Genomic DNA, 52666 nt, shown 5'->3' with positions numbered 1-52666 from the left:
TTTGACTTTGATCTTTAAGATCAAAAGATCGCAGCCTGCGGCAGCTCCTACAGGGGGACGGCGTCAACCGCGGGGGTGGTGTTTGGCATGCAGATCCTGCAAACGCGCCCGCGCAACGTGAGTGTAGATCTGGGTAGTCGACAGATCGCTGTGGCCGAGCAGCATTTGCACCACCCGCAAATCGGCGCCGTGGTTGAGCAAATGCGTAGCGAAGGCATGGCGCAATGTATGCGGTGACAGCGACTTGCCGATCCCGGCGACCTTGGCCTGGTGCTTGATCCGATGCCAGAACGTCTGGCGGGTCATCTGCTCGCCGCGCTGACTGGGGAACAACACATCGCTGGGCCGCCCGCCCAGCAGCTCGCCACGACCATCGCGCAAATAACGCTCGACCCAGACGATCGCCTCCTCGCCCATCGGCACCAGCCGCTCCTTGCTGCCCTTGCCCATCACCCGCAGCACGCCCTGGCGCAGGTTGACCTGCTCCAGCGTCAGGCTGATCAGCTCCGTCACCCGCAGGCCGCAGGCGTAAAGCACTTCGAGCATGGCGCGGTCGCGCTGGCCGATGGCTTCGCTCAGATCCGGTGCTTTCAGCAGCGCTTCCACATCAGCTTCCGACAAGGACTTGGGCAACGGCCTGCCCAGTTGCGGCATATCGATGCGCAACGTCGGATCGACAGCGATCAGCTTTTCCCGCAGCAGATAGCGATAGAAGCCGCGCACGCCAGAGAGAAATCTGGCCGTTGAACGGGGCTTGTAGTTTTGCTCCAGGCGCCAGGCCAGGTGATCGAGAATCAATTCGCGCCCGGCGTTGAGCAGCTCCAGGCCTTTTTCCTGCAGCCAGCCATTGAACAGGGCCAGATCGCTTCGATAGGCATCGCGGGTGTTATCGGAAAGACCTTTCTCAAGCCACAGCGCGTCGAGAAACTGGTCAATCAAGGGATGATCGATGGCAGGCATAAAGACTCAGGCAAGGCCGACAGTACGGCCAGGGAAGATAAATCGCAGGCAACAAAAAAGCAGCCCGTAGGCTGCTTTTTTCTGCATCGGAAGCTGGACTTAAGCCAGTTTTTCCTTGATGCGAGCTGCTTTACCCGACAGGTCGCGCAGGTAGTACAGCTTGGCTTTACGTACGTCACCGCGACGCTTGACAGCCATGCTGTCGATTTGCGGGGAGTAGGTCTGGAAAGTACGCTCTACGCCAACACCGTTGGAGATCTTGCGCACGGTGAATGCACTGTTTACGCCGCGGTTACGCTTGGCGATTACAACGCCTTCGAACGCTTGCAGACGCGAACGGTCGCCTTCCTTCACTTTCACCTGAACGACAATGGTGTCGCCCGGGGCAAAGGTAGGGATCTCTTTGGTCATCTGCTCTGCTTCGAGTGCAAGGATGATTTTGTTAGTCATGCTGTGCTCCTAAGGTAAATCGTCGGATCTACCATCGATACGTTGTTAACTATCGTCCCGCTCGCGGATGTATTCCTCGAGCAGCTTCTTCTCTTCTCCAGAAAGCGAGCGGCTTTCCAGAAGATCGGCGCGTCGTTCATAGGTCCGACCAAGGGACTGCTGTAAACGCCAACGCCGGATGTGCGCGTGATTGCCACTTAGCAATACGTCGGGAACACGCTGATCCGCATACACCTCCGGTCGGGTGTAGTGCGGGCAATCCAGCAAACCATCCGTAAAGGAATCTTCCTCGGCGGAGTCCGCATGCCCTAAAGCTCCAGGCAGCAGTCGTGTAACCGCATCGATCAGGACCATCGCCGGCAGCTCGCCGCCAGACAGTACATAGTCGCCAATCGACCACTCTTCATCGACATGAGCATCAATAAAACGCTCGTCAATGCCTTCATAGCGGCCGGCAATCAGGATCAATGCATCCAGATTCGCCAACTCGCGTACCGCCGACTGAGTCAGTTGACGGCCTTGGGGCGACAGGTAAATCACCTTCGCACCCTCCCCGGCGACTGCCTTGGCCTGAACCAGAGCATCTTCCAGGGGCTTGATCTTCATCACCATGCCCGGACCACCGCCAAAAGGGCGATCATCCACAGTGTGATGTCGATCCGTCGTGTAGTCTCGCGGATTCCAACAGGTGAGCTGCAACAGCCCCTGTTTCACCGCCCGACTGGTGATGCCGTACTCGCTGATGGCGGAGAACATCTCGGGAAACAAACTGATCACTTCTACGCGCAAGTTAGCCACGCTTAGAAGTCCGCATCCCAATCCACCTTCATCTCGCCTGCGGCCAGGTCGACGGCCAACACGCATTGCTCGGTATAGGGCAACAGGCGTTCGCGATCATCCAGGCTGCCAGCGCAAGGCTTGACCACCATTACATCGTTCGAGCCGGTCTCCAGCAGGTGATCGATCTTCCCGAACAGTTGCCCGAGGGTGTCGATGACCTTGAGACCTTCCAGCTGGTACCAGTAGTACTCGCCGTCGGTCAGTTCAGGGAACAGGTTGCGCGGCACGCAGATCTCATAACCGGCCAGAAGACGAGCTTCTTCACGATCATCGAGACCCTTGAGCTTTGCGACCAGGAACTTGTCGTTCCCGCGTCCGCTGACCAGCTCTACCTGCTTTACATTGCCGTCACGCTTGAGCGTCCAGGTTTTGTATTCCAGCAGGTTCTTGATCGGATCAGTAAAGGAATACACCTTCACTTCGCCGCGAACGCCGTGAACCGAATAAATCTTGCCGATAACGATCAAATCATCAGCAACAGCTGGCGTCGCGTTCATATTGCTCAGGCCGCAGCCTTGGCAGATTCCTTCAACAACTGAGCAACGCGCTCAGAAGGTTGTGCACCAACGCTCAGCCAGTAGGCTACGCGCTCTTGGTTCACGGACAGACGAACTTCCTGGCCACGAGCAACAGGGTTGAAGAAACCAACCTGTTCCTTGTGCGAACCGTCGCGCGGGTTGCGGCTGTCGGTTACGGTCAGGTGGTAAAACGGGCGCTTTTTGGAGCCGCCAAGGGCAAGACGGATTGTTAGCATGTGAACATCGTTCCTGTAGTCGGTGCTGCAAATCTAAAGGCACAGCGGGCATAGGTGCCCGAAAGGCCGCATATTCTAAGGAATATCCGGACTTTTGCAAATGACTTTTTCCGGCGGCCTATCGGACGCCATCCAGATTTGCTATAGAGCCGTCGTTTAAAACGGCCAGTCAGCTCCCGCCAAGTGCGGGTTTGCTGTAGATCCCGCGTCCTTGCGGGTCTGCGCCGGTGCGATGACCGGCGCGGATTCTTTACATCTTGGGCATGCCGCCGCCGGGCAACATACCGCCCATGCCGCGCATCATCTTGGCCATTCCGCCTTTCGCGGAGAATTTCTTCATCATCTTCTGCATCTGCTTGTGCTGCTTGATCAAGCGGCCGATGTCCTGCACCTGGGTGCCGGAGCCCATGGCGATACGACGTTTGCGCGAACCGCTGATCATCTCAGGGTCACGGCGCTCGGCCGGCGTCATGGAATTGATGATGGCTTCCATCTGTTTGAATTGCTTCTCTGCCGCGCCCTGGGCGTTGCCCATCTGCGCCAGGTTCACGCCACCCATGTTCGGCAGCTTGTCCATGAGGCCGCCGAGGCCGCCCATGTTCTTCATCTGTTGCAGCTGGTCACGGAAGTCTTCGAGGTCGAAACCCTTGCCCTTCTTCAGCTTCTTGGCCAGCTTGTCGGCCTTGTCCTTGTCGAGGGTCGCTTCCGCCTGCTCGATCAGGCTGAGCACGTCGCCCATGCCGAGGATGCGCGAGGCGATACGCTCAGGGTGGAACGGGTCGAGCGCTTCGCTCTTCTCGCCCATACCGATGAACTTGATCGGCTTGCCGGTAATGGCGCGCACCGACAGGGCGGCACCGCCACGGGCATCGCCGTCGACCTTGGTCAGGATCACACCGGTCAGTGGCAGCGCATCGCCAAAGGCCTTGGCCGTGTTGGCGGCGTCCTGGCCGGTCATGGCGTCGACCACGAACAGGGTCTCGACCGGGTTGATCGCGGCATGCAGCGCCTTGATCTCGCCCATCATCTCTTCATCGATGTGCAGGCGACCGGCGGTATCGACAATGACCACGTCGATGAATTTGAGTTTAGCTTCTTTAATAGCTGCCTGGGCGATCTCGACCGGCTTCTGGCTCAGGTCGGACGGGAAGAAGGTCACACCCACTTCACCGGCGAGCATTTCCAGCTGCTTGATCGCCGCCGGACGATAAACGTCCGCGGACACGACCATGACCGACTTCTTCTTGCGCTCTTTAAGGAAGCGCGCCAGCTTGCCGGCGGTGGTGGTCTTACCCGCGCCCTGCAGACCGGCCATGAGGATGACCGCTGGCGGCACGGCGCTCAGGTTCAAATCTTCGTTGGCCGCGCCCATCAGGCTTTCGAGTTCGGCCTGGACGATCTTCACGAAGGCCTGGCCCGGCGTCAGGCTGCGCGACACCTCGGTGCCGACAGCGCGTTCCTTGACCGAATTGACGAAGTCTTTCACCACCGGCAAGGCGACGTCGGCTTCGAGCAACGCCATGCGCACTTCGCGCAGGGTGTCTTTGATGTTGTCCTCGGTCAGCTTGGCCTTGCCGGTGACATGGCGCAGCGTCTGCGAGAGACGGTCGGTTAAGTTTTCAAACATTGCGCGATCCTTTCAGGCCCTGTGTAGACCGGGATAATGGCGGCCCAGACCGGACTAAACGTGTGCTCGGCGAGCCTGCGGCGTGGGCAGGTCGCGGATTATAGCGAAGACTGCGTCTGGCGGACACCTCGCACTTTCGTGTCGCGTGGGTTCTATGCCAAACTCAGCGCCTTTCGGGCTTGCCTAACAGGACTTATGCTCCCCTTGTCACCCAGTTTGCTTACTACCCTCGCCGCCGCCAGCTTGTATGCCGCTGCGACTTTCTATCAAGGCACTCGCCTGGCCACCGGCGCCAAGGCCAACAAGCGCCTGCTGGTTACGCTCGGCGTGCTGGCGGTGCTGGCCCACAGCGCCAGCCTGGTGACCCACCTGCTGACCCCGATTGGCCTGGGCCTGGACTTTTTCAGTGCCGCCAGCCTGATTGCCGCCGCGGTCATCGCCCTGACGCTGCTGGCCTGCTCACGAATACCGGTGGAGAACCTGCTGGTCCTGCTGTTCCCCCTGGGCGCCTTGACCGCGCTACTGGCGCAGTTCGCCCCCGCCGGCACCGTGCAGATCATCGACGAAGCGCCAGGCATTCTCGCCCACATCCTGTTGTCGATCCTTGCCTACGGCATGTTCACCATCGCGGTGTTCCAGTCGTTGCTGCTGCTGGTCCAGGATCACCAGCTCAAGCACAAGCACCCGTCCGGGCTGATCAAGAACTTCCCGCCGCTGCAGACCATGGAAAGCCTGCTGTTCGGCTTCCTCTGGGCCGGCTGGACGCTGCTGTCGCTGTCGCTGATCTCCGGCTGGCTGTTTGTCGATAACCTGTTCGCCCAGCACCTGGTGCACAAGACCTTGCTGGCCTGCCTGGCCTGGATCGTCTTCAGCGTGCTGCTGTGGGGCCGTAACCGCCTTGGCTGGCGCGGCCACAAGGCCATCCGCTGGACCCTGGCCGGTTTCTGCCTGCTGATGCTGGCGTATTTCGGCAGCAAGCTGGTTCGCGAATACATCCTGCACATCTGACGGGCGGCAATAATGGACGACTTGCCCATAGGGCCGATGCTTGCAGTAGTGGCCTTGCTGATTTTATGGTCAGGGCTGTTCACTGCCATAGAAGCGGCGCAGCAGCATTTGCTGGCCCAGCGCAACGCCTCGCGCGCCAGCGACAAACCGCTGGCCCGGTTGAGCTTTCCCCTCGTCAGCCTGATTTTCTGCAATACCCTGTGCCGCGCCCTGGTGATGGTCATCTGTACCTTGCTGGCGATTTTCACCTGGGCCGAGAACGGCCCGTGGCTGGCCTGTCTCGGCGCGGGCGCGCTGCTGTTGATCCTCGCCGACTACCTGCCCCGCGCCCTCGCTGTCCGTCATCCGGACGCGATCCTGGCCCTGGGCAACAACCTGCTGGCCATACCACTGAAGCTCATCTACCCGGCGGCCTGGCTGCTCAATGCCATCAGCCAGTTGCTGATGCGCCCGTTCGCCCGCAAGGCCAATGTCGTGCAACAGAGCGAAGACGAGCCGGCGCTGGAGCGCCACGACCATCACGAGCAAGCCGCCAGCCGCCCGCACCCGCTGCCGGGCATCCATGCGCTGGACAACATCACGGTCAACGACATTCTGGTACCGCGCAGCGAGGTCGAAGGGATCAACCTCGACGACCCGATCGAAGACATCATCGAGCAACTGCGCCACAACCAGCGCACGCGTCTGCCGGTGTTCCACAGCGACATCAACCAGGTCGAGGCGGTGCTCAATACCCGGCAAATCGGCCATTTGCTCCCCGACGGCAGCCTGACCCTGGACGCGCTGCTGGCGGCCTGTCGCGAACCGTATTTCGTTCCTGAAAGCACCCCGCTGCAACTGCAACTGCTGAACTTCCACAAGCAGCAGCGGCGCCTGGGCATGGTGGTCGACGAATACGGCGAGGTTCTGGGCATCGTCACCCTGGAAGACATTCTCGAAGAAATCGTCGGCGAATTCGAAAGCCAGCAAAGCCTGGACAACCCGCATATCCATCCCCAGGCCGATGGCCGCCTGGTGATCGACGGCGCCGCCTCGATCCGCGAGCTGAACAAGAGCCTCGGCTGGCACCTGCCCAGCGACGGCCCGAAAACCCTGAACGGGCTGGTGACAGAAGCATTGGAAACTATCCCGGACTGCCCTGTGTGCTTGAAAATCGGTCGTTATCGGCTGGAAATTCTTGAGACTGAGGACAATCGAGTGACTCGGGTGTTGATCTGGCATATCAACCCGGCTCCCGCTGCTCTACCCACCCTCTAGATTGTTAAAAGATCGCAGCCTTCGGCAGCTCCTACATTGGAACGCGCTCTCCTGGAGGAGCTGCCGAAGGCTGCGATCTTTTTGCACTTGTTGAATCGTTAGCCACCTTCCTATAATCGAGTCGCTTACCCAAGCCTCGCCGCCCCGTGCTTACCCCGCACACCGCAAGTTCCGGCCTGACCACCAGAAACGTCCGCTACACACCGACGCCCGTTCCTACCTGGAACAGCGACCGCGCCTCCACCCACATCCCTGGGTAATCGACCATAATAATTCGCTCCACTGGGGCCCATGACTGTCAGGGATAACCGCATGACGACCAGCACAACCTATAACGACTCCACCCCCGCGCAACCGGTGAACTCCGCCAGCCGCGTGGCCACGGCGAGTTTCATCGGCACGGCCATCGAGTTCTACGACTTCTACGTCTATGCCACCGCCGCCGCGCTGGTGATTGGCCCTGTGTTCTTCCCACAGACTTCCGGCACGGCCCAGATGCTCTCGGCCTTCCTCACGTTCGGCATCGCATTCCTTGCACGCCCTCTGGGGTCGGCCTTGTTCGGGCATTTTGGCGACCGTATCGGGCGCAAATCGACCCTGGTCGCCTCCTTGTTGCTGATGGGCGTGTGCACCACGCTGATCGGCGTACTTCCGGGTTACGACAGCATCGGGGCCTGGGCGCCGATCCTGCTGTGTGTATTGCGCTTCGGCCAGGGCCTGGGGCTGGGCGGCGAATGGGGCGGAGCCGCCTTGCTCGCCACCGAGAATGCGCCCAAGGGCAAGCGCGCCTGGTTCGGCATGTTCCCGCAACTGGGCCCCTCCATCGGCTTTCTTGCGGCCAACGGCCTGTTCCTGACCCTGGCCATGGGCCTGGACGATGAACAGTTCCGCGCCTGGGGCTGGCGGATTCCCTTCCTGCTCAGCGCCGCGCTGGTGATGGTTGGTCTGTATGTGCGCCTAAAACTCCACGAAACACCGGTGTTCGCCAACGCCATGGCGCGCCAGGAACGGGTGAAGATCCCGCTGGTGGAGCTGTTCAGCCAATACTGGATGCCAGTGCTGCTGGGCGCCGGCTCGATGGTGGTGTGCTAAGCGCTGTTCTACATCTCGACCGTGTTCTCGCTGAGTTACGGCGTGGCGACGCTCGGCTACAGCCGTGAAACCTTCCTCGGCCTGCTGTGTTTCGCGGTGTTGTTCATGGCCGCGGCCACACCACTGTCAGCCCTGGCCAGCGACCGTTACGGGCGTAAACCGGTGCTGATCATCGGGGGTGTGCTGGCGGTCCTGTCCGGTTTCCTGATGGAACCGCTGCTGACCCAGGGTTCGACCTGGGGCGTGGCGCTGTTCCTGTGCATCGAGCTGTTCCTGATGGGCGTGACCTTTGCGCCCATGGGTGCGCTGCTGCCAGAACTGTTTCCGACCCACGTGCGTTATACCGGCGCATCGGCGGCCTACAACCTGGGCGGGATCGTCGGGGCCTCGGCAGCACCGTTCTTCGCGCAGAAACTGGTGGCGATGGGCGGATTGAGTTATGTCGGCGGGTATGTGTCGGGGGCGGCGGTGCTCAGCCTGATTGCCGTGCTGTGCCTGAAGGAGACGCGTAATAACGACTTGAATCGGGTTGCCTGATAGTCAGTCATCGCCAGCAGGCTGGCTCCCACATGGAAATGCATTCCTTCTGACAGAATGCGATCAGTGTGGGAGCTAGCCCGCTGGCTCCTACATGGAAATGCATGCCTTCTGGCAGAATGCGATCAGTGTGGGAGCCAGCCTGCTGGCGATTGCCGCGCCGCGGTTTACAGCTCTACTACAACAGCCTGGGATGCACGGGTCGCCTTGGCACGAGCCGCTTCGATCGACTCGTCACGAGCCAATGCAACCCCCATCCGGCGCTGGCCATTCACTTCAGGCTTGCCGAACAGGCGCAACGCCGTATCCGGCTCGCTCAATGCCGCGCCCAGATTGGCGAAAGCAGTCTGGGTCGACTGCCCTTCCACCAGGATCACCGCCGAGGCCGATGGCCCGAACTGGCGGATCAACGGAATCGGCAGGCCCAGAATCGCCCGTGCATGCAGGGCGAACTGCGACAGGTCCTGGGAGATCAACGTGACCAGGCCAGTGTCGTGCGGACGCGGCGACACTTCGCTGAACCACACCTGATCACCCTTGATGAACAGCTCGACGCCAAACAGGCCACGGCCACCCAGGGCCTCGGTCACGGCCTTGGCCACGCGCTCGGATTCAGCCAGGGCCACCGGGCTCATGGCCTGAGGCTGCCAGCTTTCCTGGTAGTCGCCCTTCTCCTGGCGATGGCCGACCGGCGCGCAGAAGGTGGTGCCGCCGACGTGGCGCACCGTCAGCAGGGTGATTTCATAATCGAAATCGATAAAACCTTCGACGATCACCCGGCCTTTGCCAGCACGCCCGCCTTCCTGGGCGTAGTCCCAGGCCGTCTTCACGTCATCGACGCTGCGCAGCAGGCTCTGGCCCTTGCCCGAAGAACTCATGACCGGCTTGACCACGCACGGGAAACCGAGATCCTCGACGGCCTTGCTGTAGTCCTCGAAGGTGTCGGCGAAGTGGTAAGGCGAGGTCGGCAGGTCCAGCTCTTCGGCGGCCAGGCGACGGATGCCTTCGCGGTTCATGGTCAGCTGTGCGGCACGCGCGGTCGGGATGACGGTGAAGCCTTCGGCCTCCAGTTCCACCAGGGTGGCGGTGGCAATGGCTTCGATTTCCGGCACGATGAAGTGCGGCTTTTCGGCTTCGATCACCGCGCGCAGGGCCGCGCCATCGAGCATGTTGATCACGTGGCTGCGATGCGCCACCTGCATGGCCGGGGCATTGGCGTAGCGATCCACGGCAATCACTTCAACGCCCAGGCGTTGCAGCTCGATCACCACTTCCTTGCCCAGTTCGCCACAGCCACACATCAATACGCGGGTCGCGGTGGGCGACAATGGAGTTCCGATACGGGTCATCTCAAGTCCTCAAGAAGCGGATCATCGAGGGATGCGGCGCCTGGCGCGCTTCCCATGGGGAGAAAGCGCGGCATTTTACATGAACCGCAGGGTTTGGCTCAGCTGACGAGCGCCTGTTTGCGCAAGCGCCAGGCCATGATCAGCCAGACGGCCGTGACGCCGGCGAACTTCGAACCCAGGGCGGTGAGAATCACACCGGGGGTCAGCGCGTCGATCATGCCGAAGAAGATAAAGGTATCGAGCGGGATGCTCAGGGCCGAACTTATCCACAGGCGGTCGTGCAACGGACGACGGGTGATACTGAACACCAGCCAGTCGATGCACTCCGATACCGCGAACGCCGTGGCGCTGGCCAGGGCGATGGAGGGATCGGAGGTGATGTAGGACAGCACCAGCGCCGCCAGCATTGCCGCAATCGCGCCGTGCCCGAAGCGGGTTTGCACCATGTCGCGCAACACGAACACCAGGCCACCCCACGCCGACCAGATGATGTCCAGGTGCGGGGCGGTGGAGAAGGCGTAGTTGGTCAGCACGACGCTGCCGATGTAGGCGATCAGGAAGAACATGGGGGGCACCTGTCAATTTGGCGCACAGGGTACTGTAGGAGCGAGCTTGCTCGCGATAGTCGTTAACGATAATGCGGGGAATCTGATTCCCCGCGGTGGTCTTGAGTCCATCGCGAGCAAGCTCGCTCCTACAATGGCCACACCTCAGTTGCCAGGTGTCTTGCCAATCATCCACACCAACCCGCTGGACTTGGCCCGTTCATGGCACAACCCCAACACCTTGCGCCGTTCTTCGTTGTCCATCCGGCTCCAACGGGTGATCTCTTCCACCGTGCGCTGGCACCCCGTGCAGATGTCATCGTCGTCCAGCGCGCAAATGTTCACGCAGGGCGATGGCACTGGTCGTTCGGTCGTCGTCATTCTTCCTGCTCAGCCAGGTCGCGGGCATAACGTTGCGAGTTATGCACGTAGTGAGCGGCGCTGGCTTCCAGCATCTTCTTCTGCGCCTCGGTCAGTTCGCGCACCACCTTGCCGGGTGAGCCCATGACCAGCGAACCGTCGGGAATCTCCTTGCCTTCACCGATCAACGAATTGGCGCCGATGATGCAGTTCTTGCCGATTTTCGCGCCATTGAGGATCACCGCATTAATGCCGATCAGGCTGTAGTCACCCACGGTGCAGCCGTGCAGCATGGCGTTGTGGCCGATGGTCACGCCGGTACCGATGGTCAGCGGGTAGCCCATGTCGGTATGCATCACAGTGCCGTCCTGGACGTTGCTGTTCTTGCCGATCAGGATCAGTTCGTTGTCGCCCCGCAGCACGGCGTTGAACCAGACGTTGGCGCCCTCTTCCAGCTTGACCTTGCCCACCAGCACGGCATTGGGAGCGACCCAGCTCTCTGGGTGGGTCTCGACACGGGCGTCGCCCAGGCGGTATTTCATCGTGTTGTCCTCAAGGCTCAGGCAGCGGCGTGTTCAGGCCATTCGAATGATGGCTTCAGGTATTGATAAAGCTTTTAGGCGGCGAGTGCAGGCTGATTTTCGCGTCATAGAGCAGATTGATCAACTCGACGATCATGATTGCCGTCAAACCCCAGATCTTGAATTCGCCGTAGCGGTAACTCGGTACGTACCAACTGTGACCCTGGTAGTCGATGCGATGGGTGTGCTCGCGCGGGTCCTCGCGGAAGAACTCCAGGGGCACACTGAACACGGCGGCGATCTCGGCATCGTTGGCGCGGTATTGGACGAAGTCCGGAATTACCCCGACATAAGGCGTGACCTTGATGCCATGCAGGGAAATCAACGGGCTCAGCGGGCCGATCACTTCGACCAGTCCCGGTGGCAAGCCGATCTCTTCCTCGGCTTCGCGCAGGGCGGTAAAAACAAGGTCGGGGTCTTCGGGGTCGCGTCGACCACCGGGGAAAGCGACTTCGCCACCATGGGTCGACAGCCCGCTGGCGCGCAGGGTCAACACCAGCTCCGGCTCGTCACTGCGGGTAATCGGCACCAGGACGGCGGCCTCGGGGAAACGTCGGTCAGTCTCCAGCGTGCGCGGTGTGTGGTGACTTACCCGATGCAGTAGCTCGTCCAGCATGAGTGTTCTCGATCAGTGCCTTACCCTGCATCATGCACTAATCGCTTAGGTCGCCCAACCCCCCGGACAGTGGCATGTCGCGAAACGACAACTTGCCGACAGCCACCGCCGCACGCCAAGATAGGCGCAGCATTCAGGAACCCAAGCATGAAATTTTGCAGTCAGTGCGGCAACCCGGTGACCCAGCGCATTCCCGAAGGCGATTCACGCCTGCGTTTTGTCTGCGACAGCTGTCACACCATCCATTACCAGAACCCCAACATCGTCGCCGGTTGCGTGGCGACCTGGGGCACCCAGGTGCTGTTGTGCCGCCGCGCCATCGAGCCGCGCCGGGGCTACTGGACCCTGCCTGCCGGCTTCATGGAAAACGGTGAGACCATCGAGCAGGCGGCCATTCGCGAGACCGCCGAGGAAGCCTGCGCGCGGGTGCGCAACCTGAGCATCTATACGCTGATCGACGTGCCGCATATCAGCCAGGTGCATGTGTTCTTCCGCGCCGAGCTTGCGGACCTGGATTTTGCTGCCGGTCCCGAGAGCCTGGAAGTGCAACTATTCGACGAAGCCGACATTCCTTGGGACGAGCTGGCTTTCCGCACGGTGGGCCGTACCTTAGAATGCTTCTTCGCTGACCGGCGGACCGAGGTCTACCCCGTGCGGTCCGAATCGATCCCGCCGCTGGCCCAGCCTGTCATCAGTTGATGTCATCTTGGTATCATCGTTAGGCGCGCAAAGATCGTCCGAACTCGGCCGAACCCTCGGCAGCGCCTGCAAAAACACCTATAAATAGATATATAGTCGCGACACCTCCTGGGGAATCGTTTCAATGCGCTGGTTGCTTGCCCTGTTCTTCTTGTCGTTCGTCACGGTGTCCCAGGCTACTGCCATGGAGCCCATGAACGGCAAGGTCATCGAGAAAATCCTGGTTCTCAAGTCTGCCCATCAATTGCAATTGATCAACGACGGCAAGCCATTCAAGACCTATCGCATTTCCCTGGGCAAACGTCCTCAGGGACCGAAACTGATGGAAGGCGACAAACGCACGCCCGAAGGTTTCTACTGGATCGACTGGCGCAAGGTCAGCGACCGCTTCAACCTGGCCATGCACATCTCCTATCCGAACATCAGCGATTCCGCCCGCTCACGACGCGAAGGCGTCGATCCCGGCGGCATGATCATGATTCACGGCACCCCGGACACCGAAGAAAACCCCGAGCACCTGTTCCACACCCTGGACTGGACCGACGGTTGCATCGCCATGCGCAACATGGACATGCGCGAGATCTGGAACCTGGTGCCGGACGGCACGATGATCGAAATTCGCCCCTGACATCCCGCAGAAGCGTTCCCATGCCGTGGGAACGCTGTCCGTTCTGATCGACGCGCCATGCCTGCAACGGGCAAATGGCCAGGACCTGTCCAGATCCTGAACGCTCCCCGAATATCCCCTCCCCCATTGAAACCACCCAAGGCCTGCCCCATCTAAGACCCATACCCCATTGCGCAGGTGCCCCATGAGCGACCAGCAAGCCTTCCCCGAAGACCCCAGCGAATACGCCGACCCGGAAAACACCGAACACCACACCACCGGCAAGGGCCTGGCCCTGCCCGGCCAGAACCTGCCGGACAAGGTCTACATCATTCCGATTCACAATCGCCCCTTCTTCCCGGCGCAGGTCCTGCCGGTCATCGTCAATGAAGAACCCTGGGCTGAAACCTTCGACCTGGTCGCCAAATCCGATCATCACTCCCTGGCCCTGTTCTACATGGACACCCCCCAGGAAGATCCGCGCCATTTCGATACCTCGGCCCTGCCGCTGTACGGCACCCTGGTCAAGGTGCACCACGCCAGTCGCGAAAACGGCAAACTGCAATTTGTTGCCCAGGGCCTGACCCGTGTGCGCCTCAAGACCTGGCTCAAGCACCATCGCCCGCCTTACCTGGTGGAAGTCGAATACCCGCACCAGCCCACCGAGCCGACCGACGAGGTCAAGGCCTACGGCATGGCGCTGATCAATGCGATCAAGGAACTGCTGCCGCTCAACCCGCTGTACAGCGAAGAGCTGAAGAACTACCTCAACCGCTTCAGCCCCAACGATCCATCCCCACTGACCGACTTCGCCGCCGCCCTGACTTCGGCAACCGGCAGCGAACTGCAGGAAGTGCTCGACTGCGTGCCCATGCTCAAGCGCATGGAAAAAGTCCTGCCGATGCTGCGCAAGGAAGTCGAGGTCGCGCGCCTGCAGAAAGAGATTTCCGCCGAAGTGAACCGCAAGATCGGCGAGCATCAGCGCGAGTTCTTCCTCAAGGAACAACTCAAGGTCATCCAGCAGGAGCTGGGGCTAACCAAGGACGACCGCAGCGCTGACCTCGAACAGTTCGAACAGCGACTGGTGGGCAAGGTCCTGCCAGCGCAGGTGCAGAAACGCCTCGAAGAAGAAATGAACAAGCTGTCGATCCTCGAAACCGGCTCGCCGGAATATGCGGTCACCCGCAATTACATCGACTGGGCGACCTCGGTGCCGTGGGGCGTATACGGCGAGGACAAGCTCGACCTCAAGCACGCGCGCAAGGTGCTGGACAACCACCACGCCGGCCTCGACGACATCAAGGACCGCATCCTCGAATTCCTCGCGGTCGGTGCCTACAAGGGCGAAATCAGCGGTTCCATCGTGCTGCTGGTGGGGCCGCCGGGCGTGGGCAAGACCAGCGTCGGCAAATCCATCGCCGAATCCCTCGGCCGACCGTTCTACCGCTTCAGCGTGGGCGGCATGCGCGACGAGGCCGAGATCAAGGGCCATCGCCGCACGTACATCGGCGCACAACCGGGCAAACTGGTGCAGGCGCTCAAAGACGTCGAAGTGATGAACCCGGTGATCATGCTCGACGAAATCGACAAGATGGGCCAAAGCTATCAGGGTGACCCGGCCTCGGCGCTGCTGGAAACCCTGGATCCGGAACAGAACGTCGAATTCCTCGACCACTACCTCGATCTGCGCATGGACCTGTCGAAAGTGCTGTTCGTCTGCACCGCCAACACCCTGGATTCGATTCCCGGCCCCTTGCTGGACCGGATGGAAGTGATCCGCCTGTCGGGTTACATCACCGAGGAAAAAGTCGCCATCGCCAAGCGTCACCTGTGGCCGAAACAGCTTGAGAAGGCCGGCGTATCGAAAGGCAGCCTGAGCATCAGCGACAACGCCCTCAAGGCACTGATCGACGGTTATGCCCGTGAAGCCGGGGTCCGTCAGCTGGAAAAAAACCTCGGCAAACTGGTGCGCAAAGCCGTGGTGAAGCTGCTCGAAGATCCGCAAGCAACAATCAAGATTGGCCCGAAAGACCTCGAATCGTCCCTGGGCAAACCGGTGTTCCGTAACGAGCAAGTGCTGTCCGGTACCGGCGTGATCACTGGCCTGGCCTGGACCAGCATGGGTGGCGCCACCTTGCCGATCGAAGCGACGCGCATCCACACGCTCAACCGCGGCTTCAAACTCACCGGGCAACTGGGTGAAGTGATGAAGGAATCGGCGGAAATTGCCTACAGCTACGTCAGCTCCAACCTGAAGTCGTTTGGCGGTGACCCGAAATTCTTCGACGAAGCGTTCGTCCACCTGCACGTCCCGGAAGGCGCCACGCCGAAAGACGGCCCGAGCGCCGGTGTGACCATGGCCAGCGCCCTGCTGTCCCTGGCCCGCAACCAGCCACCGAAAAAAGGCGTGGCCATGACCGGCGAACTGACCCTGACCGGGCATGTACTGCCGATTGGCGGGGTGCGTGAGAAGGTGATTGCAGCGCGGCGGCAGAAGATTTTCGAGCTGATATTGCCGGAGGCGAACCGGGGTAATTTCGAGGAGTTGCCGGAGTATCTGAAGGAGGGCATTACCGTGCATTTCGCCAAGCGGTTTGCGGATGTGGCGAAGGTGCTTTTCTGATGTTGCTGTAGCGACTGCGCTACCGCTATCGCTGGCAAGCCAGCTCCTACAGTGGCCGGCGGTGCTCACTAAAGGTGTGTCCACCGCAAAACCCTGTAGGAGCTGGCTCGCCAGCGATGGCGTCAGCCCTGCCACCGCTACCTTCGGCGACTGTCACAATTTGTCTCATCTCGGTTATGCTCGCCGTTCGTCGTGAACGCCGGAGCCACCGACCCTATGTCCCCCACTCGCCTGTTAATCCCCCTCGCACTCGCCTTGCTGGCCGCTTGCGCCACGCAACCTGCGCACAACGTGACTGTGGAAAAACAAAGCGAATGCCCGGTAAAACTCACCAGCGGGCAAAACCTGATCCTGACCCTGCCGAGCAATCCGACCACGGGTTATCGCTGGTCCATCCAGGATTCTGCCGGTGGCGTGCTGCACGCGCTTAGCCCCGAGGTCTACAGCAATCCGGAAGATGCCGGCGTCGTTGGCGCTGCCGGTGTGTCGACCTGGCGGTTCCAGGCGTTCGCCACTGGCACGGGACGTTTACGCTTGACCTCGCAACAACCCTGGGCCCCGGAAGTGCTGCCGGCGGATGCCTTCGACTGCGCCATTTCGGTCAACTGACCGTGGGCTGGCTGATTCTGGCTCTGATGGGCGCGGTGACCTTTCTTTATGGCCTGAGCGTTCACGCCTCCCTGCTTTGCCTGCTGGTCAAGCCGCTGCCGGTCCTGGCCCTGCTCGGCTGGCTGCACGACGCACCGCCCAGCGAGTATCGGCGCTGGATCAGTCTTGGATTGATTTTCTCCCTGGTCGGCGACGTGTTGCTGGCTTGGCCGGGGGATTTGTTCGTGTTCGGCCTTGGGGCGTTTTTGGTCGCGCATCTGGCGTATCTGAAGGCTTACTTGAGTGACTGCAAGCGGCTGGCCCTGTTGCCACTGATGCTGGCCCTCGGCGTTGGCGTGGTGTTGCTGGGAATACTGATCTCTCACGGGCTGGGGCCTTTGCTGATTCCGGTGATCGTCTACGGCCTGGCGATCAGCGCCATGCTCTGGCGTGCGCTGGCCCGACTCGGTACCGATGTGCCCAAGCGTTCGGCACTGCTGGCTGCCGCAGGGGCCGTGGCGTTTGTGTTTTCGGATAGCGTGATTGGCATCAGTCGGTTTGTGGTGCCGTTCGAGGCTGCGGCGTATGTGATCATCCTCAGTTATTGGCTTGGCCAATGGGGTATCACGGCATCGGCGTTCGATCAGAAACCGCGTTGACCCCTTCGCGAGCAAGCCCGCTCCCACATTGAATCTGTGTCGCACACAAAACCACTGTGGGAGCGGGCTTGCTCGCGAAGGCGGTCGGACTGGACACGCCGATTTCAGAACTGCCCCCCTTCGGTTTATCAGACAACCCGCGCATCCCCGCGCCAACTTGGCTAAAATGCCGGCCTTTTCCACATCCACCGCCGGAACCGCCGTGAGCAAAGAATCCGATCGCCTATTCGCCCAGCCTTTGGCCCAGGTGCCTGACTTCGCCTTCAACGAGGACGTGGTGCGGGTGTTCCCGGACATGATCAAGCGCTCGGTGCCGGGTTACCCGACCATCGTCGAAAACCTCGGTGTGCTTGCCGCGCAGTTCGCCCAGCCCAACAGTGTGCTCTACGACCTCGGTTCGTCCCTGGGCGCGGTGACCCAGGCGCTGCGTCGCCATGTGCGCACCGAGGGTTGTCGCGTTATCGCTGTGGATAACTCCGCCGCGATGGTCGAGCGGTGCCGTGAATATCTGAACGGCCAGGACTCGATGTTCCAGGAGTTGCTGCCGGTGGAAGTGATCGAAGGCGACATCCTCGCCCTGGAATTCAAACCTGCCTCGGTGGTGGCTTTGAACTTCACCCTGCAATTCATCGCACCAGATCAGCGTACCGCGTTGCTGTCGCGCATCCGCCAATCGCTGTTGCCCGGTGGCGCATTGATTCTCTCGGAAAAACTGCGCTTTGAAGACGAGCAGGAGCACGCGTTGCTCACCGACCTGCACGTCGCCTTCAAGCGCGCCAACGGCTACAGCGAACTGGAAATCGCCCAGAAGCGCAGCGCCATCGAAAACGTCATGAAACCCGACAGCCTCGAAGAGCACCGCGAACGCCTGCTGGCCGCCGGGTTCTCGAAAGTCGTGCCGTGGTTCCAGTGTCTTAACTTTGCCTCGTTGATTGCCTTGCCATGATAGATCTGTCCCCCCTCGCCCGTCGTCTGGCCGGCACGCCGCTGGCTGATTGGGCCAACACCCTGCAGCAGCAACTCGACAAGAAAATGGAGAAGGGCCACGGCGACCTGGAACGCTGGCAGAGCGCGCTGGACGCCCTACCGAAGATCCAGCCGAGTGAAGTTGATTTGCTCAACGGCTTGAAGCTCGACACCGATTGCGACGATGAAACCCGCGCACAATTGCGCACCGCGCTGATGGGCTTGTCACCATGGCGCAAAGGGCCGTTCGACCTGTTTGGCGTGCACGTCGACACCGAATGGCGCTCGGACTGGAAATGGTCGCGGGTCGCCCCGCACCTGGACCTCAAGGGCAAGCGCATCCTCGATGTCGGCTGCGGCAACGGCTATTACATGTGGCGCATGCTCGGTGCTGGCGCCGACAGCGTGATCGGCGTCGATCCGAACTGGTTGTTCTTCTGCCAGTTCCAGGCGGTTCAACGTTACTTGTCAGAGCCGAATGCCTGGCACCTGCCCTTCCCGTTCGAGGACCTGCCGCCGAACCTCGAAGGGTTCGACACGGTGTTTTCCATGGGCGTGTTCTACCACCGCCGCTCGCCGATCGAGCATTTGCTGGCGCTGAAGGATTGCCTGGTCAAGGGTGGTGAACTGGTGCTGGAAACCCTGGTGGTCGAAGGCGACAAACACCAAGTGCTGGTGCCGGAAGACCGCTACGCGCAGATGCGCAACGTTTGGTTCCTGCCGTCGGTGCCGGCCCTGGAGTTGTGGCTGCGGCGTGCCGGGTTCAGCGATGTGAAATGCGTGGACGTGAGTGTGACCACTGTCGAGGAACAGCGCGGCACCGAGTGGATGAAGTATCAGTCGCTGAGTGATTTCCTTGATCCGCAAGATCACAGCAAGACGATTGAAGGGCTGCCGGCGCCGATGCGGGCGGTGATCGTCGCTCGCAAGTAAGCCATTCTCCAGATCAATGGAGATCAAAATGTGGGAGCGGGCTTGCTCGCGAAAGCGGTGTGTCAGACAACAACCATGTCGACTGACACACCCTCTTCGCGAGCAAGCCCGCTCCCACATTAGTTCAGTGTTCAGTCTGAAGGTTTGGCTCTACGGGCCTTGAAGAACTCACTTAAAACAGCCCCACACTCTCCTGCCAACACCCCCCCTTCATACAACACTCGATGGTTGAGAAAGCCCTGGGTGAAAAACTGCCCCTGGCTCTGAACAATCCCGGCTTTGGGTTCCAGCGCGCCATACACCACCCGTGCAATCCGTGAATGCACGATCAACCCGGCGCACATGCTGCACGGCTCCAGCGTCACATACAGCGTGCTGCCCGGCAGGCGATAGTTGCTCACGGCCTGGGCGGCAGCGCGGATCGCCACCATCTCGGCGTGGGCACTGGGATCGCTGCCGCTGATCGGGCAGTTGAAGCCACGGCCGATGATTTCGCCGTCCTGCACCAGCACGGCGCCCACCGGCACTTCGCCCAGGGCGGCGCCTTGGGCCGCCAGCGCCAGGGCTTCACGCATGAAGTCGCGGTCACGGCTGCGGTCGATGATGGCGGCGGGACGAATCTGACGCATCACGCCACCTCGATAGCGGCCATCAGGCCGGTTTCCATGTGGTCGATCACATGGCAATGGAACATCCACACGCCAGGATTATCCGCCACCAGCGCCACCTGCGCCCGCTCGTTCTTACCCAGCAGGTAAGTGTCGGTGAAATACGGGATGACCTTGTGCCGGTTCGAGGCAATCACCTTGAAGCTCATGCCGTGCAGGTGAATCGGGTGCTGATACTGAGTCATGTTCTTCAATTCGAAAATGTAGCTCTTGCCCTTCTCGAGCTTGGCGATCGGGCGGTCGGCGCAGGTCTTGTCGGTGATGTCCCAGGCCTTGCCGTTGATCTGCCACAGGCTCGGCGGCCTGCCGTTGTCGACGTTCACCGAGACCGAACCGACCCATTCGAAATTGAAGTTGAGTTTCTCGGCATTGGCCAGGTCCGGCTCGGCAATCGGGTTGGCGGGCAGCGCCGGTGGCCATTGGGTCGGCGCGTCGGTATTGGCCACTGAGCGGAACGTGCCCAGGCGTACAGGGCCATTGCGCAACGACAACTCTTCACCGGCCGGTGGCGCCTTGATCGCCAGGCAAATGCGCATGCCGGGGCCCAGCCAGTATTCCTTGCCCAGCGGCCGCGGCTCGATGGGATTGCCATCCAGCGCATAGATCTGCGCTTCGACGCCGGGGATGTTCAGGCGATAGGTCAGGGTGTTGTCGAGGTTGAGCAGGCGCACACGGGTGATCTGTCCTGCGGGCAAGTCGATCACCGCCTGCGGCACGCCATTGATGGTCGCCAGGCGCCCCGCCGTACCGCCACGGGCGGCTTCCCGGGGAATGCTGAACTCGACGAAATTGCCGACGTCGTCGACGTGCCAGCTCTTCAGGCTCAAGGTCTTTTCGTACTTGAAACCGGTGGGCTCGCGCTCTTCGATGATCAGCGGGCCGACCAGGCCGCGACCGAGCTCTTCGCTGCTGTTCACGTGCGGGTGATACCAGTAGCTGCCGGCATCCGGCACACGGAATTTGTAATCGAAGTACTCCCCCGGCAACACCGGCAACTGCGAGACGTAAGGCACACCGTCCATTTCCAGCGGCAGGCGGATGCCGTGCCAGTGAATCGTGGTGGCAACCGGCAGGTGGTTGATGAATCGCACCCGCAGCCATTCACCCTGGCGCACGCGCAGTTCGGTGCCTGGCGCCGACGGGCCGAACGCCCAGGCCGGGGTCTTGTGTCCGGCCACCAGTTCGACGTCCAGCGGTGCGGCAATCAGTTCATAGTCGTGACCGGCATCCGCGTCAGCCATCTTGCCCAGCCAGTAACGCGACGCACCGCCCGCCCCGACACCAACGACAACAAGACCAGCCAGGCCACCGAGGATTTGGCGACGGGTAAAGGACATGAACTCAACTACCTCACGTTTCAACGACAGGCCCGGGGGCCGCAAAAGGCGAATACGATACACCCGCAGTTGCGAAAGAAACAGCAAAGCGGACGTGACGACGGGCCGCAGGTACGGCTGGCTCCAATGCAAAAAGCCGCGTGAACTCTCGTTCACACGGCTTTTTATCCTGCGATCAACCCTTCAGGGCTGGTGCGGGATCACTCCCACTCAATGGTCGCCGGCGGCTTGCTCGACACGTCGTAGGTGACGCGGGAGATGCCTTCGATTTCATTGATGATACGGCCGGAAACGGTTTCCAGCAGTTCGTAAGGCAGGTGTGCCCAACGCGCGGTCATGAAGTCGATGGTTTCCACGGCACGCAGGGCCACGACCCAGGCGTAACGACGGCCATCGCCGACCACGCCAACCGATTTCACCGGCTGGAACACCACGAACGCCTGGCTGACCTTGTGATACCAGTCGGCCTTGCGCAGTTCTTCGATGAAGATGTGGTCGGCGCGACGCAGCAGGTCGGCGTATTCCTTCTTCACTTCACCGAGGATGCGCACGCCCAGGCCCGGGCCCGGGAACGGGTGACGGTAGACCATGTCGTACGGCAGGCCCAGTTCCAGGCCCAGACGACGGACTTCGTCCTTGAACAGTTCGCGCAGTGGCTCGACCAGCTTCAGGTTCATCTCTTCCGGCAGGCCGCCCACGTTGTGGTGCGACTTGATCACGTGGGCCTTGCCGCTTTTCGCGCCAGCCGACTCGATCACGTCCGGGTAGATGGTGCCCTGGGCCAGGTACTTGATGTTGTCCAGCTTGCAGGATTCGGCATCGAACACGTCGATGAAGGTACGGCCGATGATCTTGCGCTTCTTCTCCGGGTCGGCTTCGCCGGCCAGGTTACCGAGGAACTGCTCTTCGGCGTTGGCGCGGATCACCTTGACGCCCATGTTCTCGGCGAACATGGCCATCACTTGCTCGCCTTCGTGCAGGCGCAGCAGGCCGTTGTCGACGAATACGCAGGTCAGCTGGTCGCCGATGGCCTTGTGCAGCAGCGCAGCAACCACGGACGAGTCCACGCCGCCGGACAGGCCGAGCAGGACGTTGTCGGTGCCAACCTGGGCGCGAACCTGGGCGATGGCGTCTTCAGCGATCTTCGAAGGGGTCCACAGGGCTTCACACTCGCAGATGTCGAGGATGAAGCGCGACAGGATGCGACCGCCCTGCTTGGTGTGGGTCACTTCCGGGTGGAACTGCACGCCGTAGTAACGACGCTCGTCGCTGAACATGCCGGCGATCGGGCAGCTTGGGGTGCTGGCCAGGATGTGGAAGTCTTCCGGCATGCGGGTAACTTTGTCACCGTGGCTCATCCACACGTCGAGGCCGAACAGGCCGTCGGCGTCGATGTGGTCTTCGATGCCGTCGAGCAGGCGGCTCTTGCCGACCACGTCAACGCGGGCGTAACCGAACTCACGCAGCTCGGAGCCTTCAACCTTGCCGCCCAGTTGCTCGGCCATGGTCTGCATGCCGTAGCAGATACCGAAGACCGGCACGCCCAGGTCGAAAACGGCTTGCGGGCAGCGAGGGCTGTTGGCTTCGTGCACCGACTCTGGGCCACCGGCGAGGATGACGCCTTTAGGAGCGAATTCGCGGATCGCATCTTCGTCCATGTCGAACGGGTGCAGTTCGCAGTACACGCCGATTTCACGCACGCGGCGGGCGATCAGTTGGGTGTACTGGGAACCGAAGTCGAGGATCAGGATGCGGTGGGCGTGAATGTCGAGGGCCATGATTCAGTCTCGTCTAAAAAATTCGGACACAGTCGTGATTCAGAAACAACTCGGGGCTGAATAAAACAGCCCCGGTTGCTTGATGTGTTGCTTGAAGGCTCAACCTACGCGGTAGTTTGGCGCTTCCTTGGTGATCTGCACGTCGTGGACGTGGGACTCGGCCATGCCAGCGCCGGTGATCCGCACGAACTCAGGCTTGGTGCGCATCTCTTCGATGTCGGCACTGCCGGTGTAGCCCATCGAGGAGCGCAGGCCACCCATCAGTTGATGGATGATGGCGCTCAGGGTGCCTTTGTACGGCACACGGCCTTCGATGCCTTCCGGAACCAGTTTCTCGGCGCCTGCCGAGGAGTCCTGGAAGTAACGGTCGGAGGAGCCTTGGGCCTGGGACATGGCGCCCAGCGAACCCATGCCGCGGTAAGCCTTGTACGAACGACCCTGGAACAGTTCGATCTCGCCCGGCGCTTCTTCGGTACCGGCGAACATCGAGCCCATCATCACGCAGGAGGCTCCGGCTACGATGGCCTTGGACAGGTCACCGGAGAAACGGATGCCGCCGTCGGCGATCAACGGTACGCCAGTGCCTTCAAGGGCGGCGGCGACGTTGGCGATGGCACTGATTTGCGGCACGCCGACACCGGCGACGATACGGGTGGTGCAGATCGAGCCTGGACCGATACCGACCTTGACTGCGTCAGCGCCCGCTTCGGCCAGGGCCTTGGCGGCAGCGCCGGTGGCGATGTTGCCGCCAATCACCTGCACTTCAGGGAAGTTCTGCTTGACCCAACGAACGCGGTCGATCACGCCTTTGGAGTGACCGTGGGCGGTGTCGACCACCACCACGTCAACGCCGGCAGCGACCAGCGCGGTAACGCGGTCACCGGTGTCTTTACCGGTACCGACTGCAGCACCCACGCGCAGACGACCTTGATCGTCCTTGCTGGCCAGCGGGTAAGCCTTGGCTTTTTCGATGTCGTTGACGGTCATCATGCCTTTGAGGGCAAATTTGTCGTCGACGATCAGCACGCGCTCGATGCGGTGCTTGTGCAGCAGTTCACGCACATCGTTCTTGTCGGCGCCTTCCTTGACCGTGACCAGACGCTCTTTAGGCGTCATCACTTCACGGACAGTGGCTTCCAGACGGTTCTCGAAACGCACGTCACGGGAGGTCACGATGCCGACCAGGTCGCCATTGTGCAGCACCGGAACGCCGGAGATGTTGTGCATGCGGGTCAGTTCGAACAATTCGCGCACGGTGGCGTCGGCGTCGATGGTGATCGGGTCCTTGACCACACCGGCTTCGTAACGCTTGACCTTGCGCACTTCGGCAGCTTGCTGCTCGATGGTCATGTTCTTGTGGATGATACCGATACCACCTTCCTGAGCCATGGCAATTGCCAGACGGGCTTCAGTGACGGTGTCCATGGCGGCGGAAACCAGTGGAATATTCAGCTCGATGCCACGGGTAAGGCGGGTCTTGAGACTGACTTCGTTAGGAAGCACCTCGGAATAACCGGGCACTAGGAGAATGTCGTCGAATGTCAGAGCTTCTTGGCTGATACGCAGCATCGCGGGGGCTCCCGAGCGGGAAAATGGAAGCGCGCCATTATAGTCAGACACCCCCTCGGGTTCAATGTAAAACTCTGTCTATTATCGATACGGTGATCGACGGGACATTTGAAGAGCATCGCCAGCAAGCCGGCTCCTACAAATTCGACGCGATCCTGTAGGAGCTGGCTTGCCAGCGATGAACGATAACGCGGTCCATCAGACCTGTCACAACTCCACTTTCACCCAACTCACCGGCTGATCCAGCCAATCGGCAAACTCATCGAGAAAGCTCTGCTTGAACCCCGCCTCCGCCCAGTTATTGAAGATGAAGCCCAAGTTGGAAAAGCCGCACTCCTGCAGGTACAGAAAGCCGTTGATGTCGTCTTCGTGCCCGCATTCCGGGCAAGTGAAGTTGTCGGTACGCCCAGGCATCCAGTCTTCGAGGCTTTCGAACAGCGCTTCACCGATCTCCTTGCGACACTCGGCACAACCGGCCTCGCCGAGGAATCCCTTGGCCGGTGTATAGATGCAGCGCTTGGTGACGATCTCCAGGCCATTGACCGGCTCGCCGAACGGCAGGGCTTGTGGGTGCAGGACCACATCCCTGGCACCCTCGCCGATGGCGTGGGCCATGCGATTTCCGGTGCGGCCGCAGGTGGTCAGCTCTTCGTTGATGATGTTCTTGCGCACCAGCCAACGCACGATCGCCCGGGCCCGGGGCTCGTGCACCGGCAGCGTGGAGATTTTCGGGACAATGATGCTTTGGGAATTCATGGGGCGGCCTGCTGCAACGCTTTGAAAGAAGCCCGGCAGCTTAAGCCCGGGGATTCACAGGTCAAGTACTCAAGTAACGCCCGATCAAGGCGATGCCACTGGCCAGGACCAGCCAGGTCACCAGCCGCACGAACGCTTCGCGCGACAACTTCATGGTCAACCGTCGACCGATCCACAGGCCCAGGGCCATGGCCGGCAACAAACACAGCGCCAGCACCAACAAGGGTAGCTCGGCATAGACGCCCGCGACAATGAACAGGCTCAGACGCACCACCGTGCTGCAACTGATCAGCGCACTCTGGGTCGCCCGGGCCGCTTCCTTGGGCAAGCGGCTGTTCAAATAGATCGCGTAGAGAAAGCCGCCACTGCCAAACAACGCCCCGAACATCCCGCCCACGGTGCCCATCGGCACTGCCCAGGCGGCAGACAATTGCGCCGGACGCGCTTTGATCCACAGGCTGTAGATGGCATAGGCACTGATGAACAGCCCCATCAACAGCAGCAACAGATCGGACTTGAGGTTCAACAGAAAGATCACGCCCAGGGTGCAGCCCACAGCCATGCACGGCAGTAATCGCAGCAGCTCCGGTTTTGCCACATCGCGCCGTGAAGGCAACAGATTGCCGAAGGCCGCGACAAAATCCAGCAGCACCAGCAAGGGCACGATCTTCGACAGCGGCATGAACAGGAGCAAAATCGGCCCGGCCACGAGCGCGGTACCGAAGCCCGCGATGCCGAACACGATGTAGGCCAGGGCGATGCCTAGCCCGATAACCAGCCAGTCCACAGTCCCAAAATTCCATTGCCCAAGCAAATCAACCAACATGTCCACCTTTCCCTGTAGGAGCTGCCGCAGGCTGCGATCTTTTGCTCTTGAAAATCAAGATCAAAAGATCGCAGCCTTCGGCAGCTCCTACAAGGGGGTCGTGCATTGGGCAGGAGACCTTTATCATGCGCCCCATGATTAAAGATCCCTTTGCAAGACTCGGCCTGGACCGCGAAGTCCTCACCGTCAGCCAGCTCAACGGCCGCGCGCGGGTGTTGCTTGAAGACGTTTTCAGCAACATCTGGGTCGAAGGCGAAATCTCCAACCTCGCCCGTCCGGCGTCGGGCCATGTGTATTTCACCCTCAAGGACAGCGGCGCCCAGGTGCGTTGCGCACTGTTCCGGCAAAACGCCGCGCGGGTGCGTCAAGCCTTGAAGGATGGCCTGGCGGTGAAGGTACGGGGCAAAGTCTCGTTGTTCGAGGGCCGCGGCGATTACCAGCTGATCCTCGATACCGTGGAGCCAGCCGGTGATGGCGCGTTGCGCCTGGCGTTCGATGCCTTGAAGGAAAAACTCAGCGCCGAAGGCCTGTTCAGCGCCGAGCGCAAAGTGCCGCTGCCGGCGCATCCGCAGCGCATCGGCATCATCAGCTCGCCCACCGGCGCCGTCATCCGCGACATCATCAGCGTGTTCCGCCGCCGCGCGCCGCAGGTGCAACTGACCCTGATCCCCACCGCCGTGCAAGGCCGTGAAGCCACCGTGCAGATTGTCCGCGCCCTGAAACTGGCGGATGCCCGTGGCTTCGACGCGTTGATCCTGGCCCGCGGCGGCGGTTCGCTGGAAGACCTCTGGTGCTTCAACGAAGAAGCCGTGGCCCGCGCCGTGGATGCCTGCGTGACGCCGATCGTCAGCGCCGTCGGGCATGAAACCGACGTCTCCATCAGTGACTTCGTCGCTGACGTGCGCGCGCCCACGCCATCGGCCGCCGCCGAATTGCTCGCACCGGACTCCAGCGACCTGGTGCGCCGCGTCGAAAGCCTGCATCGGCGCCTGGTGATGCGCATGCGCGATCGCCTGATGCGCGACCGGCTGCGCCTGGAAGGTATCTCCCGGCGCCTGCGCCATCCCGGCGAACGCCTGCGCCAGCAAGCGCAACGCCTGGATGACCTCGACATGCGCATGCGCCGCGCCTTCGAACGCAGCCTCAACACCCGCCGCGAACGACTGATCCGCCTGGAAACCCGCCTTGCCGGGCAGCATCCGGGCCGGCAATTGGCGATGCTGCGCCAACGTCTCGACAGCCTCGCCGAACGCCTGCCCCGGGCCATCCGCGAGGGCCTGAAAAGCCGGCGCCTGCAACTGCAAAGCCAGATGCAGACGCTGCATGTGGTCAGCCCCCTGGCGACCCTCGGCCGTGGCTACAGCATTTTGCTCGACGAGCGTGGCCAGGCGATCCGCAGCGCCGCTCAGACCCACACGGGCCAGCGCCTGAAGGCCAAATTGGGTGAAGGCGAACTGCACGTGCGGGTCGAAGACAATCACCTGACGCCCGTCACCCTTTCATTACTGGATTGATCCATGCCGCGCTTTTTAGCTCCACTGCTGTTGCTGTGCCTGACCTTCAACGCCCACGCCGACAGCTACATCACCCGCCTGTTGAACAAACCGGTGCCGGGCGGCGTGGCGGTGGTCGACCTGGGCAGTTCCGCGCAAGCGCCTAAAGCCAGCTACCAGGGCAAACCGGTGCTGGTGGTCAAGGAACAGAACAACTGGCTGGCCATCGTCGGCGTGCCCCTGACCGTCAAGCCGGGTGCACAGTCGATCAGCAGCGGCGGGCGCAATCTGGGTTTCACCGTTGGCAACAAGAAGTACCCGGAACAGCGCATCACCCTCAAGAACACCCAACAGGTCAATCCTGACCAGGACAACCTCAAACGCATCGAGCGTGAGCTGGCCGAGCAGATCGCGGCCTACCGCACGTTCAGCCCGAATACACCGAGCAACCTGCTGCTGGACAAGCCGGTCAACGGCCCGCTGTCGAGCAAGTTCGGCGTGCGCCGGTTCTTCAACGGTGAAGAGCGCAATCCGCACTCGGGCCTGGATTTTGCCGTGCCAGCCGGCACGCCGATCAAGACCCCGGCCGCGGGCAAGGTGATCCTGATTGGTAACTACTTCTTCAACGGCAACACGGTGTTTGTCGACCATGGCCAAGGCTTCATCAGCATGTTCTGCCACATGTCGAAGATTGACGTGAAGGTCGGCCAGCAGCTGGCTCGCGGTGGCGTGGTGGGTAAAGTCGGTGCGACCGGCCGGGCGACGGGGCCGCACATGCATTGGAATGTCAGCTTGAATGATGCGCGGGTGGATCCGGCGATCTTTATCGGCGCGTTTCAGCCTTAACAGTACGGTGAGGCGACCGGCCTCTTCGCGAGCAAGCCCGCTCCCACATTGAAATGCGTTCTAATGTGGGAGCGGGCTTGCTCGCGAAGGCGGCGTCACAGGCAACCATTTATTCCGCATCCAGATCCTCAATCCCATGAGCCTCCCGGTCCGCCAGGCAGTGCCTCACCCACTCCTGTGTTTCCGGTGAAAACCCGCTCAGCTCCTCGGCCGTGATCAACTCCCGCGCGCATAACCCCAGCAAATGCGACCGCGCTTCATGCCGTGAAAACCTGAACACACCAAAGGCCCAATACAGCTCTTTTTGCCCAGCCTTGAGCAACTCCTCACTGGCATCGATCCGTTCATAGGGTGCGACGCTCTTGTCCAGCACGATCTTTTCGACGTCGGACATGATCCGGGTGCACATCCGCTCATGGGCCAGCGGTCGCAATACGCTGTATAGCTTCCAATCGTACTCGTTCATTGCCGACTCCTTGTTTGCCAGTCGAGGCTTTAAGAATAGCCCCGCCACCAACAGCCGGCGCTGAAACCTTCAATTGCGCATCGCTCAAACCTCGCGCAAGCAACCTGACGATCCCCAGGGTTCCCCGCAATAAAATCTCGTTACAGATGGCCTGAAGAGGATTCCTCTCAATTTTTTTCGACTGCTTGCCATCCTTCCCCCCCGCGGTTAGGGTTGAAGGCATGAAAACCTCTCACACCCTCATTCAGCTTCGTCAGCACCGCAGTTTGTGCCTGGTCAGCGCACGACTGCCGGGCTGAATCGCGGCGCCTCATCCCAGCGTTACTCCAAGAACATATTGATCCACCGGCAGGCCGCCTTTTTTCGGCCAACACTATAAGGATTTCCCGATGAGCATGCTCAAAGACCCGTCTTCGAAATACCGCGCGTTCCCGACCATCGATATCCCGGACCGCACTTGGCCGTCGAAGACCATCACCGCCGCGCCGATCTGGTGCAGCTCCGACCTGCGTGACGGTAACCAGTCGCTGATCGAGCCAATGGACGCGGTCAAGAAACTGCGCTTCTGGAAAACCCTGGTGCAGGTCGGCGTGAAGGAAATCGAAGCGTCGTTCCCGGCCGCTTCGCAAACCGACTTCGACTTCGTGCGCACCCTGATCGAAGGCGGCCACATCCCGGACGACACCACCATCCAGGTGCTGACCCAGGGCCGTGAAGACCTGATCGAGCGCACCTTCGAATCCCTGCGCGGGGCGAAGAAAGCCATTGTTCACCTGTACAACGCGACCTCCCCTTCCTTCCGCCGCATTGTCTTCAACCAGGACAAGGACGGGATCAAGGAAATCGCCGTCAGCGCGGCCAAGCTGTTCGTCAAGTACGCGGCCATGCAGCCGGACACCGAGTGGACCTTCGAGTACTCGCCGGAAACCTTCAGCGCCACCGAACTGGAGTTCGCCAAGGAAGTCTGCGACGCGGTGATCGAGGTCTGGAACCCGACGCCCGAGCACAAGATGATCCTCAACCTGCCGGCCACCGTCGAATGCGCGACCCCGAACATCTATGCCGACCAGATCGAATGGTTCGGCCGTCACATCAACCGTCGTGACAGCGTGATCATCAGCCTGCACACCCACAACGACCGTGGCACTGGCGTTGCCGCCACCGAACTGGGCCTGATGGCCGGTGCCGACCGTGTCGAAGGCTGCCTGTTCGGTAACGGCGAGCGTACCGGTAACGTCGACCTGGTGACCGTGGCCCTGAACATGTACACCCAGGGTCTCGACCCGCAGCTGGACTTCTCCGACATCGACGGCGTGCGCAAGGTCGTCGAAGAGTGCAACCAGATCCAGGTGCACCCACGTCACCCGTACGTCGGCGACCTGGTGCACACCGCGTTCTCCGGCTCGCACCAGGATGCGATCCGCAAGGGCTTCGCCCAGCAGAAATCCGATGCATTGTGGGAAGTGCCATACCTGCCGATCGACCCGGCCGACATCGGCCGCAGCTATGAGGCGGTCATCCGCGTCAACAGCCAGTCGGGCAAGGGCGGTATCGCCTACCTGCTGGAGCAGGAATACGGCATCAGCCTGCCGCGTCGCATGCAGATCGAGTTCAGCCAGGTCGTGCAGCGTGAAACCGATCGCCTGGGCCTGGAAATGACCGCCAAGCAGATCCACTCGCTGTTGATCAGCGAGTACCTGCAAGCCAACACCCCGTACGCGCTGGTCAGCCATCGCCTGCAGGAAGAAAACGGCAACAGCGCCGTCGAAGTGGAAGTGGCGAGCAAGGGCCAGGGCGAAACCAACCTGCACTGGCGCGGCAAGGGCAACGGCGCCCTGGAAGCACTGGTGGCCGGTCTGCCGATTCCAGTGGAAATCATGGACTACAACGAACACGCCATCGGCGCGGGCACCAATGCCAAGGCAGCGGCCTACATCGAGCTGCGTGTGAATGGTGAACGTGCGGTGCACGGCGTGGGTATTGATGAAAACATCACTACTGCCAGCTTCAAGGCCCTGTTTAGCGCGTTGAACCGCTCGTTGAGCCAGCCGGAAGCGAAAGCTGCCTAAGCGATGCTGAAAAGCAAAAGGCCCCTAGGTGAGAACCTCGGGGCCTTTTTTTGCCTGATGATTTTGTGTTGCCTGTTTTGGCGCCATCGCCAGCAGGCTAGCTCCCACAGGGGAATTGTGTTGTGAACACGGTCCACTGTGGGAGCCAGCCTGCTGGCGATAGGGTCCTGTCAGGCACCGAAAATATCAGGTGAACTCGAACGTATCAGCATCCAGATTCGCCGGGAAACGCTCGCGGTAAGCAGCCAGTGGTGCCGCTTCCAGCACGGCTTTGAACACCCCATCCGCCTCCCCCGCACTGAGCAAGGTCTCCCCCTGGAAATCCAGCACCTGGCTGTCACCGGTATACGCAAAGCCTTTACCGTCGGAGCCGACGCGATTCACCGCCGCCACATAACACAAGTTCTCGATCGCCCGCGCCGGCAGCAACCGGTTCCAGTGCTGGCGCCGCGCGCCCGGCCAGTTGGCGGTGTACAGCAACAGGTCCGTGTCCTGGGCATCGCGACTCCACACCGGGAAGCGCAGGTCGTAGCAAATCAGCGGCCGTACTCGCCAGCCCTTGAGCTCGAACTGCACCTGGCGCTCGCCGGGGGTGTAGTGGTTATGTTCACCGGCCATGCGGAACAGGTGGCGTTTGTCGTAGTGCCACACTTCGCCATCCGGCCGTGCCCACAACAGGCGGTTGCGATGACTGCCATCGGCGGCCTGCACGATCACGCTGCCGGTGATCACCGCATCGAGCTTCGCTGATTGAGCCCGCAGCCATTTGCTGGTGGGGCCGTTTTCCGCTTCAGCGAGGGTCTCGGACTCCATGGAGAAACCGGTGGTGAACATCTCCGGCAGAATGATCAGGTCAGCGCCACGGGCCTGCTCCAGCAACTGCTCGAAATGCTCGAGGTTGGCCTGGCGGTCGTGCCAGGCCAGGGTGGTCTGGATCAGCGCAACGGTCAGGTTCGGCAGTGCACTCAGATCACGCATAGTTTTTCCGCTGCTTCACGCAGGGTCTCCTCACGTTTGGCAAAGCACAGGCGCACCAGGCGCTGGCCGACCGGTGGCGTCTGGTAGAACACCGAGATCGGAATACTCGCCACGCCATGTTCGCGGGTCATCCACAGGGCCATTTCGACGTCATTGAGGTCGGGGCGGATCTGTGAATAGTCAACCAGCTGGAAATAGGTACCGGTAGCCCGGGTGAAACTGAAGCGCGAAGGCGCCAGCAGATCGCAGAACAGATCGCGCTTGGCCTGGTAGAACGCCGGCAGCTCTTCAATATGTTCCGGATGCTCGGCCATGAAGTCGGCCAAGGCATATTGCAGCGGTGTCACGCCGCAGAAACTCACGTACTGGTGCACCTTGCGCAGTTCCGCCGTGAGGGCCGCTGGTGCGACCACGTAGCCGGTTTTCCAACCCGTGACGTGATAGGTCTTGCCGAACGAGCTGACCACGAAGGCACGCTGATAAAGCTCTTCATGATTGAGCACGCTGGCGTGGGACACGCCGTCGAACACCAGGTGTTCGTAGACTTCGTCGCTGACCAGGTAGATATCGCGATCACGAATCAGGTCCGCCAACTGATCCAGCTCGGCGCGGCTGATCAGCGCCCCGCTTGGGTTGTGCGGAGAGTTCAGCACGATCATTCGCGTGCGCGGGGTAAGCGCCTCGGCCAGTTTCTGGAAGTCGATGGAGAAATCATTGAGCCCGAGCTGCACATGCACGCAACGACCGCCGGCCAGTTCCACCGAGGGCTCGTAGCTGTCGTAGCACGGATCGAAGACGATCACTTCGTCGCCGCTGCGGATAACCGCCTGGATCGCGCAGAAGATCGCCTGGGTCGCGCCTGGAGTGACCGTAATCTCGTTGTCGGCATCGACGTTCACGCCATAGCTACGAGCAATCTTTGCCGAAATCTGCTGACGCAGCGCCGGCAGGCCGGTCATCGGCGAATACTGGTTGTGGCCACTGGCAATATGCCGACCGACCGCATCGCACAGGGCTTGCGGGGCATCGAAATCGGGGAAGCCCTGGGACAGGTTGAGCGCCCCGGTTTGCGCCGCGAGCTGAGACATCTGGGTGAAGATGGTGATGCCGACATTCGGCAGCTTACTGGTGATCATCGAGGAATCCCTGCTCTGCACCCGGCTCTAACGGCGGCGCGGGAGAGCCCGAGGATAGCCCAAACGGCAGGCATGAAAAAGGGCGCCATCGGCGCCCTTTCGATCCCACGGGAAAAACCTGAATCAACGCTTGTCGCGGCGCTTCTTGTCGGCCTTCTTGTGGTGCGACATCAAGCGACGCTTCTTGTTGACCTGGCGGTCTGTCAGCGAGTTCTTGTTGCCTTCGTACGGGTTCTCGCCGCCCTTGAACTCGATGCGGATCGGCGTACCGACCAGCTTCAGCACACGGCGGTAAGTGTTCTCCAGATAGCGCACGTACGACTTCGGCACTTTTTCGATCTGGTTACCGTGGATCACGATGATCGGCGGGTTCGCGCCACCCAGGTGAGCGTAACGCAGCTTGATCCGGCGGTTGTTGACCATCGGCGGCGCGTGTTCGCCAACCGCATCTTCCAGGATCTGGGTCAGGCGGTTGGTTGGCCAGCGAGTAACAGCCGACTTGAACGAGTTCTGTACGGAGGCGTACAGGTTGCCCACGCCAGTGCCGTGCAGGGCCGAGATGAAGTGGATGTCGGCGTAGTCGACGAAGAACAGCCGACGTTGCAGCTCGACCTTCACGAAGTCGCGCTCGCTCGGGGTCATGCCGTCCCACTTGTTGATCGCGATAACCAGCGCACGACCCGATTCAATGGCGAAGCCCAGCAGGTTGAGGTCGTGATCGACCACGCCTTCGCGGGCGTCCATCACGAAGATCACCACGTTGGCGTCTTTGATCGCCTGCAGGGTCTTGACCACGGAGAACTTTTCGACTTCTTCGTGGATCTTGCCGCGCTTGCGCACACCGGCGGTGTCGATCAGCGTGTACTTCTCGTCGTTACGCTCGAACGGGATGTAGATGCTGTCGCGGGTGGTGCCGGGTTGGTCGTACACGATCACCCGGTCTTCACCGAGCATGCGGTTGACCAGGGTCGACTTGCCCACGTTCGGACGGCCGATGATGGCGATCTTGATCCCGTCTTTTTCGCTCGGGCCAGGAATGCGCTTGGCTTCCTCGCCTTCGGCAACGATCTCTTCCTCGCCTTCTTCCGGCTCTTCTTCGTCTTTCGGGAATTCGCTCAGGGCGATTTCCAGCATCTGCGTGATGCCACGGCCATGGGCACCGGCGATCGGGATCGCGTGGCCCATGCCCAACGGGGCGAATTCGGCGCGGGCCATGTCAGGGTCGATATTGTCGACCTTGTTGGCAACCACGTAGGAACGCTTGTTACGTTTGCGCAAATGCTCGGCGATCATCTGGTCGGCGGCGGTAAAACCGGCCTTGGCATCTACCAGGAATAGAACGACATCTGCTTCTTCAATGGCCAGCAGCGACTGCTCGGCCATTTTTTCGTCCATACCATGCTCGTCACCGGAGATACCGCCGGTGTCGACCAGAATGTAGGAACGCCCTTGCCACTTGGCCTCACCGTATTGGCGATCACGGGTCAGACCGGACAAGTCGCCGACGATGGCGTCGCGAGTCCTGGTCAGGCGGTTGAACAAGGTGGACTTGCCGACGTTCGGTCGGCCCACCAGGGCGATTACGGGAACCATGCGGCTCTCCACTTCGTTATTTCAGAAAATACAAAAGCCGCTGCTAGGCAGCGGCTGGTGCTCGGGGCATCACTGTGCGCTTGTATGTGGGAGCGAGCCTGCTCGCGAAAAACGCCAGGGCACCGCGTTTATTCAGGATGCAAACGTTATCGTTGACGTCCATCGCGAGCAGGCTCGCTCCCACATTCATATCCACAAGTGAAGCAGCCTGGGGGATTAACCCCAAGCATAGTCAAACCTTTACTTGATGGTCAGGGCTTCCAGCTTGCCACTGTTGCCATACACATAAATCGTGTCACCCACCACCAGCGGACGCGCGCGCAGGCCGTCGCTGTCGATGCGCTCACGGCCGACGAAGCGACCGTCCACCTGACTCAACAGGTGCAGGTAACCTTCCAGGTCACCCACTGCAACGTAGCTGGAGAACACTTCCGGAGCCGACAGTTGACGGCGGGCCAGCGAATCGTTGCTCCACAAGGCTGTGGTGGAACGCTCGTCGACGCCTTCAACGGTGCCCGAAGACAGACTCACGTAGACGCTGCCAAAACCCTGGGCGACACCGGCGTAGCTGGAAGCATCACGCTGCCACAGCTGACGGCCGCTTTGCAGGTCCAGTGCCGCAACGCGACCCTGGTAGCTGGCGACATAGATGGTCTCGCCGGACAGCAGCAAACCGCCGTCGATGTCGACCACGCGTTCCAGTTCCGAACGACCTTGCGGGATCGCTACACGCTGTTCCCACACCGGCACGCCGTTGGAAATGTCGAGAGCGACCACTTTACCGGTCGAAAAGCCAGCCACCGCGAGGCGGTTGGTCACGATCGGTGCGCTGGTACCGCGCAGGGTCAGCACCGCCGGGGTGCTGTCATACAACCAGCGCTGGTTGCCGGTGGCGGCATCCAGACCGATCAAACGGTCGTCCTGGGTCTGGACCACGACCACATCGCCATTGTTGGCCGGCGGTGCGAGGACTTCGCTGGACACGCGAGCGCGCCATTTCTCTTCGCCGTTGATGGCGTCCAGGGCAACGATTTCACCCTTGATCGTACCGATCAGCAGCAGACCGTAACCCACGCCAACGGCGCCGGAAACAGGCAGTTCGAGATCTTTCTTCCACTTGACGTCGCCGTTGCTGCGATCCAGCGCCATCACCACACCGGTGACATCGGCGGCATAGATGGTATCGCCTTCGATGGCCGGAACCAGCATGTTGTAGGTTTCGCCCTGACCGTCACCGATCGAACGACTCCACTGCTTTTGCAGGACCACTTCTTCCTTGAAGTCGGTCAACTCGGCCGGTGGCAATTCTTTCTTGCTGTTGCTGCTGCAACCCGCGGCCAAAATGGCCAGGGCCAGCAATGCTGCATGCTTCCAACGAATCACGTCACGCATCCCCTTTGGCCAGGTCGTCCAGCTTGATTTGCAGGCCACCGACCGCCGCTTCGTCCGACAGTGCCGCCTTGGCTTTTTGATACGCCGCGTGTGCTTCGTCGGGACGACCCAGCTGCACCAGCAGGTCACCCTTGAGTTCCTCGCGAGTGGCCAGGAACGCCTTGTCGGCATCGCCTTCCAGCAGTTTCAGGGCTTCATCGGCCTTGTCCTGCGCGGCCAGTACCTGCGCCAGGCGCTGACGGGCGATTTCGCCCAGTGCGGGGTTGGCCGGCTTGGCGATGATGGCTTTCAGTTCGGTGGCTGCGTCATCGAGCTTGCCGCTGTCGACCGCGACTTTCGCCACGAACAGGCTGCCGTATTGCGCGTAGGCACTGCCGCCGAACTCGCTGTTGAGCTTGCCAGCCAGGTCCGAAACACGCGCCGCATCAGGCTTGCCGTCAGGGGTCAGCGTGGTTTCGAGCAATTGCTGATAGAGCATCGAGGCGCCTTGCGACTGGTTGCTCTGATACTTCTGGAACGCCTGCCAACCGAACACGATGACCAGCGCCAACAGGCCGCCAGTAACCAGGGGCTTGCCGTTGCGTGACCACCATTCCTTAAAATCCGCCAGCTGTTCGTCTTCGGTACTCGACACCCCAATACTCCTTAATCGCTAATTCGGCTGTTAAGACAGCTTCAACCCTGCACGACGCAGGTGGCCAGGTGAGCGGCAAGCGCATCCCAGGCAATGCTTTGTTGTTCGCCCTGGCCACGCAGGGGTTTGAAACCTACCACTTGCTGGGCCATCTCGTCGTCACCGAGGATCAGTGCGTACAGCGCACCGCTCTTGTCGGCTTTCTTGAACTGGCTCTTGAAGCTGCCGGCGCCGGCATTGACTTGCAGGCGCAGGTTGGGCAACTGGTCGCGCACGCGCTCGGCCAGGGTCAGGCCGGCCAGTTCGGCGGCCTCACCAAAGGCGCAGAGATAGACGTCGACCTGACGGGAGATTTCTTCAGGGATCTGCTCAAGTGTTTCGAGCAGCAGCACCAGGCGCTCGATGCCCATGGCGAAACCGACGCCGGCAGTAGGCTTGCCGCCCATCTGCTCGACCAGGCCGTCGTAACGACCACCGGCACACACGGTACCCTGGGCGCCGAGCTTGTCGGTGACCCATTCGAAAACGGTCTTGCTGTAGTAATCCAGCCCGCGAACCAGCTTCGGGTTGATCACGTAAGGAATGCCGGCGGCGTCCAGGCGAGCCTTGAGGCCCTCGAAGTGCACGCGGGATTCTTCGTCGAGGTAGTCGGCCATTTTCGGCGCATCGACCAGTACCGCTTGAGTGTCGGCGTTCTTGGTATCAAGAACCCGCAGCGGGTTGGTTTTCAGGCGGCGCTGGCTGTCTTCGTCGAGCTTGTCCAGATGCGCCGAGAGGTACTCGACCAGCGCTTCACGGTAGCGACCACGGGACTCGCTGGTGCCCAGGCTGTTGAGTTCGAGCTTGACCGCATCGCGGATGCCCAGCTCGCCCCACAGGCGCCATGTCAGCACGATCAGCTCGGCGTCGATGTCCGGACCGTCGAGGTTGAACACCTCGACACCGATCTGGTGGAACTGGCGATAACGGCCTTTCTGCGGACGCTCGTGGCGGAACATCGGGCCGATGTACCAGAGTTTCTGCACCTGGCCACCGCCGGTGATGCCGTGCTCGAGCACCGCACGCACGCAGGCCGCCGTGCCTTCAGGGCGCAGGGTCAGGGAGTCGCCGTTGCGGTCGTCGAAGGTGTACATCTCTTTTTCGACGATGTCGGTCACTTCACCGATGGAGCGCTTGAACAGCTCGGTGAACTCGACGATCGGCATGCGGATCTGCTTGTAACCGTAGTTATCCAGCAAACGCGAAACGGTGCCTTCGAAATGACGCCACAGGGGGGTCTGTTCGGGCAGGATATCGTTCATGCCACGAATGGCTTGCAGAGACTTGCTCACATTAAATCCTTAAATTCGTTCGGCTCAGTCGGGCTCAGCCGCGCGCGATAACCGCTGCGTCAGCTTCGACCTTCTCGGCCGCTTTCTGGCGGATCAAGCGTTCAAGCTCATCCACCAGATTGTCATTCGTCAGTTTCTGCGACGGCTTGCCGTCGATGTAAATCAGGTTTGGCGTGCCGCCTGTCAAGCCGATATGGGCTTCCTTGGCTTCGCCGGGCCCGTTGACCACGCAACCGATGACCGCGACATCCAGCGGCACCAGCAGGTCTTCGAGGCGCCCTTCCAGCTCGTTCATGGTTTTCACCACATCGAAGTTCTGCCGCGAGCAGCTCGGGCAGGCGATGAAGTTGATGCCACGGGAACGCAGGTGCAGGGACTTGAGAATGTCGTAGCCGACTTTCACTTCCTCGACCGGGTCGGCCGCCAACGAGATGCGAATGGTATCGCCAATCCCTTCGGCGAGCAGCATACCGAGGCCCACGGCAGATTTCACTGTGCCTGAACGCAAACCACCGGCTTCGGTAATCCCCAGGTGCAGCGGCTGGACGATTTCCTTGGCCAGCAAGCGGTAGGCTTCGACGGCCATGAACACGTCGGAGGCCTTCACGCTGACCTTGAAGTCCTGGAAGTTCAGGCGTTCAAGGTGTTCGACGTGACGCAGAGCCGATTCGACCAGCGCGGCCGGGGTCGGCTCGCCGTATTTCTTCTGCAGGTCTTTTTCCAGGGAGCCGGCGTTCACGCCGATACGGATCGGGATCCCGCGATCGCGGGCGGCATCGACCACCGCGCGCACGCGGTCTTCGCGACCGATGTTGCCCGGATTGATCCGCAGGCAGTCGACGCCCAGTTCGGCCACGCGCAACGCGATGCGGTAGTCGAAGTGAATATCGGCAACCAAAGGTACTTTGACCAGCTGCTTGATCTTGCCGAAGGCCTCGGCGGCGTCCATGTCCGGCACGGACACCCGCACGATATCGACGCCCGCGGCTTCCAGACGGTTGATCTGGGCAACGGTCGCAGCGACGTCGTTGGTGTCGCTGTTGGTCATGCTTTGCACAGCGATGGGCGCATCGCCGCCAACAGGAACGTTACCGACCCAGATCTTGCGTGATTCGCGACGTTTGATTGGAGATTCGCCGTGCATGACTTATTGACCCAACTTCAGGCGAGCAGTCTCGCCACTGGTGAACGGAGCGACATTGACCGCCTGGCCGTTGTAGCTGACCTGAGCGCCACGGGCGTAGCCCAGGCGTACGGAAAACGGCGGCTTGCCACTGACGGAAACGCTATCGCCTTTACGCTTCAGACCGCTCAACAGCACCTTGCCGGCGCCGTCGGTCACCTGGGTCCAGCAATCAGCGGTGAACTGCAATTGCACCTGGCCCTGGCCTGCAACAGCAGGCGCTGCTGGCGCTGGAGCGGCAGCGGTTGGTGCTGGCACAGCTGGAGCAGCCGGTGCTGCAGCGACAGGAGCAGCCGGCGCTGGTGTTGCAGGTGTGGCGACGATCGGAGCAGTAACTGGCGCAACAGGCGCTGGCGTTTCAGCCGGTGCCGAGGTCGCGGTTTCGGCCTGTGGCAACGCCAGGGCCGTTGCATTATCCGTCTGACCTTCCGCGACAGCCTGGTCTTCCGGCTCGTCCAGCGGATGAATCTGGGTGGTGCCGTCGGCGCCTTCTACTTCAACGTGTTCCGGGGTCAGGCTGACCACATCCTTGGTGCGCTGCGAAGTCTGGTCCTGCCACCAGGCAAAACCGCCACCCACCACGGCCACCAGCAGCAACAGGCTGACAATGCGCAGGATGGTATGGGACACACGCACCGGCTCTTCGATACGGCCCAGGCTGTGCACGTTGCTGCCCTTGGAATCGGTACCGGTGGACTGGTCGAACTGCTGGACCAGGACGGCCTGGTCCATGCCGAGCAATTTGGCATAGGCGCGAATGTAACCGCGGGCAAAGGTGTGCCCCGGCAGCTTGTCGAAAGCACCGGCTTCCAGATTGCTCAGGGAGCTGACGGTCAGGTTGAGCTTGAGGGCCACTTCGGCCAGCGACCAGCCATTGCTTTCGCGGGCCTGGCGCAAGGTCTCACCGGGGTTAACGCGATTCGCTGCTACAACTTCAGGATGCGCCGCTTTCATCATTGCTCCGACAGGTATTGCTGATATTCCGGTGTACCGGGATAGAGTCGTTTTAATTGCAGGCCAGCACTGGCGGCCTTGTCGCGATCATCAAACACTTTGGCCAGGCGAATGCCGAGCAATAGACTACGTGCATTTTGCTCGGTAAGCAGGCTAAAACGATCGTAATAGTCACGCGCGGGCACATAATGCCTGTCTTCGTAAGACAACTCAGCCATTTCCAGCAATGCACGAGGCTGTTGTCGATTCAAGCGCAGGGCTTTTTCCAGTTGTTGCTGGGCCAACTCGCGCTGGCCGAGCATCGAGGCCGTCATGCCCAGGTTCTCGAACACGCGTGAACGCTCAGGATACAGGGTATCGGCGGCGGCCTGTTCGAAGCGCTCGTAGGCTTCCTTGTAACGTTTCTGCTCGAAGAGAAAACTGCCGTAGTTGTTGAGGATTCGCGCATCGGTGGGGCGGGAAGACAGCGCCTTGCGAAAATGCCGGTCAGCCAGGTCGGGCTCCATTTCGGCCTGGAATACCAGCCCCAGCGCCGCATTGGCGTCCGGGTCGGCGGCGTCCAGTTCCAGTGCCTTTTTCAAGGGCACCTTGGCGCGCTCAGTCATGCCTTGTTGCAAATATCCAATGCCCAGTTGCACGTAGGCATCGCGCGCCTCGTCACGGCCTTTGCTGGTCTTCATCGGGTTGTAGTCGCCCGAAAGCACACAGCCAGCACAGAGGCTGGCCAGTAGCAAAAGCAGCGCAAAGCGCAGGGACATGGAGATCCTCTCTTGATTACTTCGCAGCGTTCGACGCCATATCGTTGTCGGCGTTGAGTTCACGCACGGCGATATAACGTTCGCTGCGACGGGTGCGATCCAGCACCTGCCCTACCAATTGACCACAGGCCGCGTCGATGTCTTCACCACGGGTGGTGCGAACAGTGACGTTGAAACCGGCATGATGAAGCTGATCCTGGAACCGGCGAATGGCGTTGTTGCTCGGCCGCTCGTACCCGGAATGCGGGAACGGGTTGAACGGGATCAGGTTGATCTTGCACGGGATGTTTTTCAGCAACTCGATCATCTCGACCGCGTGCTCGACCTTGTCGTTGATGTCCTTGAGCAAGGTGTACTCGATGGTCAGCACGCGCTTTTCGCCCAAAGACGACATGTAGCGCTGGCACGACTCGAGGAGCATCTTAAGCGGATACTTCTTGTTGATCGGCACCAATTGGTTACGCAATGCGTCATTCGGTGCGTGCAGGGACAACGCCAGGGAGACGTCGATGTGCTTGGACAGCTCATCGATCATCGGCACCACGCCGGAGGTCGACAGGGTCACACGGCGCTTGGAGATGCCGTAGCCCAGGTCGTCCATCATCAGGTGCATGGCCGCGACGACGTTGTCGAAGTTCAGCAGCGGCTCACCCATGCCCATCATCACCACGTTGGTGATGGCACGGTCGACGGTTGCCGGGACGCTGCCAAAGGATTTGTTGGCAATCCACACCTGGCCGATGACTTCGGCGGCGGTGAGGTTGCTGTTGAAGCCTTGCTTGCCGGTGGAGCAGAAACTGCAATCCAGGGCACAGCCTGCCTGGGACGAAACGCACAAGGTGCCGCGTTTGCCCTGGGGAATATACACGGTCTCGACGCAGCTGCCGGACGCCACGCGCACCACCCATTTACGGGTGCCGTCGCTGGAGATGTCCTCGCTGACCACTTCCGGACCACGGACCTCAGCAACAGCCTTGAGCTTTTCGCGCAAGGCCTTGCTGACGTTCGTCATGGCGTCGAAATCATCGACGCCAAAGTGGTGAATCCATTTCATTACCTGACCGGCACGGAAACGCTTCTCCCCGATTGAGTCGAAGAATTTTTCCATTTCCTGTTGAGTCAGACCCAGCAGGTTGGTTTTTACAGTCGATGTAGTCATGGATTCACCTTCACTCTTAAGCCAATGCTTAGCGAGTGGTTACTTCAGTAGCTGCGAAGAAGTATGCGATTTCGCGAGCGGCAGCGGCTTCGGAGTCCGAACCGTGTACAGCGTTGGCGTCGATCGATTCAGCGAAGTCAGCACGGATGGTGCCGGCAGCTGCTTCTTTAGGGTTGGTAGCGCCCATCAGCTCACGGTTGCGAGCGATAGCGTTTTCGCCTTCCAGAACCTGAACAACAACCGGACCGGAGGTCATGAAGGCAACCAGGTCGCCGAAGAAACCGCGCTCGCTGTGCTCAGCGTAGAAGCCTTCGGCTTCGGCTTTGGACAGTTGCTTCAGTTTCGAAGCTACAACGCGCAGGCCAGCGTCTTCGAAGCGAGTGGTGATCTTGCCGATCACGTTTTTAGCAACTGCGTCAGGCTTGATGATGGAGAAAGTACGTTGAACAGCCATGGTGTAACTCCAGAAACGGTAATTTGCGAAAAATTAAACCCGCGAATTATACGCGGGTTCTTGGGTATTGCCTAACTGTGTACAGGTCGCCCGCTCTGTAGGAGCTGCCGAAGGCTGCGATCCTTTGATCCTGGCCTTTCGCTTGAGATTCAAGTGGCACCGGAAAGATCGCAGCCTCGCTTCGCGAGTCAGCTCCTACTCGCGTTCTTCGATCCAGTGGGCCTGAATGGCCTCCAGGATCTTCTCGCCACAATGCTCAGGCTTGTCGTCGAATTCGGGCAATTCCATCACCCATTTACGCAGATCGACGAAGTTGACCGACATAGGGTCGACCTCAGGCTTGCTTTCAGCCAGCTGGATCGCGATTTCCAGCACATCAGTCCACTTGAGACTCATGACAATTCCTTGAATCAGTGCGGCGCTTCGGCTGCGTGGTTGAGCGAGTACTTCGGAATTTCAACGGTCAGGTCTTCGGTGCCGACCTTGGCCTGGCAGCCCAGGCGGGACACAGGCTCAAGCCCCCAGGCCCGATCAAGATAGTCCTCTTCCAGCTCGTCAGCTTCTTCCAGCGAGTCAAAACCCTCGCGAATCAGGCAGTGACACGTGGTGCAGGCACAGACGCCGCCGCAGGCACTTTCCATCTCGATATGGTGTTCATGAGCCAGTTCGAGGATGGAAATACCTGGCTCAGCCTCCACGACCATGCCATCCGGGCAAAACTTTTCGTGTGGCAGAAAAATGACCTGCGGCATCGTTATTCCTCAATCTCATTCAGGTTGCGCCCCGCCAGCGCGGCTTTCACCGTCGAGTCCAGGCGGCGGGCAGCAAAGGCGTCGGTCACTTGCGACAGACGCTTGGTCTGCTGCTCGATGGCGAAACCATCGGTGCCTTTCATCAGTTCGGTCAGTTCCTGCACCTGCAGGTCGATGACCAGGCGCTCGTCGGCGTCGAGCAAACGCTCGCCGTCAGCCTCAAGAGCCGCCTGCACCGCTTCGATCAGGCGCTGGGCGTCGACCTGCTGCTCACGCAGTACGCGGGCAACCTTGTCGTCGTTGGCGTGCTGGAACGAATCCTTGAGCATCTTGGCGATTTCGCCGTCGGTCAGGCCGTAGGACGGCTTGACCTGGATGCTGGCTTCCACGCCCGAACCCAGTTCGCGGGCGGAAACACTGAGCAAACCATCGGCATCGACCTGGAAGGTCACGCGAATCTTAGCCGCACCCGCCACCATCGCCGGAATACCGCGCAATTCGAAGCGCGCCAGGGAGCGGCAGTCGCTGATCAGCTCGCGCTCGCCCTGCAACACGTGGATCGCCATGGCCGACTGGCCGTCTTTGTAAGTGGTGAAGTCCTGAGCGCGAGCGACGGGAATGGTGGTGTTGCGTGGAATCACCTTCTCCATCAGGCCGCCCATGGTTTCCAGGCCCAGGGACAACGGAATCACGTCCAGCAACAACAGTTCGTCGCCATCGCGCTTGTTGCCGGCCAGGGTATCGGCCTGGATCGCGGCACCGATGGCCACCACTTGATCCGGGTCGATTTCAGTCAGGGGCTGACGACCGAAGGCTTCAGCCACGGCTTCGCGAACACGCGGCACACGGGTTGAACCGCCAACCATGACCACCGCATGCACGTCTTCCAGCTCGACACCGGAATCACGTACCGCACGGCGGCAGGCTTTCAGGCTGCGTGCGACCATCGGCTCGATCAGGGCATCGAAGGCTTCGCGGGTCAGCTCGGCTTTCCAGTCGCCGTGAACCACTTCGACCGACGGGGCATTGGTCAGCGCTTCTTTCGCCGCGCAAGCGGTTTGCAGCAGTTGACGCTGCGCGCCCGGGTCGAGATCGGCGGACAGGCCGGCGCTCTCGATGATCCAGCCAGCGATCGCGTGGTCGAAGTCATCGCCGCCCAGGGCGCTGTCGCCGCCGGTAGCCAGGACTTCGAAGACACCGCCGGTCAGGCGCAGAATAGAGATATCGAAGGTGCCGCCGCCCAGGTCATAAATCGCCACCAGGCCTTCGGCATGCTGGTCCAGACCGTAGGCCACCGCCGCTGCGGTCGGCTCATTGAGCAAACGTAGCACGTTCAGGCCGGCCAGCTTGGCCGCGTCCTTGGTAGCTTGGCGCTGGGCGTCGTCGAAATAGGCCGGAACGGTGATCACCGCGCCGACCAGCTCGCCGCCCAGGGTCGCTTCAGCGCGCTGACGCAGGACCTTGAGGATATCGGCGGAGACTTCCACCGGGCTTTTCGGGCCCTGGATGGTGTCGATGAACGGCATGTGCGACTCGCCACCGACAAAGCGGTACGGCAGTTGGTCACCCAGTTGCTTGACGTCGGACAGACCACGACCCATCAAGCGCTTGACCGACAGCACGGTGTTCAGGGGATCGGTGGCGGCCGCCAGCTTGGCGGATTCGCCAACTTCGACGCGATCGGCGTGGTAACGCACGGCGGACGGCAGGATAACCTGCCCTTGCGCGTCGGCCAGAGGCTCGGAAAGACCACTGCGCAATGCAGCGACCAGCGAATTGGTAGTGCCCAAGTCGATTCCCACAGCCAGACGACGCTGGTGCGGTTGAGGACTTTGGCCGGGTTCGGCGATCTGCAGTAGGGCCATCGTTATCAGGACTTATCTGTATATCAGGCGTGCGACCGGAGCGGCACTGGGTTAATCGTCGAGGCGCTCTTCCAGCTGGCGCACTTCGTAGGTGAGCTTGTCGAGGAACTGCATGCGCCGCATCAGGCGTTCGGCCTGTTCGCGGTGCACGGCATCGTCCCAGCAAGCTGCGAAGCTTTGGTTCAGTTCATCCTGGGCAGCCTTGAGGCGGCGCTTGAAGACGGCGACGCCATCGAGGTCGGCGCTGTCCTGCAGGTCTTCGAGCTCTTCGCGCAACTCCATCTGTTGCAGCAGAAACTCCGGATCATGCACCGTGACCTCCAGCGGCAGCTCGCCACCATTCAAGGCGAGCAGGTAACGCGCGCGCTTGGGTGGACTCTTGAGCGTCTGGTAGGCCTCGTTGAGACTCGCGGATTGCTCCAGCGCCAGCCGCTGCTCCCGCTCGGAAGCGTCGGCAAAGCGGTCCGGATGAACACTGCGCGCCAACTCACGGTAGCGCGTAGCCAACTGGTCGAGATCCAGGTTGAAACTCGGTTGCAGCTCGAATAAAGCGAAATGACAAGGAGTACCCACGACAAGCCTCAGATGTTGAAGCTTTCGCCGCAGCCACATTCACCGCGCACGTTGGGGTTGTTGAACTTGAAGCCTTCGTTCAACCCTTCCTTGACGAAATCGAGCTCGGTGCCGTCCAGGTAGGCCAGGCTCTTCGGGTCGATGATCACTTTCTCGCCGTGACTCTCGAACACCTGGTCCTCTGCAACCACCTCGTCGACAAACTCCAGCACGTAGGCAAGGCCGGAACAGCCTGTGGTGCGAACACCCAGGCGGATCCCTTCACCCTTGCCGCGCCCGTCGAGGGAGCGCCGCACGTGTCGAGCAGCCGCTTCTGTCATGCTGATAGCCATCGGTGACTCCTTACTCGTCGCCAAAAACTGAAAGTCAGATCAAGCCTTTCTTCTGCTTGTAGTCGCGAACGGCAGCCTTGATGGCGTCTTCGGCGAGCACGGAGCAGTGGATTTTCACTGGCGGCAGGGCCAGCTCTTCAGCCAGCTGGGTGTTCTTGATGGTTTCCGCTTCGTCCAGGGTCTTGCCCTTCATCCACTCGGTGGCGAGGGAGCTGGAAGCGATGGCCGAACCGCAGCCGTAGGTCTTGAACTTGGCATCTTCGATGATGCCGGCTTCGTTGACCTTGATCTGCAGGCGCATCACGTCGCCGCATGCCGGGGCGCCGACCATGCCGGTGCCGACATCCGGGTCTTCGGCATTCATCTTGCCGACGTTACGCGGGTTTTCGTAGTGGTCGATGACCTTTTCGCTGTAAGCCATGATTCTCAATCCTCACTCATCAGGGCCGCTCTTGAGACCCTGTAGCTGCGCTGCGTCAGTCGCCGCGTCGCTACAGGAGCTGTACCTGGCGGCTTCTATATTTAGTGTGCCGCCCACTCGATCTTCGAGATATCGACGCCGTCTTTGTACATGTCCCACAGCGGCGACAGAGCGCGCAGCTTGGTAACGGCCTCGCAAACCTTCTGCGCGGCGTAATCGATTTCTTCTTCGGTGGTGAAACGGCCGAAGGTGAAGCGGATCGAGCTGTGTGCCAGTTCGTCGTTGCGGCCCAGGGCGCGCAGTACGTACGAAGGCTCCAGGGACGCCGAGGTGCAGGCCGAACCGGACGAAACCGCCAGGTCCTTGAGCGCCATGATCAGCGACTCGCCTTCAACGTAGTTGAAGCTCAGGTTCAGGTTGTGCGGAACGCGGGCGGTCAGGCTGCCGTTGACGTACAGCTCTTCCAGGTGCTCGACCTGCTTGTAGAAACGGTCGCTCAAGGCCTTGATGCGCACGTTTTCGGCAGCCATGTCTTCCTTGGCCACACGGAACGCTTCGCCCATGCCGACGATCTGGTGGGTCGCCAGGGTGCCCGAACGCATGCCGCGCTCGTGACCGCCGCCGTGCATGGTCGCTTCGATACGTACGCGCGGCTTGCGGCTGACGTAGAGGGCGCCGATGCCTTTAGGACCGTAGGTCTTGTGGGCGGAGAACGACATCATGTCGACTTTCAGTTTCTGCAGGTCGATCTCGACCTTACCAGTGGACTGGGCGGCGTCGACGTGGAACAGGATGCCCTTGGAACGCAGCAGTTCACCGATCGCGGCGATGTCGTTGACGGTGCCGATTTCGTTGTTCACGTGCATGACCGAAACCAGGATGGTGTCGTCACGCAGCTCGGCTTCGATCATCTCTGGGGTAACCAGGCCATCAGTGCGAGGCTCGATGTAGGTCACTTCGAAACCTTCACGCTCCAGTTGGCGCATGGTGTCGAGGACAGCCTTGTGCTCAATCTTGGTGGTGATCAGGTGCTTGCCTTTGGTGGCATAGAAATGTGCCGCACCCTTGATTGCCAGGTTGTCGGATTCGGTGGCACCGGAGGTCCAGACGATTTCGCGCGGGTCGGCATTGACCAGGTCGGCCACCTGACGACGAGCGTTTTCGACGGACTCTTCGGCTTTCCAGCCAAACACGTGGGAACGGGACGCCGGGTTACCGAAGTTTCCGTCGACCAGCAGGCATTCACTCATCTTTTGCGCGACACGCGGATCAACCGGGGTAGTCGCTGAGTAATCAAGGTAAATCGGCAATTTCATGGACTATCTCCTAAATCAGGCTGGCTGGCGTGCCGCTAGCTCTCTGGCTGTCATTCGACGGCGGACGCTTCAATCTTGTCCAGGCGTGGCGCCTTGCTGTTGCAACGGCGTTGATCCTGACGCTGGGCTACTTCTTGCACCTCACGGCGAGTCACAAGGTCAGCCAAGCTGATACCGCTCAGAAATTCGTGAATCTGCAGGCTCAGATCGCACCACAAGTGGTGGGTCAGACAGGTGTCGCCTTGATGGCAATCACCCTGGCCCTGGCATTTGGTCGCATCGACCGATTCGTTCACCGCATCGATCACCTGGGCGACCTGGATACCCTGCATGTCGCGAGACAGCTGGTAACCGCCGCCCGGACCGCGAACGCTGGACACCAGATTGCTGCGGCGCAATTTGGCAAACAGCTGCTCAAGGTAGGACAGGGAGATGCCTTGGCGCTCGGAGATATCGGCCAGGGACACGGGCCCGTGCTGCGCGTGCAACGCCAGGTCGAGCATGGCGGTCACGGCGTATCGGCCTTTTGTAGTCAGTCGCATGGACAATTACCACGGAGTTCGGAATGAGGCGAGTATGCAATTCCCGAGTATTTAAGTCAACTATAAGACCTAGTACTTTAGTCAGGTTTACCCGCAAAAGAGCGGGCGCATCATAGCAGGGTCTGCGGCGTAATGGCACACCGGTCGGCGTACTGCACTTTTCTGTTTACGACCCGCAATTGCGAATACAACCCCCGTAGGAGCTGCCGAAGGCTGCGATCTTTTGATCTTGTCTTTTAAAATCAAAATCAAAAGATCGCAGCCTGCGGCAGCTCCTACGGGACATCAACCGGCCTGGGTTTGGTCTTTGTCTTTTACGCAGGCAAAGTCTTCTTCGCGCAGCTCAGGCAGATCTTTCGCACAGTAATTGCTGCCCAGATCCTTCAACGCCCCGCACATCCCCTCCAGGCGCCCATCGACCGCCTGCAGGTGGTCAAGCAGCTGGTTGATGGCGCGAGCCACCGGGTCCGGCATGTCTTCGGTCACACCGTAGGCATCGAAGCCGATCTTCTCGGCCATGGCCTTGCGCTTGGCGTCCAGCTCCTGGTCGGGCTTGACGATGATCCGTCCCGGAATCCCCACCACAGTGGCGCCCGGCGGCACTTCCTTGGTCACCACGGCGTTGGATCCGACCTTGGCACCCGCACCCACCGTGAACGGCCCCAGCACCTTGGCGCCGGCACCCACCACCACGCCATCACCCAGCGTCGGGTGGCGCTTGCCTTTATTCCAGCTGGTACCACCCAGGGTCACGCCCTGATAAATGGTCACATCATCGCCGATCTCGGCGGTTTCACCGATGACAATGCCCATGCCATGGTCAATGAAGAAACGTCGACCCACCTTGGCCCCCGGATGAATCTCGATCCCGGTCAGCCAGCGACCGAAGTTCGACACCAGCCGCGCCAGCCATTTCAGGTCTGCGCGCCACAGCATGGCCGACAGACGGTGAATCCAGATGGCATGCATACCGGGATAGCAAGTCAGGACTTCAAAAGCGTTACGCGCCGCCGGGTCTCGATGGAATACGCTCTGGATATCTTCACGCAAACGCTCAAACATCTTTAATCCTTCCGCTTAAGAAGCTCACCACGGGCCGCTTTCTGGGTTTCCGTGAGGATGCCACGCAAAATATTCATTTCCGCCCGGCTGACCGAGCTGCGTCCGTACAACCGGCGCAGGCGCGCCATCAAGTGCCGTGGTTTTTCCGGATCGAGGAATTCGATGGCCACCAGGGTTTGCTCCAGGTGCTCATAGAATCGCTCCAGCTCATCCATGGTCGCCAGCTCAGCGCTCTTGACCGATGCCACTTCTTCCTTCTCGACCTTGGTCGGCTGACCTTGGGCTGCCAAAAAGGACATGCGCACTTCATAACTCAACACCTGCACCGCTGCCCCAAGGTTCAGCGAGCTGAACTCAGGGTCTGATGGGATGTGCACATGATAATGACATCGCTGCAGCTCTTCGTTGGTCAGGCCGGAATCTTCACGACCGAACACCAGGGCGATCTCGGCGCCCTGCCCGGCTTCCTCGACCACCTTCGTGCCGCATTCGCGCGGATCGAGCAGTGGCCAGGGAATGCGCCGGTCGCGGGCGCTGGTGCCGAGCACCAGGTTGCAACCGACCAGGGCATCTTCCAAGGTGGCGACGACTTGCGCGTTTTCAAGGATGTCACCGGCACCGGAAGCGCGGGCATCGGCCTCGTGGTGCGGGAACAGGCGCGGCTCAACCAGCACCAGGCGCGACAGGCCCATGTTCTTCATGGCACGCGCAGCCCCGCCGATATTGCCCGGATGACTGGTATTGACCAGGACGATACGAATGTTTTGCAGCAAGGGAGGCGCTCTCGAACACGATAATCGGGAGCCGAATCTTACAGCTGTAGCTACCGTTAAGCCATGAAAGCGAACGTCGTCCTTCTCCTGTAGAAACTTTCTGATAGAATGCCCGGCTTTCTTTAACAACCTTAGGTGACACATCCATGCAGCCCATGCTGAATATCGCGCTGCGCGCCGCCCGCAGCGCCAGTGAATTGATCTTCCGCTCCATCGAGCGCCTGGATACCATCAAGGTCGACGAAAAAGACGCCAAGGATTATGTATCCGAGGTGGACCGCGCCGCCGAACAGAAAATCATCGACGCACTGCGCAAGGCGTACCCGAATCACTCGATCCTGGGTGAAGAGACCGGCCTGCACGCCGGCAGCGGCATCGAAGGCGAAGAGTACCTGTGGATCATCGATCCGCTGGACGGCACCAGCAACTTCCTGCGCGGCATTCCTCACTTCGCTGTCAGCATCGCCTGCAAATACCGCGGTCGCCTGGAACACGCCGTGGTCCTGGACCCGGTTCGCCAGGAAGAATTCACCGCCAGCCGTGGTCGCGGCGCCCAACTGAACGGCCGTCGCCTGCGCGTCAGCGGCCGCACCAGCCTGGACGGCGCCCTGCTGGGTACCGGCTTCCCGTTCCGTGACGACCAGATGGACAACCTCGACAACTACCTGGGCATGTTCCGCGCCCTGGTCGGCCAGACCGCCGGCATCCGCCGCGCAGGTTCGGCGAGCCTGGACCTGGCCTACGTGGCTGCCGGCCGTTTCGACGCGTTCTGGGAGTCGGGCCTGTCCGAGTGGGACATGGCAGCAGGCGCCCTGCTGATCCAGGAAGCAGGCGGCCTGGTGAGCGACTTCACCGGCGGCCACGACTTCCTTGAAAAAGGCCACGTCGTTGCCGGTAACACCAAGTGCTTCAAGGCAGTGCTGACGGCCATCCAGCCGCACCTGCCGGCCTCGCTGAAGCGCTAAGCTTGCGGCGACAGAAAAAAGCACCCTTCGCAGACTGTGTGAAAACACACTGAAGGCCAGCCCAACAAACGCCCTGACTTGTTCGGGGCGTTTGTTTTTGTGCGAGCGACTGACGAAAAAAGGCCTTTCAGCCCATTAATGCCATCAACTGGCGGGCTCCGAGCACGCTAATCGCACGTTTTAGGTTATAGGCATTCACTGCCAGGGCCATTTCCGCTCTCGCTCCCTCCAGTTGGCGCAGCAGGAAACGAGCGTTGCCAAACACCCACTGCTTCAGGTTGCCGAAGGGGTGCTCAACGATGGATCTTCGGCTGGCCATCATCTGCGGATGGGCCAGCATTCGCTGCTCCATTCGCTCGAAGGCTTCTTCATGGGCATGGCGTGAGACGTAGCGGCGCTGGGCACCAGTGCATTGGGATTTCAACGAGCAACCGGCGCAGTCGCTGACATCTGCCTGATAGATCCGATCACCCTTGTTGCGCTGTTTGAGCGTTAACCACTTGCCCGCCGGGCACTGGTAGCGATCTTGTTGGGGATCGTAGGCAAAGTCTTTTCGCTCAAAGAGCGGCTCTTCCTGACTGCCGGGATTGACCGATCGGTTGGGCGGCACATAAACGGTAATCGAAGCCTCCTCGCAGGCCTGAAACTGCTGGCCGTTGGAGTAGCCGGCATCGGCAGTCACGGTCAGGGCATCTTGTTCCAGCTGTTCTTTGGCGGCTTTAGCCATTGGCTCGAGTTGCTTGCGGTCGTCGCCATCCTGGGTGACCTCATGATGCAGAATCAGGCAATGCTCGGCATCCACGGCACTCTGCACGTTATAGGACACACGCGGCCCCTTAGGCGTGCGCATCATGCGGGCATCGCTTTCGTGGGTGTTGAACTGCTCCAGGCCCATCGAGTTCATCAGCGCTTGGCAGCTCTGATTGTCCTGCTGCCGAACTTCAAGCTGCGCCAGCGCTGTTTTGATTGCGCCGCGATCAATCACTTCTCCCGCCTCGGCCTTGTCAGCCTCATCCAGTTCGGCCAGATACTGAGCGATGCGCTTATCCAGCTTTTCTTCCTGACGCTTGAGTTGCTTGAGGTTCATATGGCGCCGTGAGGAAGCGACAGCCTGAAACTTGCTGCCATCGATGGCCACCAAGTCGCCTGCAATCAGACCTGCCATGCGGCAAAACCGGACGAAGGCACGGCACGTCGCCACAAAGGCGGGTTTGTTGTTTTTACGAAAGTCGGCGATGGTCTTGAAGTCGGGCTTGAGCCGGTTGATCAACCACATCACTTCGATGTTGCGCAGGCACTCGGCTTCGAGACGCCGCGATGAGCGAATCCGCTGAAAATAGCCGTAGAGGTAGAGTTTTAACTGATCGGCAGGATCATAAGAGGGGCGCCCGGTGTTTTTGGGCAGCGCTTTATCAAAGCCCAGTTGCACGAGATCCAGCTTGGCGACGTACAGGTCAATAACCCGAACGAGGTGATCCTCAGGGATCAGTTCTTCCAGCGAGACCGGAAACAGGCTGGTCTGCCTGCGGGACTCTCCTTGGATGTAGGCCATAACGAAAAATGCTCCGTATCTTTCGGTACGGAGCATTTTCTTTGAGCGCTGCGCAGATTGCTAGGTTTTCACACAGTCTGCT

General features: G+C 60.7%; 53 protein-coding genes and 1 pseudogene. 14 read left to right on the top strand and 40 right to left on the bottom strand.

Features of this window, described 5'->3' with window-relative positions; genetic code table 11:
• Positions 1-63: 63 nt before the first annotated feature.
• The 6 genes from xerD to ffh form a co-directional block, all read right to left on the bottom strand.
• A complete protein-coding gene (gene xerD, locus SOP95_RS01855) occupies positions 64-960 on the bottom strand; it encodes a site-specific tyrosine recombinase XerD (protein WP_168757294.1) in 897 nt (298 codons plus the stop codon).
• A gap of 99 nt (positions 961-1059) precedes the next feature.
• Positions 1060-1410 carry a 50S ribosomal protein L19 gene (rplS, locus tag SOP95_RS01850; protein WP_003175895.1) on the bottom strand — a complete coding sequence of 117 codons (351 nt, stop codon included), beginning with the start codon at positions 1408-1410 and terminating at the stop codon, positions 1060-1062.
• A gap of 45 nt (positions 1411-1455) precedes the next feature.
• The gene (gene trmD / locus SOP95_RS01845; RefSeq protein ID WP_046820359.1) at positions 1456-2208 is read right to left on the bottom strand and encodes a tRNA (guanosine(37)-N1)-methyltransferase TrmD; all 753 of its coding nucleotides are present in this window, start codon (positions 2206-2208) and stop codon (positions 1456-1458) included.
• Positions 2209-2210: 2 nt separating this feature from the next.
• Positions 2211-2747 (bottom strand): ribosome maturation factor RimM, encoded by a 537-nt coding sequence (rimM, locus tag SOP95_RS01840; RefSeq protein ID WP_323605734.1) that lies wholly within the window; start codon positions 2745-2747, stop codon positions 2211-2213.
• Positions 2748-2752: 5 nt separating this feature from the next.
• Positions 2753-3004, bottom strand: coding sequence for a 30S ribosomal protein S16 (rpsP, locus tag SOP95_RS01835; protein WP_003198088.1), 252 nt, complete (start codon positions 3002-3004; stop codon positions 2753-2755).
• A gap of 250 nt (positions 3005-3254) precedes the next feature.
• Entirely contained in the window at positions 3255-4631 is a 1377-nt protein-coding gene (gene ffh, locus SOP95_RS01830; RefSeq protein ID WP_056726162.1) for a signal recognition particle protein, read from the bottom strand.
• Between the two features lie 195 nt (positions 4632-4826).
• On the opposite strand from ffh, the gene SOP95_RS01825 reads away from it, so the two are divergent.
• The 3 genes and pseudogenes from SOP95_RS01825 to SOP95_RS01815 all read left to right on the top strand — a co-directional run bounded on the left by SOP95_RS01825 (position 4827) and on the right by SOP95_RS01815 (position 8525).
• Positions 4827-5639 (top strand): cytochrome C assembly family protein, encoded by an 813-nt coding sequence (locus tag SOP95_RS01825; RefSeq protein WP_323605729.1) that lies wholly within the window; start codon positions 4827-4829, stop codon positions 5637-5639.
• 12 nt (positions 5640-5651) lie between these two features.
• Entirely contained in the window at positions 5652-6896 is a 1245-nt protein-coding gene (locus tag SOP95_RS01820) for a transporter associated domain-containing protein (protein WP_323605728.1), read from the top strand.
• Between the two features lie 312 nt (positions 6897-7208).
• A pseudogene (locus tag SOP95_RS01815) lies at positions 7209-8525 on the top strand (MFS transporter).
• 167 nt (positions 8526-8692) lie between these two features.
• Here the strand turns inward: SOP95_RS01815 and purT are convergent.
• The 5 genes from purT to SOP95_RS01790 all read right to left on the bottom strand — a co-directional run bounded on the left by purT (position 8693) and on the right by SOP95_RS01790 (position 11976).
• Positions 8693-9874: a formate-dependent phosphoribosylglycinamide formyltransferase gene (purT, locus tag SOP95_RS01810; protein ID WP_046820365.1), complete on the bottom strand. Its 1182-nt coding sequence runs from the start codon at positions 9872-9874 to the stop codon at positions 8693-8695.
• A 98-nt stretch (positions 9875-9972) separates the two neighbouring features.
• The gene (locus SOP95_RS01805) at positions 9973-10440 is read right to left on the bottom strand and encodes a preQ0 transporter (protein ID WP_274077236.1); all 468 of its coding nucleotides are present in this window, start codon (positions 10438-10440) and stop codon (positions 9973-9975) included.
• A gap of 144 nt (positions 10441-10584) precedes the next feature.
• Complete coding sequence (locus SOP95_RS01800; RefSeq protein WP_274077237.1) at positions 10585-10800, bottom strand: DUF1289 domain-containing protein; 216 nt, start codon at positions 10798-10800, stop codon at positions 10585-10587.
• Complete coding sequence (locus tag SOP95_RS01795; RefSeq protein WP_274077238.1) at positions 10797-11321, bottom strand: gamma carbonic anhydrase family protein; 525 nt, start codon at positions 11319-11321, stop codon at positions 10797-10799. Before SOP95_RS01795 ends, SOP95_RS01800 begins: the two co-directional genes overlap by 4 nt.
• 55 nt (positions 11322-11376) lie before the next feature.
• Entirely contained in the window at positions 11377-11976 is a 600-nt protein-coding gene (locus SOP95_RS01790) for a CoA pyrophosphatase (RefSeq protein WP_274077239.1), read from the bottom strand.
• Between the two features lie 147 nt (positions 11977-12123).
• Between SOP95_RS01790 and SOP95_RS01785 the strand changes: the two genes are divergently transcribed.
• The 7 genes from SOP95_RS01785 (at position 12124) to cmoB (ending at position 19051) form a co-directional block, all read left to right on the top strand.
• Complete coding sequence (locus tag SOP95_RS01785) at positions 12124-12675, top strand: NUDIX hydrolase (protein WP_323605726.1); 552 nt, start codon at positions 12124-12126, stop codon at positions 12673-12675.
• Between the two features lie 124 nt (positions 12676-12799).
• Positions 12800-13303: a L,D-transpeptidase family protein gene (locus tag SOP95_RS01780; RefSeq protein WP_274077241.1), complete on the top strand. Its 504-nt coding sequence runs from the start codon at positions 12800-12802 to the stop codon at positions 13301-13303.
• A 184-nt stretch (positions 13304-13487) separates the two neighbouring features.
• A complete protein-coding gene (lon, locus tag SOP95_RS01775) occupies positions 13488-15905 on the top strand; it encodes an endopeptidase La (RefSeq protein WP_323605724.1) in 2418 nt (805 codons plus the stop codon).
• A gap of 216 nt (positions 15906-16121) precedes the next feature.
• Positions 16122-16514: a protease inhibitor I42 family protein gene (locus tag SOP95_RS01770; protein ID WP_323605722.1), complete on the top strand. Its 393-nt coding sequence runs from the start codon at positions 16122-16124 to the stop codon at positions 16512-16514.
• Between the two features lie 2 nt (positions 16515-16516).
• The gene (locus SOP95_RS01765; protein WP_323605721.1) at positions 16517-17152 is read left to right on the top strand and encodes a lysoplasmalogenase; all 636 of its coding nucleotides are present in this window, start codon (positions 16517-16519) and stop codon (positions 17150-17152) included.
• Between the two features lie 166 nt (positions 17153-17318).
• On the top strand, positions 17319-18098 hold the full coding sequence (gene cmoA, locus SOP95_RS01760; RefSeq protein ID WP_274077246.1) for a carboxy-S-adenosyl-L-methionine synthase CmoA: 780 nt from the start codon (positions 17319-17321) through the stop codon (positions 18096-18098).
• Positions 18095-19051, top strand: a complete 957-nt coding sequence (cmoB, locus tag SOP95_RS01755; protein ID WP_323605720.1) for a tRNA 5-methoxyuridine(34)/uridine 5-oxyacetic acid(34) synthase CmoB — start codon at positions 18095-18097, stop codon at positions 19049-19051. Before cmoA ends, cmoB begins: the two co-directional genes overlap by 4 nt.
• A gap of 131 nt (positions 19052-19182) precedes the next feature.
• Here the strand turns inward: cmoB and tadA are convergent, their stop codons facing one another.
• From tadA to SOP95_RS01725, 6 genes are all read right to left on the bottom strand, one after another.
• Positions 19183-19680: a tRNA adenosine(34) deaminase TadA gene (gene tadA, locus SOP95_RS01750; protein ID WP_323605718.1), complete on the bottom strand. Its 498-nt coding sequence runs from the start codon at positions 19678-19680 to the stop codon at positions 19183-19185.
• Positions 19680-21056, bottom strand: coding sequence for a multicopper oxidase family protein (locus SOP95_RS01745; RefSeq protein ID WP_274077249.1), 1377 nt, complete (start codon positions 21054-21056; stop codon positions 19680-19682). Before SOP95_RS01745 ends, tadA begins: the two co-directional genes overlap by 1 nt.
• A 200-nt stretch (positions 21057-21256) precedes the next feature.
• A complete protein-coding gene (guaA, locus tag SOP95_RS01740; protein ID WP_008053207.1) occupies positions 21257-22834 on the bottom strand; it encodes a glutamine-hydrolyzing GMP synthase in 1578 nt (525 codons plus the stop codon).
• Between the two features lie 99 nt (positions 22835-22933).
• Entirely contained in the window at positions 22934-24403 is a 1470-nt protein-coding gene (guaB, locus tag SOP95_RS01735) for an IMP dehydrogenase (RefSeq protein WP_274077250.1), read from the bottom strand.
• Between the two features lie 207 nt (positions 24404-24610).
• A complete protein-coding gene (locus tag SOP95_RS01730) occupies positions 24611-25159 on the bottom strand; it encodes a sugar ABC transporter ATPase (protein WP_323605716.1) in 549 nt (182 codons plus the stop codon).
• 61 nt (positions 25160-25220) lie between these two features.
• Positions 25221-25985 carry a sulfite exporter TauE/SafE family protein gene (locus SOP95_RS01725; RefSeq protein ID WP_323605715.1) on the bottom strand — a complete coding sequence of 255 codons (765 nt, stop codon included), beginning with the start codon at positions 25983-25985 and terminating at the stop codon, positions 25221-25223.
• Between the two features lie 134 nt (positions 25986-26119).
• Between SOP95_RS01725 and xseA the strand changes: the two genes are divergently transcribed.
• Positions 26120-27499, top strand: a complete 1380-nt coding sequence (gene xseA / locus SOP95_RS01720) for an exodeoxyribonuclease VII large subunit (protein ID WP_323605740.1) — start codon at positions 26120-26122, stop codon at positions 27497-27499.
• 3 nt (positions 27500-27502) lie between these two features.
• Positions 27503-28324 (top strand): peptidoglycan DD-metalloendopeptidase family protein, encoded by an 822-nt coding sequence (locus SOP95_RS01715; RefSeq protein WP_323605713.1) that lies wholly within the window; start codon positions 27503-27505, stop codon positions 28322-28324.
• A 109-nt stretch (positions 28325-28433) separates the two neighbouring features.
• Here the strand turns inward: SOP95_RS01715 and SOP95_RS01710 are convergent, their stop codons facing one another.
• Positions 28434-28790 carry a hypothetical protein gene (locus tag SOP95_RS01710; RefSeq protein ID WP_274077255.1) on the bottom strand — a complete coding sequence of 119 codons (357 nt, stop codon included), beginning with the start codon at positions 28788-28790 and terminating at the stop codon, positions 28434-28436.
• A 389-nt stretch (positions 28791-29179) separates the two neighbouring features.
• Between SOP95_RS01710 and leuA the strand changes: the two genes are divergently transcribed.
• The gene (gene leuA / locus SOP95_RS01705) at positions 29180-30859 is read left to right on the top strand and encodes a 2-isopropylmalate synthase (protein ID WP_274077256.1); all 1680 of its coding nucleotides are present in this window, start codon (positions 29180-29182) and stop codon (positions 30857-30859) included.
• A 186-nt stretch (positions 30860-31045) separates the two neighbouring features.
• Here the strand turns inward: leuA and SOP95_RS01700 are convergent, their stop codons facing one another.
• From SOP95_RS01700 to trmJ, 21 genes are all read right to left on the bottom strand, one after another.
• A complete protein-coding gene (locus tag SOP95_RS01700; RefSeq protein WP_274077257.1) occupies positions 31046-31837 on the bottom strand; it encodes an amidohydrolase in 792 nt (263 codons plus the stop codon).
• The gene (locus tag SOP95_RS01695; protein WP_323605710.1) at positions 31825-32973 is read right to left on the bottom strand and encodes a pyridoxal phosphate-dependent aminotransferase; all 1149 of its coding nucleotides are present in this window, start codon (positions 32971-32973) and stop codon (positions 31825-31827) included. Before SOP95_RS01695 ends, SOP95_RS01700 begins: the two co-directional genes overlap by 13 nt.
• Positions 32974-33096: 123 nt before the next feature.
• On the bottom strand, positions 33097-34566 hold the full coding sequence (gene der, locus SOP95_RS01690) for a ribosome biogenesis GTPase Der (protein WP_274077259.1): 1470 nt from the start codon (positions 34564-34566) through the stop codon (positions 33097-33099).
• A gap of 240 nt (positions 34567-34806) precedes the next feature.
• Positions 34807-35958 carry an outer membrane protein assembly factor BamB gene (bamB, locus tag SOP95_RS01685; RefSeq protein ID WP_274077260.1) on the bottom strand — a complete coding sequence of 384 codons (1152 nt, stop codon included), beginning with the start codon at positions 35956-35958 and terminating at the stop codon, positions 34807-34809.
• Positions 35951-36592, bottom strand: coding sequence for a tetratricopeptide repeat protein (locus SOP95_RS01680; protein WP_274077261.1), 642 nt, complete (start codon positions 36590-36592; stop codon positions 35951-35953). Before SOP95_RS01680 ends, bamB begins: the two co-directional genes overlap by 8 nt.
• Before the next feature lie 41 nt (positions 36593-36633).
• Positions 36634-37923, bottom strand: coding sequence for a histidine--tRNA ligase (hisS, locus tag SOP95_RS01675; RefSeq protein ID WP_110660895.1), 1290 nt, complete (start codon positions 37921-37923; stop codon positions 36634-36636).
• Positions 37924-37957: 34 nt separating this feature from the next.
• Positions 37958-39067 carry a flavodoxin-dependent (E)-4-hydroxy-3-methylbut-2-enyl-diphosphate synthase gene (ispG, locus tag SOP95_RS01670; protein WP_003185136.1) on the bottom strand — a complete coding sequence of 370 codons (1110 nt, stop codon included), beginning with the start codon at positions 39065-39067 and terminating at the stop codon, positions 37958-37960.
• 3 nt (positions 39068-39070) lie between these two features.
• The gene (locus SOP95_RS01665; protein WP_323605704.1) at positions 39071-40060 is read right to left on the bottom strand and encodes a RodZ family helix-turn-helix domain-containing protein; all 990 of its coding nucleotides are present in this window, start codon (positions 40058-40060) and stop codon (positions 39071-39073) included.
• Positions 40060-40818, bottom strand: coding sequence for a type IV pilus biogenesis/stability protein PilW (gene pilW / locus SOP95_RS01660; RefSeq protein ID WP_323605702.1), 759 nt, complete (start codon positions 40816-40818; stop codon positions 40060-40062). The genes SOP95_RS01665 and pilW overlap by 1 nt, the downstream gene beginning before the upstream one ends.
• 16 nt (positions 40819-40834) lie before the next feature.
• Positions 40835-41977 carry a 23S rRNA (adenine(2503)-C(2))-methyltransferase RlmN gene (rlmN, locus tag SOP95_RS01655; RefSeq protein WP_274077264.1) on the bottom strand — a complete coding sequence of 381 codons (1143 nt, stop codon included), beginning with the start codon at positions 41975-41977 and terminating at the stop codon, positions 40835-40837.
• A gap of 28 nt (positions 41978-42005) precedes the next feature.
• The gene (gene ndk, locus SOP95_RS01650; protein ID WP_024014216.1) at positions 42006-42431 is read right to left on the bottom strand and encodes a nucleoside-diphosphate kinase; all 426 of its coding nucleotides are present in this window, start codon (positions 42429-42431) and stop codon (positions 42006-42008) included.
• 195 nt (positions 42432-42626) lie between these two features.
• Positions 42627-42827, bottom strand: coding sequence for a Fe-S cluster assembly protein IscX (gene iscX / locus SOP95_RS01645; protein ID WP_274077265.1), 201 nt, complete (start codon positions 42825-42827; stop codon positions 42627-42629).
• Between the two features lie 14 nt (positions 42828-42841).
• Positions 42842-43183, bottom strand: coding sequence for an ISC system 2Fe-2S type ferredoxin (gene fdx, locus SOP95_RS01640; RefSeq protein ID WP_274077266.1), 342 nt, complete (start codon positions 43181-43183; stop codon positions 42842-42844).
• 2 nt (positions 43184-43185) lie between these two features.
• Positions 43186-45048 (bottom strand): Fe-S protein assembly chaperone HscA, encoded by a 1863-nt coding sequence (hscA, locus tag SOP95_RS01635; RefSeq protein ID WP_274077267.1) that lies wholly within the window; start codon positions 45046-45048, stop codon positions 43186-43188.
• 51 nt (positions 45049-45099) lie between these two features.
• Entirely contained in the window at positions 45100-45621 is a 522-nt protein-coding gene (gene hscB, locus SOP95_RS01630; RefSeq protein ID WP_323605699.1) for a co-chaperone HscB, read from the bottom strand.
• Positions 45622-45629: 8 nt separating this feature from the next.
• Positions 45630-45953, bottom strand: coding sequence for an iron-sulfur cluster assembly protein IscA (iscA, locus tag SOP95_RS01625; protein WP_003227904.1), 324 nt, complete (start codon positions 45951-45953; stop codon positions 45630-45632).
• Positions 45954-45987: 34 nt separating this feature from the next.
• Positions 45988-46374 carry a Fe-S cluster assembly scaffold IscU gene (gene iscU, locus SOP95_RS01620; protein ID WP_046820395.1) on the bottom strand — a complete coding sequence of 129 codons (387 nt, stop codon included), beginning with the start codon at positions 46372-46374 and terminating at the stop codon, positions 45988-45990.
• A 101-nt stretch (positions 46375-46475) separates the two neighbouring features.
• Positions 46476-47690 carry an IscS subfamily cysteine desulfurase gene (locus tag SOP95_RS01615; RefSeq protein WP_034150842.1) on the bottom strand — a complete coding sequence of 405 codons (1215 nt, stop codon included), beginning with the start codon at positions 47688-47690 and terminating at the stop codon, positions 46476-46478.
• 50 nt (positions 47691-47740) lie between these two features.
• Positions 47741-48232 (bottom strand): Fe-S cluster assembly transcriptional regulator IscR, encoded by a 492-nt coding sequence (gene iscR / locus SOP95_RS01610; protein ID WP_007903581.1) that lies wholly within the window; start codon positions 48230-48232, stop codon positions 47741-47743.
• Between the two features lie 285 nt (positions 48233-48517).
• On the bottom strand, positions 48518-49294 hold the full coding sequence (gene cysE, locus SOP95_RS01605) for a serine O-acetyltransferase (protein ID WP_323605692.1): 777 nt from the start codon (positions 49292-49294) through the stop codon (positions 48518-48520).
• A gap of 2 nt (positions 49295-49296) precedes the next feature.
• The gene (gene trmJ, locus SOP95_RS01600) at positions 49297-50067 is read right to left on the bottom strand and encodes a tRNA (cytosine(32)/uridine(32)-2'-O)-methyltransferase TrmJ (protein WP_274077269.1); all 771 of its coding nucleotides are present in this window, start codon (positions 50065-50067) and stop codon (positions 49297-49299) included.
• Between the two features lie 146 nt (positions 50068-50213).
• Between trmJ and suhB the strand changes: the two genes are divergently transcribed.
• A complete protein-coding gene (suhB, locus tag SOP95_RS01595; RefSeq protein WP_323605690.1) occupies positions 50214-51032 on the top strand; it encodes a type III secretion system regulator SuhB in 819 nt (272 codons plus the stop codon).
• Positions 51033-51159: 127 nt separating this feature from the next.
• Here the strand turns inward: suhB and SOP95_RS01590 are convergent, their stop codons facing one another.
• Positions 51160-52584: an IS1182 family transposase gene (locus SOP95_RS01590; protein ID WP_323605689.1), complete on the bottom strand. Its 1425-nt coding sequence runs from the start codon at positions 52582-52584 to the stop codon at positions 51160-51162.
• Positions 52585-52666: the final 82 nt, after the last annotated feature.

This window comes from Pseudomonas sp. YuFO8 (assembly GCF_035065025.1).
Classification (GTDB): Bacteria; Pseudomonadota; Gammaproteobacteria; order Pseudomonadales; family Pseudomonadaceae; genus Aquipseudomonas; species Aquipseudomonas putida_AE.
Note: the sequence above shows the minus strand (reverse complement) of the source record. Positions and strands in the feature narration are given on the sequence as shown.

Bases quoted from the DNA above. Each gene is read 5' to 3' on its own strand.
- SOP95_RS01825 (WP_323605729.1), top strand. From the start codon at position 4,827: ATGCTCCCCTTGTCACCCAGTTTGCTTACTACCCTCGCCGCCGCCAGC.
- SOP95_RS01725 (WP_323605715.1), bottom strand. From the start codon at position 25,985: ATGTTGGTTGATTTGCTTGGGCAATGGAATTTTGGGACTGTGGACTGG.
- bamB (WP_274077260.1), bottom strand. From the start codon at position 35,958: ATGCGTGACGTGATTCGTTGGAAGCATGCAGCATTGCTGGCCCTGGCC.
- guaA (WP_008053207.1), bottom strand. From the start codon at position 22,834: ATGGCCCTCGACATTCACGCCCACCGCATCCTGATCCTCGACTTCGGT.
- leuA (WP_274077256.1), top strand. From the start codon at position 29,180: ATGAGCATGCTCAAAGACCCGTCTTCGAAATACCGCGCGTTCCCGACC.
- fdx (WP_274077266.1), bottom strand. From the start codon at position 43,183: ATGCCGCAGGTCATTTTTCTGCCACACGAAAAGTTTTGCCCGGATGGC.
- SOP95_RS01785 (WP_323605726.1), top strand. From the start codon at position 12,124: ATGAAATTTTGCAGTCAGTGCGGCAACCCGGTGACCCAGCGCATTCCC.
- cysE (WP_323605692.1), bottom strand. From the start codon at position 49,294: ATGTTTGAGCGTTTGCGTGAAGATATCCAGAGCGTATTCCATCGAGAC.
- iscR (WP_007903581.1), bottom strand. From the start codon at position 48,232: ATGCGACTGACTACAAAAGGCCGATACGCCGTGACCGCCATGCTCGAC.
- lon (WP_323605724.1), top strand. From the start codon at position 13,488: ATGAGCGACCAGCAAGCCTTCCCCGAAGACCCCAGCGAATACGCCGAC.
- rlmN (WP_274077264.1), bottom strand. From the start codon at position 41,977: ATGACTACATCGACTGTAAAAACCAACCTGCTGGGTCTGACTCAACAG.
- xseA (WP_323605740.1), top strand. From the start codon at position 26,120: ATGATTAAAGATCCCTTTGCAAGACTCGGCCTGGACCGCGAAGTCCTC.
- rimM (WP_323605734.1), bottom strand. From the start codon at position 2,747: ATGAACGCGACGCCAGCTGTTGCTGATGATTTGATCGTTATCGGCAAG.
- ndk (WP_024014216.1), bottom strand. From the start codon at position 42,431: ATGGCTGTTCAACGTACTTTCTCCATCATCAAGCCTGACGCAGTTGCT.
- iscA (WP_003227904.1), bottom strand. From the start codon at position 45,953: ATGGCTATCAGCATGACAGAAGCGGCTGCTCGACACGTGCGGCGCTCC.
- SOP95_RS01710 (WP_274077255.1), bottom strand. From the start codon at position 28,790: ATGAACGAGTACGATTGGAAGCTATACAGCGTATTGCGACCGCTGGCC.
- tadA (WP_323605718.1), bottom strand. From the start codon at position 19,680: ATGCGTCAGATTCGTCCCGCCGCCATCATCGACCGCAGCCGTGACCGC.
- SOP95_RS01780 (WP_274077241.1), top strand. From the start codon at position 12,800: ATGCGCTGGTTGCTTGCCCTGTTCTTCTTGTCGTTCGTCACGGTGTCC.
- SOP95_RS01730 (WP_323605716.1), bottom strand. From the start codon at position 25,159: ATGAATTCCCAAAGCATCATTGTCCCGAAAATCTCCACGCTGCCGGTG.
- SOP95_RS01805 (WP_274077236.1), bottom strand. From the start codon at position 10,440: ATGTTCTTCCTGATCGCCTACATCGGCAGCGTCGTGCTGACCAACTAC.
- rplS (WP_003175895.1), bottom strand. From the start codon at position 1,410: ATGACTAACAAAATCATCCTTGCACTCGAAGCAGAGCAGATGACCAAA.
- SOP95_RS01795 (WP_274077238.1), bottom strand. From the start codon at position 11,321: ATGAAATACCGCCTGGGCGACGCCCGTGTCGAGACCCACCCAGAGAGC.
- ispG (WP_003185136.1), bottom strand. From the start codon at position 39,067: ATGCACGGCGAATCTCCAATCAAACGTCGCGAATCACGCAAGATCTGG.
- xerD (WP_168757294.1), bottom strand. From the start codon at position 960: ATGCCTGCCATCGATCATCCCTTGATTGACCAGTTTCTCGACGCGCTG.
- pilW (WP_323605702.1), bottom strand. From the start codon at position 40,818: ATGTCCCTGCGCTTTGCGCTGCTTTTGCTACTGGCCAGCCTCTGTGCT.
- SOP95_RS01820 (WP_323605728.1), top strand. From the start codon at position 5,652: ATGGACGACTTGCCCATAGGGCCGATGCTTGCAGTAGTGGCCTTGCTG.
- SOP95_RS01665 (WP_323605704.1), bottom strand. From the start codon at position 40,060: ATGAAAGCGGCGCATCCTGAAGTTGTAGCAGCGAATCGCGTTAACCCC.
- ffh (WP_056726162.1), bottom strand. From the start codon at position 4,631: ATGTTTGAAAACTTAACCGACCGTCTCTCGCAGACGCTGCGCCATGTC.
- iscX (WP_274077265.1), bottom strand. From the start codon at position 42,827: ATGAGTCTCAAGTGGACTGATGTGCTGGAAATCGCGATCCAGCTGGCT.
- SOP95_RS01590 (WP_323605689.1), bottom strand. From the start codon at position 52,584: ATGGCCTACATCCAAGGAGAGTCCCGCAGGCAGACCAGCCTGTTTCCG.
- hscA (WP_274077267.1), bottom strand. From the start codon at position 45,048: ATGGCCCTACTGCAGATCGCCGAACCCGGCCAAAGTCCTCAACCGCAC.
- SOP95_RS01615 (WP_034150842.1), bottom strand. From the start codon at position 47,690: ATGAAATTGCCGATTTACCTTGATTACTCAGCGACTACCCCGGTTGAT.
- SOP95_RS01715 (WP_323605713.1), top strand. From the start codon at position 27,503: ATGCCGCGCTTTTTAGCTCCACTGCTGTTGCTGTGCCTGACCTTCAAC.
- SOP95_RS01770 (WP_323605722.1), top strand. From the start codon at position 16,122: ATGTCCCCCACTCGCCTGTTAATCCCCCTCGCACTCGCCTTGCTGGCC.
- iscU (WP_046820395.1), bottom strand. From the start codon at position 46,374: ATGGCTTACAGCGAAAAGGTCATCGACCACTACGAAAACCCGCGTAAC.
- cmoA (WP_274077246.1), top strand. From the start codon at position 17,319: ATGCCGGCCTTTTCCACATCCACCGCCGGAACCGCCGTGAGCAAAGAA.
- SOP95_RS01745 (WP_274077249.1), bottom strand. From the start codon at position 21,056: ATGTCCTTTACCCGTCGCCAAATCCTCGGTGGCCTGGCTGGTCTTGTT.
- der (WP_274077259.1), bottom strand. From the start codon at position 34,566: ATGGTTCCCGTAATCGCCCTGGTGGGCCGACCGAACGTCGGCAAGTCC.
- SOP95_RS01695 (WP_323605710.1), bottom strand. From the start codon at position 32,973: ATGATCACCAGTAAGCTGCCGAATGTCGGCATCACCATCTTCACCCAG.
- SOP95_RS01790 (WP_274077239.1), bottom strand. From the start codon at position 11,976: ATGCTGGACGAGCTACTGCATCGGGTAAGTCACCACACACCGCGCACG.
- guaB (WP_274077250.1), bottom strand. From the start codon at position 24,403: ATGCTGCGTATCAGCCAAGAAGCTCTGACATTCGACGACATTCTCCTA.
- suhB (WP_323605690.1), top strand. From the start codon at position 50,214: ATGCAGCCCATGCTGAATATCGCGCTGCGCGCCGCCCGCAGCGCCAGT.
- purT (WP_046820365.1), bottom strand. From the start codon at position 9,874: ATGACCCGTATCGGAACTCCATTGTCGCCCACCGCGACCCGCGTATTG.
- cmoB (WP_323605720.1), top strand. From the start codon at position 18,095: ATGATAGATCTGTCCCCCCTCGCCCGTCGTCTGGCCGGCACGCCGCTG.
- SOP95_RS01700 (WP_274077257.1), bottom strand. From the start codon at position 31,837: ATGCGTGATCTGAGTGCACTGCCGAACCTGACCGTTGCGCTGATCCAG.
- SOP95_RS01800 (WP_274077237.1), bottom strand. From the start codon at position 10,800: ATGACGACGACCGAACGACCAGTGCCATCGCCCTGCGTGAACATTTGC.
- rpsP (WP_003198088.1), bottom strand. From the start codon at position 3,004: ATGCTAACAATCCGTCTTGCCCTTGGCGGCTCCAAAAAGCGCCCGTTT.